At 71.2% G+C, this 42553-nt stretch carries 37 protein-coding genes and 1 rRNA gene; 11 read left to right on the top strand and 27 right to left on the bottom strand.

The genetic code is table 11. The features are described 5' to 3' along the window. The first annotated feature begins 117 nt into the window (after positions 1 to 117). Positions 118 to 1905: an arginine--tRNA ligase gene (gene argS / locus SMA5143A_RS38935; RefSeq protein ID WP_107467513.1), complete on the top strand. Its 1788-nt coding sequence runs from the start codon at positions 118 to 120 to the stop codon at positions 1903 to 1905. A gap of 66 nt (positions 1906 to 1971) precedes the next feature. Here the strand turns inward: argS and SMA5143A_RS43315 are convergent, their stop codons facing one another. Further along, on the bottom strand, positions 1972 to 2679 hold the full coding sequence (locus tag SMA5143A_RS43315) for a hypothetical protein (RefSeq protein WP_181362226.1): 708 nt from the start codon (positions 2677 to 2679) through the stop codon (positions 1972 to 1974). 186 nt (positions 2680 to 2865) lie between these two features. On the opposite strand from SMA5143A_RS43315, the gene SMA5143A_RS38920 reads away from it, so the two are divergent. Next, positions 2866 to 3684: a DUF4253 domain-containing protein gene (locus tag SMA5143A_RS38920; protein WP_107467510.1), complete on the top strand. Its 819-nt coding sequence runs from the start codon at positions 2866 to 2868 to the stop codon at positions 3682 to 3684. Between the two features lie 178 nt (positions 3685 to 3862). Here SMA5143A_RS38920 and SMA5143A_RS38915 read toward each other — a convergent pair whose 3' ends face one another. Continuing rightward, positions 3863 to 5149, bottom strand: a complete 1287-nt coding sequence (locus SMA5143A_RS38915) for an aminotransferase-like domain-containing protein (RefSeq protein WP_258193991.1) — start codon at positions 5147 to 5149, stop codon at positions 3863 to 3865. 129 nt (positions 5150 to 5278) lie between these two features. Here SMA5143A_RS38915 and SMA5143A_RS38910 point away from each other — a divergent pair, with 129 nt between their 5' ends. Then, entirely contained in the window at positions 5279 to 6211 is a 933-nt protein-coding gene (locus SMA5143A_RS38910; protein ID WP_107467508.1) for a phosphotransferase family protein, read from the top strand. 57 nt (positions 6212 to 6268) lie between these two features. Here SMA5143A_RS38910 and SMA5143A_RS38905 read toward each other — a convergent pair whose 3' ends face one another. The 3 genes from SMA5143A_RS38905 to SMA5143A_RS38895 all read right to left on the bottom strand — a co-directional run bounded on the left by SMA5143A_RS38905 (position 6269) and on the right by SMA5143A_RS38895 (position 9120). Beyond that, positions 6269 to 7171: an SAM-dependent methyltransferase gene (locus tag SMA5143A_RS38905; RefSeq protein WP_107467507.1), complete on the bottom strand. Its 903-nt coding sequence runs from the start codon at positions 7169 to 7171 to the stop codon at positions 6269 to 6271. Positions 7172 to 7282: 111 nt separating this feature from the next. Beyond that, a complete protein-coding gene (locus tag SMA5143A_RS38900; protein ID WP_107467506.1) occupies positions 7283 to 8359 on the bottom strand; it encodes a winged helix DNA-binding domain-containing protein in 1077 nt (358 codons plus the stop codon). Between the two features lie 26 nt (positions 8360 to 8385). Beyond that, entirely contained in the window at positions 8386 to 9120 is a 735-nt protein-coding gene (locus SMA5143A_RS38895) for an alpha/beta fold hydrolase (protein ID WP_107467505.1), read from the bottom strand. A 79-nt stretch (positions 9121 to 9199) separates the two neighbouring features. On the opposite strand from SMA5143A_RS38895, the gene SMA5143A_RS38890 reads away from it, so the two are divergent. Continuing rightward, entirely contained in the window at positions 9200 to 10174 is a 975-nt protein-coding gene (locus SMA5143A_RS38890) for a helix-turn-helix transcriptional regulator (RefSeq protein WP_107467504.1), read from the top strand. 222 nt (positions 10175 to 10396) lie between these two features. On the opposite strand, the gene SMA5143A_RS38880 is transcribed toward SMA5143A_RS38890, so the two are convergent. Continuing rightward, positions 10397 to 11851 carry a helix-turn-helix domain-containing protein gene (locus SMA5143A_RS38880; RefSeq protein ID WP_107467503.1) on the bottom strand — a complete coding sequence of 485 codons (1455 nt, stop codon included), beginning with the start codon at positions 11849 to 11851 and terminating at the stop codon, positions 10397 to 10399. Between the two features lie 275 nt (positions 11852 to 12126). Here SMA5143A_RS38880 and SMA5143A_RS38875 point away from each other — a divergent pair, with 275 nt between their 5' ends. After that, positions 12127 to 12894 carry a DUF4232 domain-containing protein gene (locus SMA5143A_RS38875; protein ID WP_107467502.1) on the top strand — a complete coding sequence of 256 codons (768 nt, stop codon included), beginning with the start codon at positions 12127 to 12129 and terminating at the stop codon, positions 12892 to 12894. Positions 12895 to 13039: 145 nt separating this feature from the next. On the opposite strand, the gene hemB is transcribed toward SMA5143A_RS38875, so the two are convergent. Further along, positions 13040 to 14032, bottom strand: a complete 993-nt coding sequence (gene hemB / locus SMA5143A_RS38870; protein WP_107467501.1) for a porphobilinogen synthase — start codon at positions 14030 to 14032, stop codon at positions 13040 to 13042. A gap of 184 nt (positions 14033 to 14216) precedes the next feature. Between hemB and SMA5143A_RS38865 the strand changes: the two genes are divergently transcribed. Beyond that, the gene (locus SMA5143A_RS38865; RefSeq protein WP_107467500.1) at positions 14217 to 16052 is read left to right on the top strand and encodes an APC family permease; all 1836 of its coding nucleotides are present in this window, start codon (positions 14217 to 14219) and stop codon (positions 16050 to 16052) included. Here SMA5143A_RS38865 and SMA5143A_RS38860 read toward each other — a convergent pair. From SMA5143A_RS38860 to SMA5143A_RS38845, 5 genes are all read right to left on the bottom strand, one after another. After that, positions 16036 to 18006, bottom strand: a complete 1971-nt coding sequence (locus SMA5143A_RS38860; RefSeq protein ID WP_107467499.1) for a hypothetical protein — start codon at positions 18004 to 18006, stop codon at positions 16036 to 16038. The two genes, SMA5143A_RS38865 and SMA5143A_RS38860, sit on opposite strands and share 17 nt — an antisense overlap. Beyond that, positions 18003 to 19031, bottom strand: coding sequence for a hypothetical protein (locus SMA5143A_RS38855; protein WP_099969866.1), 1029 nt, complete (start codon positions 19029 to 19031; stop codon positions 18003 to 18005). The genes SMA5143A_RS38860 and SMA5143A_RS38855 overlap by 4 nt, the downstream gene beginning before the upstream one ends. Before the next feature lie 5 nt (positions 19032 to 19036). Further along, entirely contained in the window at positions 19037 to 19567 is a 531-nt protein-coding gene (locus SMA5143A_RS42750; RefSeq protein ID WP_146194025.1) for a hypothetical protein, read from the bottom strand. A 98-nt stretch (positions 19568 to 19665) separates the two neighbouring features. Next, positions 19666 to 20028, bottom strand: a complete 363-nt coding sequence (locus SMA5143A_RS38850; protein WP_107467498.1) for a hypothetical protein — start codon at positions 20026 to 20028, stop codon at positions 19666 to 19668. Positions 20029 to 20107: 79 nt separating this feature from the next. Continuing rightward, positions 20108 to 21166 (bottom strand): helix-turn-helix domain-containing protein, encoded by a 1059-nt coding sequence (locus SMA5143A_RS38845; RefSeq protein ID WP_181362225.1) that lies wholly within the window; start codon positions 21164 to 21166, stop codon positions 20108 to 20110. Between the two features lie 462 nt (positions 21167 to 21628). Here SMA5143A_RS38845 and SMA5143A_RS38840 point away from each other — a divergent pair, with 462 nt between their 5' ends. Together SMA5143A_RS38840 and SMA5143A_RS38835 are read left to right on the top strand one after the other, a co-directional pair. Next, entirely contained in the window at positions 21629 to 24175 is a 2547-nt protein-coding gene (locus SMA5143A_RS38840) for a hypothetical protein (RefSeq protein ID WP_107467496.1), read from the top strand. 116 nt (positions 24176 to 24291) lie between these two features. Next, the gene (locus tag SMA5143A_RS38835) at positions 24292 to 25038 is read left to right on the top strand and encodes an immunity 49 family protein (protein WP_258193990.1); all 747 of its coding nucleotides are present in this window, start codon (positions 24292 to 24294) and stop codon (positions 25036 to 25038) included. A 33-nt stretch (positions 25039 to 25071) separates the two neighbouring features. On the opposite strand, the gene SMA5143A_RS38830 is transcribed toward SMA5143A_RS38835, so the two are convergent. The 6 genes from SMA5143A_RS38830 to SMA5143A_RS38805 all read right to left on the bottom strand — a co-directional run bounded on the left by SMA5143A_RS38830 (position 25072) and on the right by SMA5143A_RS38805 (position 31459). Then, positions 25072 to 25491 (bottom strand): hypothetical protein, encoded by a 420-nt coding sequence (locus SMA5143A_RS38830; RefSeq protein ID WP_107467494.1) that lies wholly within the window; start codon positions 25489 to 25491, stop codon positions 25072 to 25074. A 158-nt stretch (positions 25492 to 25649) separates the two neighbouring features. Then, complete coding sequence (locus tag SMA5143A_RS38825; RefSeq protein ID WP_079049455.1) at positions 25650 to 27401, bottom strand: uroporphyrinogen-III synthase; 1752 nt, start codon at positions 27399 to 27401, stop codon at positions 25650 to 25652. Next, complete coding sequence (gene hemC / locus SMA5143A_RS38820) at positions 27398 to 28390, bottom strand: hydroxymethylbilane synthase (protein ID WP_107467493.1); 993 nt, start codon at positions 28388 to 28390, stop codon at positions 27398 to 27400. The genes SMA5143A_RS38825 and hemC overlap by 4 nt, the downstream gene beginning before the upstream one ends. Then, the gene (locus SMA5143A_RS38815; RefSeq protein ID WP_107467492.1) at positions 28387 to 30111 is read right to left on the bottom strand and encodes a glutamyl-tRNA reductase; all 1725 of its coding nucleotides are present in this window, start codon (positions 30109 to 30111) and stop codon (positions 28387 to 28389) included. Before SMA5143A_RS38815 ends, hemC begins: the two co-directional genes overlap by 4 nt. Beyond that, positions 30108 to 30863: a redox-sensing transcriptional repressor Rex gene (locus SMA5143A_RS38810; RefSeq protein WP_055519708.1), complete on the bottom strand. Its 756-nt coding sequence runs from the start codon at positions 30861 to 30863 to the stop codon at positions 30108 to 30110. The genes SMA5143A_RS38815 and SMA5143A_RS38810 overlap by 4 nt, the downstream gene beginning before the upstream one ends. A gap of 317 nt (positions 30864 to 31180) precedes the next feature. Then, complete coding sequence (locus SMA5143A_RS38805; RefSeq protein WP_055712909.1) at positions 31181 to 31459, bottom strand: glutaredoxin family protein; 279 nt, start codon at positions 31457 to 31459, stop codon at positions 31181 to 31183. Between the two features lie 158 nt (positions 31460 to 31617). On the opposite strand from SMA5143A_RS38805, the gene SMA5143A_RS38800 reads away from it, so the two are divergent. The 3 genes from SMA5143A_RS38800 (at position 31618) to SMA5143A_RS38790 (ending at position 35263) form a co-directional block, all read left to right on the top strand. Continuing rightward, on the top strand, positions 31618 to 32556 hold the full coding sequence (locus tag SMA5143A_RS38800) for an HAD family hydrolase (protein WP_107467491.1): 939 nt from the start codon (positions 31618 to 31620) through the stop codon (positions 32554 to 32556). Positions 32557 to 32959: 403 nt separating this feature from the next. Continuing rightward, positions 32960 to 33736 (top strand): ECF subfamily RNA polymerase sigma factor, BldN family, encoded by a 777-nt coding sequence (locus SMA5143A_RS38795; protein ID WP_099969877.1) that lies wholly within the window; start codon positions 32960 to 32962, stop codon positions 33734 to 33736. Positions 33737 to 34033: 297 nt separating this feature from the next. Beyond that, on the top strand, positions 34034 to 35263 hold the full coding sequence (locus SMA5143A_RS38790) for a DUF5667 domain-containing protein (protein WP_107467490.1): 1230 nt from the start codon (positions 34034 to 34036) through the stop codon (positions 35261 to 35263). Positions 35264 to 35366: 103 nt separating this feature from the next. Here SMA5143A_RS38790 and SMA5143A_RS38785 read toward each other — a convergent pair whose 3' ends face one another. The 9 genes from SMA5143A_RS38785 to rrf form a co-directional block, all read right to left on the bottom strand. Continuing rightward, entirely contained in the window at positions 35367 to 36446 is a 1080-nt protein-coding gene (locus SMA5143A_RS38785) for a lysophospholipid acyltransferase family protein (RefSeq protein ID WP_107467489.1), read from the bottom strand. A gap of 14 nt (positions 36447 to 36460) precedes the next feature. Then, positions 36461 to 37528, bottom strand: a complete 1068-nt coding sequence (locus SMA5143A_RS38780) for an NAD-dependent epimerase/dehydratase family protein (RefSeq protein ID WP_107467488.1) — start codon at positions 37526 to 37528, stop codon at positions 36461 to 36463. Positions 37529 to 37802: 274 nt separating this feature from the next. Next, positions 37803 to 37901 carry a 30S ribosomal protein bS22 gene (locus SMA5143A_RS38775; RefSeq protein ID WP_003948845.1) on the bottom strand — a complete coding sequence of 33 codons (99 nt, stop codon included), beginning with the start codon at positions 37899 to 37901 and terminating at the stop codon, positions 37803 to 37805. Between the two features lie 167 nt (positions 37902 to 38068). Continuing rightward, on the bottom strand, positions 38069 to 38281 hold the full coding sequence (locus tag SMA5143A_RS38770) for a helix-turn-helix domain-containing protein (protein ID WP_004984898.1): 213 nt from the start codon (positions 38279 to 38281) through the stop codon (positions 38069 to 38071). Between the two features lie 129 nt (positions 38282 to 38410). Next, the gene (locus SMA5143A_RS38765) at positions 38411 to 39226 is read right to left on the bottom strand and encodes a phosphatase (protein WP_107467515.1); all 816 of its coding nucleotides are present in this window, start codon (positions 39224 to 39226) and stop codon (positions 38411 to 38413) included. A gap of 81 nt (positions 39227 to 39307) precedes the next feature. Then, positions 39308 to 40480: an acetoin utilization protein AcuC gene (locus tag SMA5143A_RS38760; RefSeq protein ID WP_107467514.1), complete on the bottom strand. Its 1173-nt coding sequence runs from the start codon at positions 40478 to 40480 to the stop codon at positions 39308 to 39310. Next, positions 40431 to 41651, bottom strand: coding sequence for an MFS transporter (locus SMA5143A_RS38755; protein ID WP_107467487.1), 1221 nt, complete (start codon positions 41649 to 41651; stop codon positions 40431 to 40433). The genes SMA5143A_RS38760 and SMA5143A_RS38755 overlap by 50 nt, the downstream gene beginning before the upstream one ends. 54 nt (positions 41652 to 41705) lie before the next feature. Beyond that, a complete protein-coding gene (locus SMA5143A_RS38750; RefSeq protein WP_107467486.1) occupies positions 41706 to 42350 on the bottom strand; it encodes an HAD family hydrolase in 645 nt (214 codons plus the stop codon). A gap of 82 nt (positions 42351 to 42432) precedes the next feature. Continuing rightward, positions 42433 to 42549: ribosomal RNA gene (gene rrf, locus SMA5143A_RS38745) — 5S ribosomal RNA — on the bottom strand. Between the last annotated feature and the right edge of the window lie 4 nt (positions 42550 to 42553).

Below are 42553 nucleotides of genomic sequence, written 5' to 3'. Positions count from 1 at the left end.
GACGAACCCGCACCCCCGAGCTACCAGGCGCCCTCGGCTCGCCAGAAAACCCCTTTACCCCCCGTGGGATACTGAACGACATCCACCCGTACCCCGAGGAGAACGGCTCCCCATCTCATGGCTCCGGTCACGTCCCTCACCGCCACCGTCCACCAGCGCCTCGCGACCGCCCTCTCGGCCACCCTGCCGGAGGCCCCCGCGGACCCGCTGCTGCGACGCAGCGACCGGGCGGACTTCCAGGCCAACGGCATCCTCGCCCTGGCGAAGAAGGCCAAGGCGAACCCTCGGGAGCTGGCCACGCAGGTCGTCGCGAAGGTCGAGTCGGGGGTGACCAGCGACCTGATCAAGGAGATCGAGGTCTCGGGCCCCGGCTTCCTCAACATCACCCTCACCGACGCGGCGATCACCCGTAACCTCGCGGAGCGCTACGCGGACGAGGTCCGGCTCGGCGTGCCGCTCGCGGAGCGCCCCGGTACGACGGTCATCGACTACGCCCAGCCGAACGTGGCGAAGGAGATGCACGTCGGCCACCTCCGTTCCGCGGTGATCGGTGACGCGGTCGTCCAGATCCTCGAGTTCACCGGCGAGAACGTGGTCCGCAGGCACCACATCGGCGACTGGGGCACCCAGTTCGGCATGCTGATCCAGTACCTGCTGGAGCACCCGCACGAGCTGGACCACAAGGCGGACGGCGAGGACACGGCGGTCTCCGGCGAGGAGGCCATGTCGAACCTGAACCGCCTGTACAAGGCGTCGCGGGCGCTGTTCGACTCCGACGAGGAGTTCAAGACGCGGGCCCGGCGCCGGGTGGTCGACCTCCAGGCGGGCGAGCCGGAGACGCTCGCGCTGTGGCAGCGGTTCGTGGACGAGTCGAAGATCTACTTCTACTCCGTGTTCGAGAAGCTGGACATGGAGATCCGGGACCCGGACATCGTCGGCGAGTCCGGCTACAACGACATGCTGGACGAGACGTGCCGGCTGCTGGAGGAGTCGGGGGTGGCGGTCCGCTCCGAGGGCGCGCTCTGTGTCTTCTTCGACGACATCAAGGGCCCGGAGGGCAACCCGGTCCCGCTGATCGTGCAGAAGTCGGACGGCGGCTACGGCTACGCGGCGACCGACCTGTCCGCGATCCGCGACCGGGTCTTCAGCCAGAAGGCGAACACGCTGCTCTACGTCGTGGACGCCCGGCAGTCACTGCACTTCAAGATGGTCTTCGAGACGGCGCGCCGGGCGGGCTGGCTGAACGACGACGTGAAGGCGCACCAGCTGGCGTTCGGCACGGTCCTCGGCAAGGACGGCAAGCCGTTCAAGACCCGTGAGGGCGAGACGGTCCGGCTGGAGGACCTCCTCGACGAGGCGGTGCAGCGGGCGACGGCCGTGGTCCGGGAGAAGGCCGAGAAGGTGGGCCTGACCGAGCAGGAGATCGTCGAGAACGGGCGGTACGTGGGCATCGGCGCGGTGAAGTACGCCGACCTGTCGACGTCCGCCGTACGGGACTACAAGTTCGACCTGGACCAGATGGTGTCGCTGAACGGCGACACGTCGGTGTACCTCCAGTACGCGTACGCCCGTATCCAGTCGATCCTGCGGAAGGCGGGCGAGACCCGTCCGGCCGCCCACCCGGAGCTGGAGCTGGCCCCGGCGGAGCGGGCGCTGGGTCTGCACCTGGACCAGTTCGGCGAGACGCTCGCGGAGGTCGCGGAGGGGTACGAGCCGCACAAGCTGGCCGCTTACCTGTTCAAGCTGGCGACGCTGCTGACGACGTTCTACGACCAGTGCCACGTGCTGTCCCCGGACAACGCGCCCGAGGTCGTGGAGAACCGTCTGTTCCTGATCGACCTGACGGCCCGCACCCTCCACCGCGGCATGGCCCTGCTCGGCATCCGGACCCCCGAGCGCCTCTGACCGACCCGACCGACCGTTGCCGTCGCGCGGGGACACCCCCACGTCGTGTCCCCGCGCGGCGGTGTCTCAGCGCTTGCCGACCCAGGCGTTGAACTTCACGTTCACCGTGGAGGTGGTCTGCGGCAGGGCGAGCGTGGTGGTGCCGGCGGAGCCGTACAGCGGCTTGGCCTGCCACGCGGTGGTGGCCTGGATGTTGCGGCCGCTGACCTTGACGGCGTCCTTCTGCGGCGCGGTGATCGCGAAGGCCCCGTTGAGGTTGGTGACGGAGCGCTGGTACTTCGGCGACTTCACGGCGGTGCCGTAGTCGTAGGACAGCACGGTCCTCTGGGTGATGACCGTGATGCCGTAGATCCGCTCGCTGGCGGTGAAGGTCAGCGTGATGTGCGCTCCGCCCGGCGCGGCCTTGCGGACGCCCTTGACGTCGGCCACGAAGCGGACGTCCTTGTTGTAGGCCTGCTCGTTGTGACCGCCGCGGTTGATGTAGCCGCCGGCCCGGACCTTGTACGCCTCCTGGACCTTCCTGTTCTGGAGGTAGTCGACGAACTTCTGCTGCTTGGCCTTGGGGAGCTTGTCGAACGCCTTGAGCACCTTGATGGAGGCGGCGCCCTCGTCGTTGTTCTTCAGCCAGTCGCGGTACTTGGCGACGGTGAGCTTGCTCGCCTTGGCCTGCGGCGCGGCGACGGCCGTGCCCTGGGCGGCGACACCGGTGAACAGCAGGGCGCCGGCGGTGGCGGCGAGGACTCCGGCGCGGGTGGCGGGGGCGAAGGTACGCATGGGTGAAGGGGGCCTTTCGAGACGGTGGTGAAGGTTCAACCACCCTAAATTCCCCGCGAGTTGGCCGAAATCGTCTCTTGGGGCATTGCCCTTTGGGGCACGGCGCGCCGGCGGCCCGTGAGGCGGCGGGGCCCTTCCCGGGCGCCCGGAGGGCCCGTTGTCGGTGCCCGGCCCTACAGTCGCGGCATGGCGACACTTCCCAACCCGCTGCCCGGCCTCGCGGCGGACCCGACCGGCCGCTCCCTCGGGCTGGAACGGCCCCTTCCGCCCGGCCGGTCGATCGACACGACGAACGAGGGGCCGTGGCACGAGCCGCTGCTGTGGTACGCGGACGAGCCGGCCGAGCCCGGCGCCTGGACGGCCGCGCAGCCCGCCCGGCGCACGGCCGGTCTCCTCCCGGTGCTGCTGGACGTCGGGGACGGCCGGGGCGGCCCGGAGGAGTGGGAACTGATGCCGGGCGAGATGTCGTACCCCGGCGACCACGACCCCGAGGAGGTCCTGGCGGACCTCTGGGACACCGTCGCGCCGACCGGTGACACGGCCGGGGACGCGGCGGGCGCCGAGGACTGGCCGGGGCTCACGGAGACCGCCGGCCCGGACGACGGCGGCCCCGACCCGGACGCTCTCGCCGCCGAGGTCGCCGACGCGCTCCTGGCCGGCCGTACGCGGCTCAAGGAACCCCGCCTCGCGCTGGTCCCGGCCCGCCGCAGCGCCGACATCCCGGCGGCCATCGGCTGGGGCGGCCCGCTGAACCACGAGAGCGACGTGGCCCGTCTGTGCGCGGTCCTGCGCTCCTGGGAGGACCGCTTCGGCATACGCGTCGTCGCCCTCGGCTTCGACCACCTCACCGTCTCGGTGGCCACCCCGCCCACGACCGAGACGGAGGCCGGTCACCTCGCCGCCGAACACGTCGCCTTCTGCCCCGACACGATTCGGCAGACCCCGCCCGACAGGTACGCGCAGACGCTGCTCGGAGCCGACACGTGGACGTTCTGGTGGGACTGAGCCCCCGTCCCCGCGGGTGAGTGGGGGCTGATCGCGCCCACGCGGCGGAGCCGCAGATGTCACCGCCCCGCGCCCCTGAAAGCACGGGGCGCGGCCCCGGCTTTCCAGGGGCGCGGGGAACTGCGCGAGAAACCACGACGCACCCGCACCCGCCAACGAACCGCACGCCCCCGAGCTGCTAGGCGCCCGCGCCCAACCCCTCCCCCAACCTGCGCAACCCTTCCCGAATCTCCCCCGGCGCCTGCGTCACAAAGCACAACCGCATCGTCGAGCGATCAGCGACCCCCGCGTAGAACGGCGCCCCCGGCACGTACGCCACGTCATGCTCGACCACCCGCGGAAGCAGCGCCGTCGTGTCGTACCCCGCGGGCAGCCGCGCCCAGAGGAACATGCCGCCCTCGGGACGGTTCCAGACGGAGCCCTCCGGCAGGGCCCCCGCCAGCCCGGACAGCATCGCGTCACGGCGCTCGCGGTACACCGCCGCGACGCGGCCCACATGGGCGTCGAGGTCCCGGTCGGCCAGATACCGCGCCGCGGCGAGCTGGTTGACGGTCGAGGTGTGCAGATCGGCCGCCTGCTTGGCGACCGCACAGGCCCGCCGCAGCGCGGCCGGCGCCCGCAGCCAGCCCAGCCGCATGCCGGGCGCCATCACCTTGGAGAAGGAGCCCAACAGCACCGTACGGTCCTCGGCGCCCGGGTAGGACGCGATCCACGGCACCCGCTCCCCCTCGAAGCGGAGTTCGCCGTACGGGTCGTCCTCGACGATCCACAGCCCGAGCCGCGCGGCGACGGAGGCGACGGCCGCGCGCCGCTCGGCCGGCAGGGTGCGCCCGGTGGGGTTCTGGAACGTGGGCACGGTGTAGAAGAGCTTGGGCCGGGTCCGCGTCACCAGTGCGGCCAGCGCGTCGGGGTCGACGCCGTCCGCGTCACCGGGCACGGCCAGCACCCGGGCCCCCGCGAGCCGGAACGCCTGGAGCGCGGCCAGATAGCAGGGGTCCTCGACGAGGACGACGTCGCCCGGTTCGAGGAGCGCGGTGGCGAGCAGCGACAGCGCCTGCTGCGACCCGGTGGTGACGAGCACCCCGTCGGCGTCGGTGGGCAGCCCCCGGGCGCCGTACCGGGCGGCGAGCGCCTCGCGGAGCACCGGCTCGCCCTCGGTCGTCGCGTACTGCAACGCGCGTCCGGCCGACCCGGTGAGCACGTCCCGGAAGGCCGCAGCCACCCCCTCGGTGTCGAACAGCTCCGGGGCGGGCAGACCGCCCGCGAAGTTGACGACTTCGGGCCGTGAGGTGACGGCGAGGATGTCCCGTACGGGGGAACCCCCGACGGTGGTGACGCGCTCGGCGAGAGCCGGCACGGGCGCCGCGGCGGCCCCGTCGAACCCGGCGCGCACTTCGCCCGCAACGATCGAACCCCCGACAAATCCCACGTCGTTCATGGCCCGCGCAGCGTCCACAGCATCCACCCCACACCCGTAGTGGCATATTCAGGGCGGTTCGGCCCCGCCCGTGCCCTCACTCTAGAGAGATGCATGCCCCTTACATCCTCTGGTTTCGCGATGCGGACACGGTCCCGTACCCCCTAGGCTGCGCGCATGCTGCCCAGCGTGGACACGAACGACGAACTGGAAGAAGTCGTCGGTGACGAGGCCCTGCTGCGACCGGCCGCCCAGGATCTCTGTGCTCAACTCGGTCTCGCAGGCGCGCGAATCGTGCGTTTCCCCGAGGGCTCGTTGCCGGTGTACGCGGTCGGTGACGCCCTCGTCCTGAAGCTCTATCCGGGCTTCGAAGCGTCGGAAGCCGTGCGGGAGGCCCGGCTGTTGTCCCATCTGTGGGGGCGACTGCCGATCCCCACGCCCCGGTTGCAGTCCGCCGACCAGTACAAGAACGGCTGGCGCTTCGTTCTGATGTCCCGGCTGCCCGGCGAGGACCTCAACGAGGCCTGGCCGCGTATCCCGAGGGCGGACCAGGAGCGGATCGTCGCGGAGACCGCCGAGTGCCTGGCCGCCCTGCACGCCCTGGATCCGGGCCCGGTGGCCTCCGTCGTCGGACCGCCCGACTGGTCGCGGTTCCTGGCCGGTCAGCGGGCGGCCGCGGTCGAGCAGCAGGCCGGCGGTGGCCTGCCCGAACCATGGCTGGAACAGATCCCCGACTTCCTGCGCTCGGTGCCGCTCACCGCCCCCGCCCGGCCGGTGCTGCTCCACACGGAGCTGATGCGCGAGCACCTCACGGTCGACCCGCACGACGACTGGCGCCTGACCGGCCTGTTCGACTTCGAGCCCGCCATGATCGGCGCGCCGGCGTACGACTTCGTCAGCGTCGGCCTGTTCCTGACCGCCGCCGACCCCGCGCTCCTGAAACTCTTCTACGACGCGTACGGCCGGCCCCCGTTCGACCCCCGGGAACTGATGGCGTACACCCTCCTGCACGTCTACAGCGACCTGAACTGGTATCTGCGCAGGCTCCCGGCCCCGCCCCGCAAGGACCTGGACGCCCTGGCGGAGACATGGTTCGGCACGGGAGGCTGAGCTGAACGCAGACGGGGCGGCCGGCCACCGCCCCCTCTTGAAGGAGGCGGGCGGTCGCTAGCCCTTCCTGCCGGTGGCCGCGTACACGTTGATGTCCGCGTCGGTCACGTCGTTGATGTCCCGGTAGCGGACCTTGTCGATGTCGTCCAGCGCGGCCAGCGTGTGCGGCTCCATCTCGGGAGGCAGTGGCGCGCCGCCCTCGAACCGCCAGTGGTGGACGGGAACGACGCCCGGCTCGTCCACGGCGAGCCCGCTCTGCTCGAAGAACCGCGCCACCTCGTCGCGGGAGCGCAGCACGAAGGTGAACCCGCGCTTGGTGTACGTGTCCCGCACCGCGCGGATCTTCGACGGGTTGAGGTCCTCCGTGAGGTGGGTGAGGACGAGCCGGCTCCCGGCGGGCAGCGCGTCGACCAGTTCGCGTACGACGGGGTAGGCGACCTCGTCCTCGACGAAGTGCAGCAGCGCCACCAGGCACAGCGCGATCGGCTCGTCGAAGTCGAGCGTCCTGGCGGCCTCTTCGAGGATGCGGGCCGGTTCCCGGAAGTCGGCGTCGATGTAGTCGGTGGCGCCCTCGGGTCCGCTGGTGAGGAGCGCGCGGGCGTGCGCGAGGACCACGGGGTCGTTGTCGACGTACACGACCCGGGTGCCGGGGGTGATGTCCTGGGCGATCTGGTGGACGTTCTCGGCGGTCGGCAGCCCGGTGCCGATGTCGAGGAACTGCCGGACGCCCTCGTCCTTGGTGAGCGTGGTCACGGCCCGGCGCAGGAAGTCCCGGTTGTGCCGGACGTCGAGGTAGCCGCGCGGGTTGGCCGCGAGCGCCGCGCCGGCCGCCTCGCGGTCCACGGGGTAGTTGTCCTTGCCGCCGAGGAAGACGTCGTAGACGCGTGCCGGGTGCGCCTTGGTGGTGTCGATCCTCCTCCGCAGGTCGGCGGGGTCCTGGCTGAGCGCGTCTCCGGCCATGAAGCCTCTCCTGAGGGGTCGTCATTGAACGCACAACAACCTAGTCCCTCAAGGGAGTTCGCACGCTGGATTCCGGACGCCCGCCCCGCCCCGGCCGGGGAGCGGGGTCGGCTATGTGGTGGGCCGCAGGAAATCGACAACGGCCTCCTTCTCCATGTCGATACCCTGCTCGATCTGAGGCGGGACAGGTTCGAACGCATCCACCTGGATGGAGCGCGAGCCGGGGCCACGGCTCCAGGTGGCGATGGCCAGGCCGTCGGCGATGACGGTGGGGCGGATGAGGCCGCCTCCTGGCCGGACGCGGGCTTGGTGGAGAGCGGGGACGGACACCTCGCGGGTGCGGTAGCCCACCAGGTAGTTGTCGTAGGCGGGCAGCATGCGAACGTCCGGGGTGTCAGACGAGCGCGGGAGTTCTTTCACCAGCCCGGCGAGCATGGTCCATGCGCCGTACTCGGTGATCACGCCGGATTCCGCCAGCATTTTCCAGGCCCTGCGGGCCCAGGTGATCGGCAGTCCGGACCAGGCGGCGAAGTCCTCCGAGGTGGCGGGGGCGTGCGCGGCCAGGTACCGGCGGGCCAGCTCGGCGAGAGCATCGTCGCCCTCCCACCGGAAGCGCCCGGTGGAGGGCAGCCAGTCGTCGAGCAGCACATACGTGGCCTCACCGGCGCGCCGCGGACCATGGCAGAGGATGCCGGTGAGTGCCGCGTGGCGGATCAGGTAGAACGGCGCCTGCCCGTCCGGCGGAATACCGAGGGTGGTAAGGCGCTCGGTCAGCTGGGCCCGGGTGAGTGGGCCGTGCGCGGCAAGAGCGCGCCGGATGAGACGGTCGGCACGCTGGCGCAGGTCATCGCCCAGGCTCAGCTGCTGGTAGCGGCGGCTGGTTGCGGCAAGGATCCGCGGGGACAGCAACTGCGACAGCCAGCGGGCGTCGTCGCTGGGGATGGTGTGCAGGGTGCCGCGCATGTACCAGTTGCGAACGATGCTCCGCTCTTTCTCGTATGCCGTGCGGATGGCCTGGGCGATGATGTCCCGGCCGCGTACCCGGATGCCCAGGTCGGCGGCCGTGGCGTCCTGGGCCTGGATGGCGAAGACCCGTCGGACGACCGCCTCGGCAGAGGCCTCGCATGCTCTGCCGGCCAGGGCCTGAGCGTGGGCCCGCAGCCTGCGGATGCTCTCGTGGTCGGACATCGGGCTGTGCCTCTCGGCCGGCGCGGTCAGGAGACGGCCTTGTCGAGGACGCGGGCGAGTTCGGCGGGCGCGGACAGCATCGGCCAGTGCCCGGTGGGCAGGTCGAAGCGTCGCCACGGCGGCTGGTTCAGGTAGGCCAGCATCGGCACCCCGGCATCCAGCAGCCCCGTGAAGTCACGGCAGGCGATCAGGACACGGTCCACACCGGGACCGGGCTCGGCTGGGCCGGCGAGACGCTGGGTGAAAGTGCCGAACGGCTGAGGGGTGGCACGCGTGCGCAGCGCGTTCCGATGGCCCTCATCGAGCCCGTCGAGGCTGCTGGACAAGGACAGGACCTCAAAGGGCGGCATCGGTAGCCGCCACCCGTCGCCAAAAGCGTCGACCTGCTGGCGCAGCTCGTCCGCTGCCTGCGGTGGCATGAGGTCGAGCATGCGCATGCCTGCGGCGAACGGGGCGCTGTCCACGTAGATCACGCGCCCCAGGCGGTCGCCGAGACGTCCGGCTGCCCCGGTCACCGGGGCAGCCGCGTAGCTGTGGGCGACCAGCGTGACGTCGCGCAGATCGTTCCGCTCGACGAATCCCGTGATGTCCGCGAGGTGCGTGTCCAGGTCCGTCCGGGGTCCGCCCTGGTCCGCGTGCTCGGCCAGGCCGGTCAGGGTCAGCGGCAGCGCCGTGTGGCCGCGCTCCCGCAGAGCACGGGCGGTGTCTTCCCAGGCCCACGCCCCGAGCCAGGCGCCGGGAACGAGTACGAAGGTGGCCATGTGATCTCCCAGAAGTAGGTGCTGCGGGGAGCGTAAAGTCGATACAGGACAGAATCCGCCCTGAAATGCAGAGTGATCCATGTCGCATCCCCTGACCCGTGTGCTGACCCTGCTGGAGCTCCTCCAGTCCAACGCCCGGCTCACCGGGATGGAGCTGGCCGAACGCCTGGACACCGACGTCCGCACCGTGCGCCGCTACACGGCCCACCTACGCGACTTGGGCATCCCTGTGGAGGCCGAACGTGGCCGCTACGGTGGCTACCGACTGGCCCGCGGCTACCGCATGCCGCCTCTGGTCCTCACCAACGACGAGGCCCTCGCCGTCGTCCTCGGCCTGCTCGCGGCAGAACGTCTGGGCATGGGCACCGCCGCGCCGGCCAGTGCCGGTGCCCTGGCCAAGATCGAGCGAGTGCTGCCGCACGCCCTGCGCGAACCGCTCGCCGCCATGCGGGAGACCCTGTCGTTCACCGCGAACGCCGTGATCGGTCAGGCACCCGGAACCGGCGTCCTACTGGCACTGGCCCAGGCCTCCCGCGCCCGCACGACCGTCGGTATCAGCCACCGGTCCTGGCGCCAGGAACACACCGAACGCGACATCGACCCCTACGGTGTGGTCTTCCACACCGGCCGCTGGTACGTCGTCGGCCACGACCACCTCCGTGACAGCTTGCGTACCTTCCGCATCGACCGCATCACCTCCGTCACCTCCCGGGCCGACGGTTTCACCGCACCCGACGGCTTCGACCCCGTGGCCCACCTGACCTCGACCCTCGCTCAGGGGCCCTACCGCTGGCAGGTCGAGGTGACGATCCATGGCCCCCTCGATGAGGTCGCTCGCCGGATGCCTCGCTCAGCGGTGACCCTCACCGCCCGGCCCAGCGGCGTTCTCCTGCACACACGGGCGGAGCGGCTGGACGGCATGGCCCACATGCTCGCCTCCCTGGAGTGGCCCTTCACCATCCACCATCCCGACGAACTGCGGCAGGCACTCAAGGATCTGGCCGCCCGGCTCACCGCGGCCGCCCAGCGGAAACCGGAAGAACCACCGCAGTAGATGCCGGATTCACCGCGCCGGAGCCCCTGCCGTGATCATCACGACCTGCGGCAGGGCAATCCGGCCGCCGGGGTCCGGCACCGCCCAGCTCCTGCCCCACCTCATCGCCCGCCGCACCCGCGGCCCGCTGTCGCTGTTCCTCACCGACCGCAAGGCGCCGGCCGGAACACCGACGCTCGACGTGTGTCCGGAGACCGGCCGGTCCCCGTGGGCCCCACCGGCTCAGCCCTCCCCGCCGAGCGTCGTGCCCTCCTTCACCCAGTGCTTCCCGTTCAGCGGGAACTCGTAGGCCGGGCGCCCGTTGTTGCCGCTCGTGCGGAACGGCCGGCCGTCGTTGTTCACCGTCAGCGTGCCGCTGCGGGAACCCGACGACCACTTGACCTCCAGGTACCAGCTGACGTCGTACACCGAGGCGTCGGCCTTGATGAAGTACACCTCCGGGTCGGACTCGCTGACGGAGTACGGGAAGTCCTTGCTCCCCGCCTCGGGCTTGACGAGGGGCCGCGCGGCGTCGAGGGCGACCGTGAAGGACCGGGCCGGCACACCGGCCCCGCACCCGACACCGGGAAACCCCATGACGTAGTCGTTCCAGGGCAGGGGCTGCCGCTTGGCGACCGTGCGGACCCCGACGCTGTTCACGACGACCGTCTCCTTGCCGGTGCCCTGGACGGTGAGCCTCAGGTACTGCCCGCCGGACGAGACCGCCCCCATCCGCGCCACCCAGGACGCCGCGTCCTGCTCCCACGGCGGCTCGGCGACGTCCTTGGGCGGCCGGTTCACCAGATACCGCTGGTCGCACGGGCTCTCCCAGAGGTACGGCTCCACCTTCACGGACAACGGCGGGTCGAGGGACGCGGAGTCACCGCCGCCCGCCCCGGAACCCGTCGGGGTGGCCGCACCGGCGGACGCGGGCGCCCCCTTCCCATCGCCCTTCGCCCCCTTGCCGTCCTTCGCGCCCTTCCCGTCCTCCTCGCTCCCGGAGGGCGAGGGCGAGGGCGAGGCGTCGGACGAGGACGGGGAAGCCTCCTGCGGCCCCGCCGCGTCCCCGGCGGCCACGTCGTCGAGGGAACGGCGACCGCCGTCGCCCCCGGACTCGTCCGACGGCAGACTCACCGCCAGCGTGACGGCACCGACCAGGGCGGCGACGGCCACACCCGCGACGAGAGCGACCCGGGCCCGCCGACGCGGCCGGGGAGCCGTACGGAACGACAGGGCCCCCGGGCCGCCCTCGACGACGTCGCCCCCGGACATCGCGGCCCCGTCGGGCACGGCCTCCGCCGGCCCCGGCTCCTCACGCGCACCGACGGCGGCGTCGCCCGCGCCCTCCCCCGGAGCCGCACCCGCCACCGGAGCCGACGGCTCGTGCGCGCCCCCGCCCCCGTCCGAGGCCGCCGCGACCGCGACCTCCCCGCCGGCCGCGCGGAGGTCGCCCCCCTTGCGTCCGCGCGTCGCGTCCGCGAGCACCCACTTGCGGTGCAGCTCGACCAGTTCCGCGGGCGTGGCCTTGCAGAGGCGGGCCAGCCGCTCCACGGGCGCGTAGTCCGTCGGTACGGCGTCCCCGTTGCAGTACCGGTGCAGGGTCGACGTACTCATGTGGAGCCGCTTGGCGAGCACCCCGTAGCTCAGCCCGGAGCGCTCCTTCAACTCCCGCAGTCGTTCCGCGAAATCAGCCGCCATGCCGTTCCCGGCACCGCTCCCCGACACGTTCTCTCCGTCCCCTCACATCACCGGCGTCCCGTCCCGCGTTCCAGGGAAGGGACGTTCGCCCAGGTCACAGGCGTTGCGAGCATTCCAGCGTCCCTGATCGCCCGCCGGAGGTGGCGGCCGGGACGGATCACCCCGCAAGCTCTGGTCATCCAAACACGCCGCTCCCGAAAGTCCGGTCGAGCGGCGCGCGTTCGACCACTTGTTCTCAGCCTTCTCCACCGGCTTTGTCCGAAAGGGACTCCGTCATGCGTACGTACCGCACCGCCCGCACCGTCCGCCCCTCCCGTCTGCTCGTCGCGGCCGGAGCGGCCCTCGCGGCGCTCTCCCTCACCGCGTGCGGCGACGGTACGGGCATGAAGGACGAGGGCGCCGCGCACGCCTCGGTGTCGGTCGCGGAGAACTCCCGGCGCACGGACGCGGGCAGGGGCACGGACACCGGCACGGGCGGCAACCAGACGTCCCCGAACGGGCAGACGGGCGCCGAGACCTCGGCGGCCGGGGGGCAGCAGGGCGGGAGCGCGGGCCAGGGCAAGGGCACCGTGGGTCAGGCGTCGAAGAAGGGCGGGAACTCGCTCGCCGCCGCGGACCGGGTCACCTGCAACGGGGCGAACACCGCCGTGACCATGAAGCCGGTCGCCCGTCCCCTCAACCACATGCTCATCACGGTCAAGAACACCGGCACGAAGGTCTGCGACCTGTACTACTACCCGACCGTCCGCTTCGACCAGGTCCAGTGGGCCCCGCGGGTCATCGAGGAGTCGCAGCCGCAGGCCGTGGTGACCCTCGCCCCCGGCGAGTCCGGCTACGCGGGCGTCCTGCTCTCCGCCGCCGACGGCAGCGGGGAGAACGGCACCACGGCCAAGAAGGCCACCATCCGCTTCCAGGGCTCGAAGCCCGGCAGCAACGGCGGCGCCGTCGCGTCCCCGTCCCTCCCCGCCAAGGGCGTCTACTACGACAGCACCCTGGCCGTCACGTACTGGCAGTCGACGATCGACGACGCCCTGGAGTACTGAACGGACGATGTACGGACCGGACGATGTACTGACCGGACGATGCAGTGACCGAACGATGCAGTGACCGACCACCCCATGACGGGGGCGGCCCCGGCCGACGCACACCGCGTCGCCCGGGGCCGCCCCCGTACGGGGATACCGCCGCTCAGCGCACCATCCGCGCGGCCTCGACCGCCCAGTAGGTGAGGATGTTCTGCGCGCCGGCCCGCTTGATACCGGTCAGCGTCTCCAGGATGGCCCGCTCCCGGTCGATCCAGCCCTTCTCCGCGGCGGCCTCGACCATCGAGTACTCCCCGGAGATCTGGTACGCGGCGACCGGCACGTCCACGGCGTCCGCGACCTTCGCGACGATGTCGAGGTAGGGGCCGGCCGGCTTCACCATCACCATGTCGGCGCCCTCCTCCAGGTCGAGGGCCAACTCCCGCAGCGACTCCCGGACGTTGGCGGGGTCCTGCTGGTAGGTCTTGCGGTCCCCCTTGAGCGAGGAGGCGACGGCCTCGCGGAAGGGCCCGTAGAACGCGGACGCGTACTTGGCCGTGTAGGCGAGGATCGCCACGTCCTCCCGCCCGATCTGGTCGAGCGCGTCCCGGACGACACCGATCTGGCCGTCCATCATGCCGCTGGGCCCGACGACGTGCGCACCGGCGTCGGCCTGCACCTGCGCCATCTCGGCGTACCGCTCCAGCGTGGCGTCGTTGTCGACGCGGCCCTCGGCGTCCAGCACACCGCAGTGCCCGTGGTCCGTGGTCTCGTCGAGGCACAGGTCCGACATCACCAGCAGTTCGTCGCCGACCTCGGCCCGTACGTCGCGGAGCGCGACCTGGAGGATCCCGTCCGGGTCCGTGCCCGGCGTGCCCAGGGCGTCCTTCTTGGCGTCCTCCGGCACCCCGAACAGCATGATCCCGGAGACCCCGGCCTCGACGGCCTCCGCGGCGGCCTTCTTCAGACTGTCGCGCGTGTGCTGCACGACCCCCGGCATCGCGGCGATCGGCACCGGCTCGGCGACCCCTTCCCGGACGAACGCGGGAAGGATGAAGTCCGCCGGGTGCAACCGCGTCTCGGCGACCATCCGGCGCATCACGGGGGAGGTGCGCAGCCGCCGCGGCCGCGTACCGGGAAAGGATCCGTACGTCGACATACCCCTACGCTACGCCCGCCCCGGCACCCCCTTTACCGACGTACCGTCGGCGGCGCCGCTCCCCCGCACCGTAACGATCCGCTCCCCCGCGCGGTGACGATCGCGTCATTCGTCTCACCGGGCGTGTCCACGCGTGCGTAACCTGCGAGGAGGGCAGTGCGCGCCGGTACTCAGGTCAAGGGGGATGACGTTGGGTCGTACGGGGGAGCGTGACCTCGCGTGTGAGAACACGGCGGAGGCCGCGGACGAGCGACGCCGTCTGTCCACCCTCGACCTCGTCGGCCTGGCCGCCGGGGGTGTGGTGGGCTCCGGATGGCTGCTGGCGGCGGGGCCCGCCTTCTGGGGGCTCGGCGCGGACGCCATATGGGGATGGGTGGCCGGTGGGGCGCTGATGCTGCTGATCGCCGCCGTGATGGTCGAACTGGGCATCGCCGTGCCCAAGACGGGCGGGCTGATCTTCCTGCCGCTCCAGGCCGCCGGGCCGCTCGTGGCCACGGTCGTGGCCGCCGGCCTGTGGATCGTCTACGCGGCGAACCCGGCGAGCGAGGCGGCGGCCATGGTCCGCGGGCTGGCGTACAAGTACCCGTGGCTGCTGGAGAACGGGGACCGGCTGGCGGAGGCCGGCGGGCTCGGCGGGAGCGTGGCCCGGCCCTACGACCTGTCGAACAGCGGTCTGCTGTGCGCGGTGGCGTTCCTGGCGCTGATCATGGCCGTCAACCTGCTGCCGCAGCGCCGGCTGATCCGGCTGAACCTCGTCGTCACCGTGGTGAAGGTCCTGATCCCGGTGCTGATCGTCGTCTGCCTGTGGCGCTACACGCTCGACACCGCGCACAGCTGTGTACCGAAGGACGTCTGGTACCTCAGCGGACAGGAGCACACCAAGGCGGCCCTCCAGGAAAGGGCCGGGCACCCGAAGCCGCAGGACTTCCTCTACATGGTGCTGGGCGGCAGCATCATCTACGCCTACATCGGCTTCCAGGCCCCGCTGGACTTCGCGGGCAACGTCAAACGGCGCGGCAGGGGCGAGGCCGCCCGGCTGCGGTGGGCGGTGTACGGCACGCTCGTCGGCGCGTTCCTGCTGTACACGGCGCTCCAGTGGATCTTCGGTCGGCTCTGCGGCGAGCTGACCGGCAACATGCTGGCGTCCCCGTACGCCCAGTTCGCCACGGCCCTGGGCGGGATGTGGCTGGTCTGGCTGATCCGGCTGAACGCCGTGCTGTCCCCCATGGGGTCCGGGATCGTCTTCACCCACGCCCTGACCCGCGAGGTCGCCGCCCTCAGCCGCGCCCATCTCACCCACCGGGGGCTACAGACCGCCCGGCGGGCGTCGTTCCGGTTCCGGGGCGCCGAGATCGACGCGTTCTGGATGATCCTGCTGGTCAACTTCACCATCGGCCTGGTGATGCTGCTGCTGGTCAAGGGCAGCTGGGAGGATCTGGTCGCCCTCAACAGCGTGCCGGCGCTGGTGGTGTACGCCATGCCGGGTGTCGTCCTGGTGGCGTTGAAACCGCCGGGGTTCCCGGGCGCGCGTCGGGTACTGCACCTGGTGCTGTCCGCGACCGCGTTCGTCGCGATCGCCGTGGTGATCCACGAGGCCGGGTGGGGCAAGGTGTGGCGGGGCATGGCCGCGGTGGCGGTGGGCTCGGCCCTGCTGCTCGGCCTGCCCCTGCTGGCCCGGCTCGATCTGCCCTTCCTGGGGCGCCTGTTGCGCCGCTACGACGCCCGGGACCATGTCTCCCGCTTCGCGCGCCCCGACGATCCCGCCGTTCGGCCGGTGCTGCTCTTCCTCACCCATCTGGCGGTGCTCGTGCTGTGCACCGGCCTGCGGGACGCCCTGGACGAGCACTTCCCCGACGTGGGCCTGGTGACCCTGCCCGTCGCCGCCCTCTCCGCGGCCGTCCTCTTCCCCCTGCTGGTCACGGCCTGCCGACGCTACATGGCCGCCGTGCCGCCGACCCTGCCCGGCCCCCGCCGGGAGGCGGAGCCGGAGCCGAGGGCGGCGGTCACCGCAGGGACTTGATGACCCACTCCGCCGCCTCGCGCCGCCCGGCGTCCCGCAGCGCGGTCACCGCGTCGTCGCGGTGACCGACGTCGGACCAGCGGCCCACGGTGGCGCGCAGCAGCAGTTCCGCGTCCGGCAGCGGCAGCGCGAGCACCCCGCCGACGACCTCGACCACATCGGCCGGGGTCACCAACTGCTCGTTCTCCAACAGTCGTTCGAGCAGGGTCCAGGCCACCTTGTGCAGCCCGGCTCGGTGCAGCCGGCCCGCGACATCGGCGACCAGCGCGGCATCGACCGTCAACGCGTGGGAGGGGTCGGACAGTTCACGGCACGCGGCGCGTACGGCGACGGAGTACCGGGCGTCATGCAGCGCGCGCAGGCAGTCCACGAACCGGTCACGGTTCGCGTCCGGCCGCATCACGGCCATGGCGAGCCGGCGCCCCACCGTGTCGGCGGCGCGCGTCCGGTCGCGGCTGCGCACGACCCGGCCCAGCAGGGTCACCAGGTCGGCACCGGAACGCCCCTCCACATGCACGGCGGCCGCGTGCCCCAGCATCTGGGAGCACTGTGGGTCGGCGTCCTCCACCCGCAGCCACTCGTCCAACTGCCGCAACTCGTTCAGGGTGCGGGGCACGGCCCCCGAACCGTCGGCTTCCGCCCCCGACCCGTAGGGGCCCCTCCCCGATCCGTCGACGGCCACCCCGGCCCTCTCGACACCCGCGCGGGGCCCCTCGGCGGCCACCCCGGAGCCGTTGATGCCCGCCCGAGACCTCTGGACGACCACCCTGGCCCCCTCGGCACCCGCCCCGGAGCCCCCGGCGGCCACCCCGGACCCCTCGGCGGCCACCCCGGACCTCTCGGCGGCCACCCCGGAGCCGTTAACACCCGCCCCGGAGCCGTTGACGCCCGCCCCGGAGCCGTAGGGGCCCGCCCCGGCACCCGCCACGATGTCCGTCAGCAGGTCACGGGTCGTGCGGGTCAGGGCCGGCTCCTTGTGCCAGAACGTCACCAGCACGGCCAGCTCCTGCACGTTCTTGTGCCCGGCCGCGTACCGCCGCACCAGGGCGCACTTGGCGGGGGACGCCGTGTCGCCCCTGGCGAGCAGCGCGCAGAGCTTCACCACGTGCCGGGGCTGCGCGGTGCGGCCGATGTGCTCGGCGAGGGCGTCGTGTCCGGCGCCGCGCCGGGCGATGAGCCGCGCCACCAGCTCCCTCGTGCGCTCCACCTCCGTGGCGTCCGAGGCGTTCAGCCGTTCCTCGACCCAGCGTTCCAGGACCCGCCCGGCGGGGCTGAGGTGCTGGAAGGCGCCCGCGAGGTCGGCCATCTCCTCGCCCTCCTCGCCCGCCCCACCCGGCCCCGCCGCACCCGGCGGGCTGTCGGCGATCGCCCGCAGGGTCAGCCCGAGCAGCCGGTCGGCCTCCCGGTGGCAGCCCTCGTCGCGCAGCGCGGTGTGCAACAGCGCCTTGTCGAGGTTGGTGCGCCCGGAACCGGGGCTCGCGAACACCTGCACGGTCCGCTTGGCCAGCGTCGGCTCCCGCTGCTCCAGGACCCGTACGAACACCGCCACGTCGAACGCGGTGCGCTGGCAGGCCACGTCGTGCACGATGCTCGCGGTGATCGGGGCGCGCTCGCCGCCCGACTCCGCCTCGTACTGCATCAGCGCCAGCTCGGCCGCCTCGCCGACCGGCCGGGACAGCGCCGCCGTCGCCATCAGCATCACCGCGTCCCGCCCGTCGAAGTGGTCGGCGAGCCGGACCAGTTCGTGGACGGGGCGGCGCAGCGCGAAGGCGTGCAGGGCCCGCATGGCCATGGCCTCGCGGTGCTCCTCCCGCATCCGGCTGAGGATGCCCGTGAACTGGGCGACCTGGATCCGCGTCACCCAGGCGTACGCCTCGTTGAGCGACTCGGCGAGGTCCAGCTGGAACAGGTGCTCGGTCCGGCGGCCGGCCGCCTGGCCGTGGGTGCCGCTCATCCGCCGCCCAGCATCGCGGGTTCGATCTCGCCCCAGTACCTGACGAAGTCGACGGGGTCGGGGAGCAGTTCGGCGGCCCGCCGGTCCACGCGGTGGGCGAGCTCGCGGCTCTGCTCGTCGCCCGCCTTCAGCCGTACGACGACCCGTCCGGCGAGGTCGGGGCGGCGCATCAGGTCGGGCAGGTTGCGCTCCCCGTTGAGGAGCAGCTCGCGGACCCAGCCGTCCACGGTGTCCAGGACGCGCGCCCGGGGCCGGCGCCCCTTGGCGTGGTTGGTGAAGAGGGTGGCCGCCTCGGAGGCGTCGTTGAGCAGCATCCGGGGCGCGTGGTGGACCCCGCACTCCTGCATGCTCTCGTCGATCCCGGCGCGGAGCGCGCCGAGGGTGAGGTCGTCGGGGTGGTCGGGCATGCCCTCGCCGAGGACGTTCAGCAGATGCCCGCTGAACGGGGTGCACGTGTCGAGGGGGCTCGGCAGGTTCGCGCAGGCGTCGGCCCAGGCGTTGTGGACGGTGCCGCCGACCGCCGTGAGCACACAGGTGCCCTGGTAGCGGGTGCCGAGGGCGCCCGGCAGCGCGGACTCGGGTCCCAGGTGGGGCAGCAGGTTGGAGTAGCAGCAGTCGGCGATCAGCACCTTGAGGCCGGCCTTGCTCTTCCTGATCGCCCGGTACACGTACCAGGCGGACAGCCAGGTCCAGGGCTCGTTGATCCGGGAGGAGCCGACCGCGAAGTGGACCTGCCCGCCGGGCACGTCCTGCCAGTAGGCGCCGTGCCCCACGTACACCACGAGCAGGGTGTCCTGCGGTCCCTCCCCCGCGGCGGCCGCGTCGTGCAGTGCCCGCATGACCCCGTCCGCGGTCCGGGTCCGCTCCGGCTCCAGCACGGCGGCGCCGGCCTCCGCGCCCCACTGCGGGTCCCTGGCCAGCGCCGCCCCGTACGCGCGGGCGCTCGCCTCGATCGTCGGATACCCGTCTATGCCGGAGTCGTCGTCATACGCCCCGACCCCGATCACCAGAGCCCGCGACGCCATACCCGTCAGCTCCCTTCAGGGGTGCCGGGCCCGGCGGAACCACCGACGTCGTCACCGGGGGCGTGCGGCGGCTCGGACGTACCCGGAGCGCCCGACGTACCCGCGGTCCCCGGCGCACCTGGAGCTATAGGCGCCCCCGGAGCTGTAGGCGCCCCCGGCACTGTTGGCGCCCCCGGCACTGTTGGCGCCCCCGGCACTGTTGGCGCCCCCGGCACCGGCGGCGGCGTCCCCGGCACCGGCGGCACCCCCGGCGTCTGAGGCATCTGGAAGACGATGGTGACCGTCGGCGGATCGAGCCGCCGCCCCCGCCAGGTGTCGACCGCCCGCTGCGCGGCGACCCCGACCGCGGCTCCCACCGCACCCTCCAACAGCGCCTCCAGCAGCGTGAAGGCGAGATCGCCGCCCAGCGTGCCCTTCTGCCCGACCGTCTCCAGCCGCCAGTCGAGCCCCGTCTCCCGGCCCAGCTCCTCCAGAAGCTCCTGCGGCTCGTCCAGCCCGACCGGCCCCTCGACCTTCACCGAGATCATCGCTGTCATGCTCCCGTGCCTCCCCCGTCGGCCCGCGCGATACACGTCCACTCTGCCAGCGCGAACACCGGCTGCGCGAGGGTGAACTGACGCACAACGCGGCCGTCTTACGCCCCCTGAACGCCACCTCCTCGCGGATGGGTGCCTTCCTCGCCCCTGACAACCCGCAAGGCGGGCTCCGGCGCGAACTCCCCGATCTCGAACGCGGCGTCCCGCCAGTGCGCGGCGAGGTCCAGTTGCCGCTGGGGCTCGTGGTCGGCGGGCGGCCCCGGCTGGCAGGGCAGGACGGGGTGAAGAACGGCCACGGCGAACCTCACCGCGTGCATGGCGGCTCCGGCGTAGGGTTCCGCGAAGCCTTCCCCGGCGCCCGTCCGCTTCAGTTCCTCCAGTGCGGCAGCCGCTTGACGCAGCGTGCCGTACACCTCCACGTAGGCGGAGTGGGTCATGTGGTGGGGCATGGGGTGGGCCATGTCAGCTCCCTCGAAGTGGTGAGGCGTTCAGATCGATGCGGAGGCTCATACGCCCCGCGAGGCGCTTCCTGCCGGGTGCTCAGGCCGCACGGCCGCAGACGGCTTCCGCTTCGGCTTCGGCGGTGCGACGGTCGCGCTCGGCCCGGCAGTCCCGGCACCACGTGCCCTCCGGTTGGCGGAAGGCACGATTGCAGCCACCCGCGCAGTCGACCATGGGGTACGAGGGGGACGGCTGGGCCTCTGGGACCCCGCGCTCGGACACTTCCGCCGAGGGCGGCAACGGTGGTGGGAGCAGTTCCCGCAGCCGATAGGCGAGAAAGCCGGCCGGATGCTCGACGAGGGCGGGCACGTCGGCCGTCATGGCGTGGTGCACCGCCGTCGCACTGGCACCGTTGTCGAACCAGGCGATGACGGCCGGAGTGAGACGGCGTACGTCCCGCCGGGAGAGCGTGAACCGGTCGTCGGTCCGGCGCAGCCCCACAAGCAGGGCGACGGCCTTGTCGTGGTGTTCGCCGCCGGATGACTCGGGTTCGACGGACTCGGAGGCGGCGGACTGCGGTGCGGCGAGTACGCCGTCTTCAGCGCGGGCGGCGTCTCCCACGCCCCAGCGCGCCGGGACCGGAGCGGCAGAAGCAGCGGGCGGCACGGAATCCGCGGAGCCCGGCGGACTGGCGGAAACGCCCTGGCCGACGGGCACGGCCCCCGGCGGCAGCGCGGCGGAGAGGCCCGCCCCGTCCGCTGCGCTCGCCGCCGCCGCCCGACGGTCACGCGTGAGCGCCGGAGCGTTGTACGCGTACGTACGCGTGACGACACGCCCCCCGTCAACCCGCTCACGCACCCGCTCGATGTACCCGTGCGCCTCCAGCTCACGCAGGGCGAAGGCGATCCGGTCGCGCCCCTCGGGGAACCGCTCGGCGAGGGTGCGGATGTCGGCGGAGGCACCCTGGGGCAGGGAGAGGATGTGGGTCCCGAGCCCGATGGCGGTCAGGGACAACTCGCGGTGCTGCGCGAGGTGGTTGCCGATGATCGTGAACCGGTCGGGCTGGTACTCCCTGATGTGGGTGACCCCGGAACGGGTGGCGTTTCGCCGGATACAGGACTGCGGGCGCACGGCGCCACTAGGCTTGGTCTCAGCCATGAGGGAAGCTCTCTTCTTCTCCTCGGTGGTCAGGCCCTCGCACTGGGAGGTGGAAGTCCCGGCGGGGGCCGACGCATGTCTGCGGTTGTCTCCGCCGAGCCTGCACGCCCAAACCATCGTCACGCCAGCCGACTTGACACATTTCACCCCAGCGGGTGACGAACACGGGGTTTGGTTGGTTTGGAAGGTTTCTCTCCCAAGAGTTCTTCCTCTTTCACCGCCCGCAGCCCCGCCACTCGCCCAACCGGGACCCGTGTTCCCGGGCTTCGGAGGGCCACCTGCCCCCCCCACACGGCGAGCTTTGGCCAGAAGCACATGGGATCGCGATCGCAATTTTGGTACAAATGATCGACTGAGTGCTCCTCACACGTTCATACGTCGGAGCGTCAGACATGCGATCAACCGCCCACTTGAGGGCAGCGATCCGCGAACGAATCCGCGAGGGCGTCCACGGGGGTAGGCGTGAGCGAGGACAGGCCCGTTGTCTCGGCCGAGATACCGGAGTTCACCGGGAATCTGGAGCAACTGGAGACGGACGCCGGGGACATAGCGTTCGACGGCATGGCGATCGGCGCGGCGGGTCTGCTGATCGACGCCAACTTCAACCTGCTGGAACCTTTCTACAAGGCCCCCGAGGCCGACCAGCTCTTCGCGACGACGGCGCCCGTCTCGTCGACCGGCCACGACCTGCAGACCGAGCTGGACACGGTCTCCAAGGCACTTCTCGACTACGCGACCGAGGTCCGGCCCCTGGTCGACCGGCTCAACACACTCCGCGAGGAGGCCGCGGCGTTCGAACGGCGCGTCGCGGACGACGACGACTGGGTGGCGGACGGCGACCTCATCGACGAGAACACGGCCCGCCGCAACGCGGTGAACGCGGCCTGGTCCGCCTTTCAGGCCGCCGAGCGGGCCTGTCACAACAAGATCGTCGCACTGGTCGGCGGGGCTCCGCTCGTCATCGACGACGGCTCCGGCAAAGAGAACATGTACGGCTACCGGGGCGAGGACCTCAACAACGCCGCCGGTCTGCCCTGGGGTGACGTCGTCGAGGAGTCCAACCCCTGGTACTACTTCCACGAGCACGCCTGGGACTTCACGGTCGGCTTCGTCGTGGACGGGGTGTGGGGCACGATCAAGGGCCTCGGCACACTGGTCGGCTTCAACGGCTGGGACGCGGCGGGACAGGCTTGGACCGGCCTCGGCAAGCTCGCGACCGGCGTCCTGATCACGGGAACACCGCTCGGCGCCGCGTACTGGCTGACCCCGGCCGACAAACTCCCCTCCTGGCTCCGCGACTCCCGCACGGCCGTCGTGGAGACCGGAAAGGCGCTCATCGCGTACGACGAGTGGGGCAAGAACCCCTCACGCGCCGCCGGGGCCGTCACCTTCAACGTCCTCACCACCGTCTTCACGGGTGGAACGGGCGGAGCGGTCGCGGCGACCGGCAAGGCCGGGGCGATCGCGAAGGCCCTCTCCTTCGCGGGCAGGGCGGGGCGGATCGTCGACCCGATGACGTACATCGCGAAGGGCATCGGCGGGACCGCCGTGAAGATCAGTGACGTCATGGCCGGGCTGCGGGGCATCACGAACGGCACGCACATCAGGCTCGGCGAGGGCACCTACCGGATAGCCGACACCCCGAACATCGCCGACGACCTCCCGGCCGGCCTCACCCCCGAGAACTCCGTCCGCATGACCACCCCCGAGGGCAAGGTCGTCTACCTCGACACCAAGACCCTGGTCCTGCACAACGCGGACGGAACGGTACGGGAGTCCCTGGACGCCATCCGCCACGAGCGGACGGCGGAACAGCGCGCCGGGGAGACCGGGGGGCGGGAGCGTACGCCGGGGACGGCTGGCGAACGGGAGACCGCGGCAGTCGGGACCCGCGCCGGGGACGGTGCCGGGACCGTCGGCCGTGGAGCAGAAAGCATCACCACGGACGGTGGGCGGGGCGGTAACGGACTGCCGCCCCGGTCAGGTGGCTCGGGCGGGTCCGACTGGCTCGACGATCTGGGTCGGTCCGGTGATGAGGCGCGTGGGCTCGGTGACGACGCGGCTGCGGGCGGCAGGACGGACGAAGGAGCCTCCAGCGAAGGCGGGCCGCAGTCGGGACGCGTCGACCAGATGGACGCGCGTGCCGTCATGCAGCGGCACGTGGATCTCGCCAACAACGATCCGCGCTGGTTCAAGGAGCATTACCGGTCCAACGGTTATCGAAGGTCCGCCTCGGCCGAGGTGTTCGGACGACGTCTGCCCATTCTGGTCCGGGATCCGGCGGATCCCACCAAGTGGATCTCCAAGAGCGATCTGCCGCCGGCGATCCCGGCGCGGTACATGGACCCGAATCCGCACGGGACGGGGGTCCGGAAGAGTGTCGACAGCGGCGTGCTGGACCGTCTCGACGAATGGGCTACCTCGCGTCACGACGCCATCGTGGCCGACACGGCTGCCGAGAAGTCGCTGACCGCTGCCGAGAAGGAGTACCTGAAACACCGAACCGCCGAGGCGGAGGCGGCGATGGACGCCGCCGAGGCCGCCCACTCTCCGTTGCACGGCGACATGCTCAAGCAGAGCGAGCTGTTCGGGGAGCGCGTCGCAGAACACCACGCCATACCGGAGCGCTATCCAGGAGCGCGACGTGTGGACGACGGAGCCTTCGGCAACAACCGGTTCGACCAGATCTACGAGAAGCCTGGCGGGGGTTACGTCGTCGTCGAAGCCAAGGGATCCACGACCGCGAAGATCGGAGAGCGGACGAGCCATCTGGGCAATCGCGTAGAGCAGGGCACCCGCGAATACTTCGAGACCATCCTCAAGGAGATGGACAAGCGGGCCGACAGGGCGAAGGACCAAGCCGAGGCCGACCTCGCCGGCAAACTGCGCATAGCCCTCGCCCTGGGGAAGGTCGACTACGTCCTGGTCAAGGCGGACGCCACGCCGGGCGGCAAATATGCTGGTTATGAGATGCAGCAGTTCATCATCGGCAAGCCCGGGAGCAACTGATGGTCGTACGTGTGCCGCGGGGCGATGACGCTTCACCTGCGGATGCAACGGATTTCATCGAGGCGGCTGACCGGCGCTTGCTCGAAGAGACAGAGCTTCTCTCGGAGCATCCCGAGATGTTCGGCCTCATCTTCAGCAGCGCCTTGAGCAAGGCGACGCTGCACTGCCTCCACGACCCCACCGCTGACAAGTCCGAGACCTGGGAAGCCTGGGTGACGGCGATGCAGCTCGGCTCCGCCATGTTCGCGGCGGCCACCACGGATCAGGAGACGGTGGAGTGCCGGATCGCGCACAAGGTACGCACGATCCGGGCCATCGGCGCCCAGCACTTCACCGACGCCGGTAACTGGATCACCGCGTTCTGGCTGGCGGTCATCTGCCGGGACCAGGACCGCATGACACGACTGTCCGACGTGCCGGTCGATCTACTGCGCGGTTCGAGGGCGGAGTACGACGACTACATCTACGACTGGGTCGATGCTCTGCAGACGTACTGGATGGAACGTCCCGGGCTCGGCGACAAGTTCACCGCAGCCTTCCGGGGGACCGACCCTGATCGCCTCCGGGTTGCCGACCGGGAGCTGATGCTGAAGGTCCTCTACCCGCCGCTCAACCTGTTTCTGCAGTTCCTCAAGCGGGACGAGGAACAGTTCAACACCGCCCTCGTCGAGGCCCTCCGACTCCACAAGGAGTACTGGACGGCGAACGAGGACCGCGAACAGAGCACCGACGGAGCTGTCGCCCTCGGTCCCCTCGCCATGGCTTGCCTCGCCCACGACGTGGGCATGCCCATCAACGTCGAGTCCGAGTACCTGCCCAAGCACCTGCTGGAGCGCTCCTGGGTCGGCGAGTTCGAGACGTGAGACCCCGTTCCTCGCTCGGCCGGAAGCAGTCCGCTAGAGCTTCGATTCCGGCAGCCGACTCAAGGACACCCTCTCCAGTTCCCCTGACCTTGTGAGAAGCAGATCGGGAACCTCGTCCTCGTAGAACCGGATCTGACCGACGACGCCCTCCGTGGCCGAGTGGAACGCCAGCGTCTCGATCAAGGCGTCGACCTGTTCCATGACTTCGGCATGCACTTCTTGGCGGACCGTCAGGGCCCAGCCCCGGCCCGTTCTGATCAGCTCGCCGACCAGGACTCCACCAATGCGTCTGGCAGGGCCGCGATCGGCCCAGAGGAGGTAGTCGTCGGCGTCCTCGGCCAGACCGTCGCTCGTCCCCTCATGGCCGAGGTGCCGGCGCAACTCGCAGAGCACCGCGTCCGGCACCGTAGCCGCCAGGTTCATCGACACGTCGACTGCGTAGAGGTCGGCCATACGCGCAGGGTACCGATGAGGCTGATCGCCACCACACCCGCCGCCCTCCCTCCCCCACACCTCCGGCCGCTGACACAGCCACCGCGCAAGACGCAGGGGCGGCGGTCCCCAAGAACCGCCGCCCCTCACGTAAGACCGGCACGACCGGCACGACCCGCTCAGGTCGTGTTGCGCCTCCGCCGAGCCCCCGGCCGCCGCTCGCTCGGCCGCGTCACCGGATCCCCCGCCTCCAGGGCGGCAGCCCGGCGCCGGAGGCCGAAGTCGGCGAGCGCCTCCGCCAGCTTGTGCACGGACGGCTCGGGAGCCATCACGTCCACCCGCAGCCCGTGCTCCTCGGCCGTCTTCGCCGTCGCGGGACCGATACAGGCGATCACGGTCACGTTGTGCGGCTTGCCGGCGATGCCGACCAGGTTCCGCACGGTGGACGACGACGTGAACAGCACGGCGTCGAAGCCACCGCCCTTGATCGCCTCACGGGTCTCCGCCGGCGGCGGCGAGGCCCGCACGGTCCGGTAGGCGGTCACGTCGTCGACCTCCCACCCGAGCTCGATCAACCCGGCGACCAGCGTCTCCGTGGCGATGTCCGCCCGCGGCAGGAACACCCGGTCGATCGGGTCGAAGACGGGGTCGTACGGCGGCCAGTCCTCCAGCAGCCCGGCCGCGGACTGCTCACCGCTCGGCACCAGGTCCGGCTTCACCCCGAACGCGACCAGCGCCCTGGCGGTCTGCTCACCCACCGCGGCGACCTTGATCCCCGCGAAGGCCCGCGCGTCGAGCCCGTACTCCTCGAACTTCTCCCGTACGGCCTTGACCGCGTTCACCGAGGTGAAGGCGATCCACTCGTACCGTCCGGTCACCAGGCCCTTGACCGCGCGCTCCATCTGCTGCGGCGTCCGCGGCGGTTCGACGGCGATCGTCGGCACCTCGTGCGGCACGGCCCCGTAGGACCGCAGCTGGTCGGAGAGCGAGGCGGCCTGCTCCTTCGTGCGCGGCACGAGGACCCGCCAGCCGAACAGCGGCTTGCTCTCGAACCACGACAACTGGTCGCGCTGGGCCGCGGCGGAACGCTCACCGACCACGGCTATCACCGGCCTGCCGCCCTCCGGCGAGGGCAACACCTTGGCCTGCTTCAGCACCTGCGCGATCGTGCCGAGCGTGGCGGTCCAGGTCCGCTGCCGGGTCGTCGTCCCGGCGACGGTGACGGTCAGCGGCGTATCGGGCTTGCGGCCGGCGGCGACCAGCTCACCGGCGGCGGCGGCCACGGTCTCCAGCGTCGCCGAGACCACGACGGTCCCGTCGGACGCGCCGACCTCGGTCCAGCACCGCTCGGACGCCGTGCGCGCGTCCACGAAGCGCACGTCCGCGCCCTGCGCGTCCCGCAGCGGCACACCCGCGTAGGCGGGCACGCCCACGGCGGCCGCCACACCGGGCACCACCTCGAACGGCACGCCCGCGGCGGCGCACGCCAGCATCTCCCCGGTGGCGTAGGTGTCCAGGCCAGGGTCCCCGGACACCGCACGGACGACCCGCTTGCCGCCCCTCGCGGCCTCCATGACAAGATGTGCCGCATCCCGCACAGCGGGTGCACCAACGGTTGTCGACGCGCCGTCAACAACCGTCAGCTGAGGCGTGCCTGTGCCCGAAAACGTATCCGCTGAAGTAGCCGCGGAAGAGGCCGAGGGCGCCGCGGCCACGGGCGACGGCGGGCCCGTGTCGGTGTCCAGTACGGCGACGCCCGGACGGGCATGCGCGCGCACCACGTCGAGCACGTCGTGCTCGGCGACGAGGACGTCCGCGTTCGCCAGCGCCTCCACGGCGCGCAGGGTCAGCAGTCCCGGATCCCCGGGTCCGGCACCGAGGAAGGTGACGTGACCGTGGTCCGGACCGGCGGAAAGGGTGGTGGGGCTCAATGTGCTCGCTCCCCCATCAGACCGGCCGCGCCCTTGGCGAGCATCTCGGCCGCGAGTTCACGGCCGAGCGCCATTGCCTGGTCGTGCGTCCCGGGCACGGGACCGGTGGTGGACAGCTGCACCAGCGTCGAGCCGTCGGTCGTGCCGACGACGCCGCGCAGGCGCATCTCCTTGACAGTCTGCCCGTCGGCCAGAAGGTCGGCGAACGCACCCACCGGGGCGCTGCAACCGGCCTCCAGGGCGGCGAGCAGGGACCGCTCGGCGGTCACGGCGGCCCGGGTGAGCGGGTCGTCGAGTTCGCCGAGCGCGGCGACCAGCGACGCGTTGTCCGCGACGCATTCGATCGCCAGTGCCCCCTGGCCGGGGGCGGGCAGAACGGTGTCGACCGAGAGGAAGTCGGTCGCCTCGTCGATCCGGCCGATCCGGTTCAGTCCGGCGGCGGCCAGCACGACGGCGTCCAGCTCACCCTTCCGCACGTATCCGATCCGGGTGTCTACGTTCCCCCGGATCGGCACCGTCTCGATCGTCAGGCCGTGGCTGCGCGCGTACGCGTTCAGCTGGGCCATCCGCCGCGGCGAGCCGGTGCCGACGCGGGCGCCGTCCGGCAGCTGGGCGAAGGTCAGGCCGTCGCGGGCGACCAGCACGTCCCGCGCGTCCTCGCGCACCGGCACGGCGGCGAGCGCCAGCTCGGCGGGCTGCGCGGTCGGCAGGTCCTTGAGGGAGTGCACGGCGAAGTCGACGTCGCCGCGCAGCAGCGCCTCCCGCAGCGCGGTGACGAAGACGCCCGTGCCGCCGATCTGCGCCAGATGCTCGCGCGAGACGTCGCCGTACGTCGTGATCTCCACGAGTTCGACGGGCCGCCCGGTCACCTGCCGGACCGCGTCCGCCACCAGCCCGGACTGGGCCATGGCGAGCTTGCTCCGCCTGGTCCCGAGCCGCAGCGGCCCCTCGGCTCGACGCTGGGGCGCCTCACGTGCCTGCTCACTCATGATCGCCCTCGGTTCTCGGCGTTCTCTTGGCTGTCATCGGCCCGGGACACGGCGGCGACCGTCTCCTGGTCCAGGTCGAACAGGGTCCGCAGCGCGTCCGCGTACCCGGCGCCGCCGGGTTCGGCCGCGAGCTGCTTGACCCGTACGGTCGGCGCGTGCAGCAGCTTGTCGACGACGCGCCGCACGGTCTGGGTGATCTCGCCGCGGTGCCTGTCGTCGAGGCCGGGCAGCCGGCCCTCCAGGCGGGCGATCTCGCTCGCGACGACATCCGCGGCCATGGCGCGCAGCGCCACGACGGTGGGGGTGATGTGCGCGGCCCGCTGGGCGGCGCCGAAGGCGGCCACCTCGTCCGAAACGATCCTCCGCACCATGTCCACGTCGGCGGCCATCGGCGCGTCGGCGGAGGCCTCGGCGAGGGACTCGATGTCGACCAGGCGGACACCGGGCAGCCGGTGCGCGGCCGCGTCGATGTCCCGCGGCATGGCCAGGTCCAGCAGCGCGAGCACGGGCTCGGGCCGGGGCGCCTCGACGACCGGCTCGGGCCGGCGCAGTTCGGTGATCCGGCCGGTGACGGCGAAGGTCGCGGCGAGCGCGGCGATCAGCTCGGCGTCGGCGGCGGGCGTGCGGCGGGCGGCGGTGCGCCGGTCGACGGTCGCGTTGTCGACCCAGGCGGCGTGCTGCTCCAGCGTCGCCGCGTCCATCCCGGCGACCGCGGCCTCGCCGTGCACGGAGAAGCCGCCGCCCTGGACGGCGGGGAGGTCGAGCGGACAGTCCTCGTCGGTGCCGAGGGACGTCGGCGGCAGCACGGGCCGTATGTCGCCCCGCGTGTCCGCGCGGTGGTCGTGCCCGGCCACGGCCGTGCCCGCGGGCACCCGCCCCTCGACGGCGGCGGCGACGGCGTCGGCGGTCAGGACCAGGCCCGTCGCACCGGTGCAGGAGACGACGACATCGGCACGTGTCAGCTCGGAAGGCACCGATTCCATCGGTACCGCGCGGGCCACCACGTCCGTTTCGCCCTTTTCGCCCTGCTCGGTGAGGATCTGCGCGAGCCGCTCGGCCCGGTCGTACGTCCGGTTGGCGACCACGATCTCGGCGACCCCGGCCCGCGCCAGCGTGGCGGCCGCCAGCGACGACATCGACCCGGCGCCGATCACGACGGCCCGCTTGCCCCGGGCCCACGCCTCGACGGCGCCACCGGCGGTGAACTGCTCCAGGCCGAACGTCACCAGCGACTGCCCGGCCCGGTCGATCCCGGTCTCGGAGTGCGCCCGCTTGCCGACCCGGAGGGCCTGCTGGAACAGGTCGTTCAGCAGCCGCCCGGCGGTGTGCAGCTCCTGCGCGCGGGCCAGCGCGTCCTTGATCTGCCCGAGGATCTGCCCCTCGCCGACGACCATGGAGTCCAGCCCGCAGGCCACCGAGAACAGATGGTGGACGGCCCGGTCCTCGTAGTGCACGTACAGATAGGGCGTCAGCTCGTCCAGCCCCACCCCGCTGTGCTGGGCGAGCAGCGTGGACAGCTCGGCCACACCGGCGTGGAACTTGTCGACGTCCGCGTACAGCTCGATGCGGTTGCAGGTGGCGAGGACGGCGGCCTCCGTGGCCGGCTCGGCGGCCACCGTGTCCTGAAGCAACTTGATCTGCGCGTCCAGGGACAGCGCGGCCCGCTCCAGCACACTCACCGGAGCACTGCGGTGACTCAGCCCGACGACCAGGAGACTCATGCCGGCATCACGGCGGGGACATCCCCGTCGGGCCCTTTCCCGGACTCCTTGGGAGCCAGCGGTACGGCCGCGGACTCGCCCGCGGCCTCCTCGCCGGCCTTGCGCTGCTCGTGGAAGGCGAGGATCTGCAACTCGATCGAGAGATCGACCTTGCGTACGTCGACACCGTCCGGCACGGACAGAACGGTGGGCGCGAAGTTCAGGATGGACGTGACCCCGGCGGCGACGAGCCGGTCGCACACCTGCTGGGCGGCTCCGGCGGGGGTGGCGATCACGCCGATGGAGACCCCGTTGTCGTCGATGATCTTTTCCAGGTCGTCCGTGTGCTGCACCGGGATGCCCGCGACCGGCTTACCCGCCATCGCCGGGTCGGCGTCTATCAGCGCGGCGACCCGGAACCCACGGGAGGCGAACCCGCCGTAGTTGGCGAGGGCGGCGCCGAGGTTACCGATACCGACGATGACGACCGGCCAGTCCTGCGTGAGGCCCAGCTCACGGGAGATCTGGTAGACGAGGTACTCGACGTCGTAGCCGACGCCCCGCGTCCCGTACGAACCGAGGTAGGAGAAGTCCTTGCGGAGCTTCGCGGAATTGACCCCCGCCGCGGCCGCCAGTTCCTCGGATGAAACGGTGGGTACCGAGCGCTCCGACAGCGCGGTCAGGGCACGGAGGTACAGCGGAAGCCTGGCGACGGTGGCCTCGGGAATCCCTCGGCTGCGGGTCGCCGGTCGGTGAGTTCGGCCAGTTGCCACGGTGCTCCTGCGGGTAGAGCGGGGCTGCGGGCGGTCATGCGTCCCCAGACCGCCCCGTCGACAGCAGGCTATGTCTTTGTGAACGCGTGCACAAAGATGGTGTCCGATTTGCCCGGCCAACGTGACCGGGGTCACGCACGCTCGACGCGCACGCTCGGAACCGACACGGACGCGCCTTCGTTCCTCACGCGACGCCCAGCTCGGCGCCTTGCTCCACGGGGGCAAAACCGCACACTCTCCTCACGAATCCCGCCCCCGAGACCAATCAGCCCGTCGATCCTAAGCGACTTTCTGGACCACTTGGACTGGCCGGTCAGTCACATCTGTGTAAGGGCTTTGCGCAGACGCGCCTCATCCACCCGCCAGAACGTGTGCTGCGCCCCGTCCACCAGCACGACCGGGATCTGCTCCCAGTACGCCCGGTGCAGCTCCTCGTCCTGGGTGATGTCCTTCTTCTCCCAGGGCACCCCGAGCTCCCCGCACACCTTCTCGATCACCGACTGTGCGTCATCGCACAGATGACACCCCGGCTTGCCGATCAGTGTGACGAGACGCTCCCCCGGCTCGCGCGACCGTCGCCGAAACATGGCACTCATGCCGCCATTGTCGCAGCGCACAACGCGCCCCCTCGTCACCCGTGCCGCACCCGGACACGCCGTACGGACCACCTCTTTAACGACAAGGTCGTGGAGAGTTCACACCTTGCCAACCTCTCGACTCCGGAACCACCGAACAGACTGGCTATGCTCACGACATGGCCGCACTAGGATGGCTCACTCCTCGTAGGCGCTCCGCCACGGCACGGAGTGTGTTGGCAGGCGAGGCCTCAGCCGAGGCCGCGCGCAAGTCCTCCCGGGAACTGGAGGACCTCGCTCCCGCGCCCGACACCCCTGCCGCCGAACCGGAGTTCCCGGTCCTCGGCGACGAGAAGGCCGCGGCCTTCTTCGACCTCGACAACACGGTCATGCAGGGCGCGTCGCTGTTCCACTTCGGCCGGGGCCTGTACAAGCGGAAGTTCTTCGAAACCCGCGACCTCGCCCGATTCGCCTGGCAGCAGGCGTGGTTCCGGCTCGCGGGCTCCGAGGACCCCGAGCACATGCAGGACGCCCAGAATTCCGCGCTCTCCATCGTCAAGGGCCACCGCGTCGCCGAACTGACCATCATCGGCGAGGAGATCTACGACGAGTACATGGCCGAGCGCATCTGGCCGGGCACCCGCGCCCTCGCCCAGGCCCACCTCGACGCCGGCCAGAAGGTGTGGCTGGTGACGGCCGCCCCCGTGGAGATCGCCCAGGTGATCGCCCGCCGCCTCGGTCTGACCGGGGCGCTCGGCACGGTCGCCGAGTCGGTCGACGGGGTCTACACAGGCAAGCTCGTCGGCGAGCCGCTGCACGGCCCCGCGAAGGCGGAGGCCGTCCGCGCCCTGGCCGCCGCCGAGGGCCTGGACCTCTCCCGCTGCGCCGCCTACAGCGACAGCCACAACGACATCCCGATGCTCTCCCTGGTCGGCCACCCCTACGCGATCAACCCGGACTCCAAGCTCCGCAAGCACGCCCGCTCCATGGACTGGCGGCTGCGCGACTACCGCACGGCCCGCAAGGCGGCCAAGGTCGGCCTCCCGGCCGCGGCCGGCGTGGGCGCGGTGGCCGGCGGCACGGCCGCCGCGATCGCGCTGCACCGCCGCCGACGCTGACCCATCCGATCACTCACACCTTTTTTCGACCACACTGCTTTCGAACGCCGGAGGGGCCGGGAGACCGGCCCCTCCGGCGTTGGCGTTCCCGCACGGCCGCCCGCATTCCGGCTGTCCTACCCCCACCGCGCGCCCCTCAGTCCCTCCCTCCGCACCCGACCACAACACGCCCCGCACCCAGACGGAACGCGAACCCAATCGATCAACAACCGATCACGCACCGGCACTTGAGCAGCCGTCAATCGGTAACAGAAGCGACGTAATCGATGATTTGAGCAACTGGGTGTAGCAGTGCCTGCACGAAGCGTTATTCTCCTCAAACGCAAACCGGTACCCCTCCGTCGCTACGACGGGTGAATGGTTCCGTACTGCACGTGATGGAAGCTCTGCCTCTGGGAGTCCCGTGTACCCACACGTCGGGGTTGACGCCTCGGGCCTGGCTACGCTGCGCGCGACAGTCAACAACCTGTTGCGCGGCTTCGTCCCCACCGCGTACGCCGTCCCCGCCCTCGCCTCCGCCGCCGCGCCCGTTGGCCCGTGCTACGCACTCGCCGACGGCAGCGCGGCAGTGGGCAGACGAGGCCGTTCGGGATCCACCGCCACCACCACCCGCCGTCCCGCCGCGGACAGCGACAGCGCCCGCATGATGGACCTCGTCGAACGCGCCCAGTCCGGCGAGGCCGACGCCTTCGGCCGCCTGTACGACCAGTACAGCGACACCGTCTACCGCTACATCTACTACCGCGTGGGCGGCAAGGCGACCGCCGAGGACCTCACCAGCGAGACGTTCCTGCGCGCCCTGCGCCGCATCGGGACGTTCACCTGGCAGGGCCGCGACTTCGGCGCCTGGCTGGTCACCATCGCCCGCAACCTCGTCGCCGACCACTTCAAGTCCAGCCGCTTCCGGCTGGAGGTCACCACCGGCGAGATGCTCGACGCCAACGAGGTCGAGCGCTCCCCCGAGGACTCCGTCCTGGAGTCCCTCTCCAACGCCGCCCTCCTCGAGGCCGTACGCCGCCTCAACCCCCAGCAGCAGGAGTGCGTCACCCTCCGCTTCCTCCAGGGCCTCTCCGTCGCCGAGACCGCCCGCGTCATGGGCAAGAACGAGGGCGCGATCAAGACCCTCCAGTACCGTGCGGTCCGCACGCTCGCCCGTCTCCTGCCGGACGACGCCCGCTGACCCGCCCACCCCCGGCAGGACCCGCCCCGGCGAACCATCGCCACCCCCGCGCCGAGCGCTGCGTCCGGACACGCTCGGCGACCTCCAACTCACCCTCGGTCTCCTTCCGTTGACTTCTTCGCCGGTTCGTCCTCCGTCCGTAACCCAAGTGCCGCACCACTCGTTGAGCGGGATACAGGCTCCCTGTGGTCACGGCCCGGCCGATATCGATCACTCGATCGTGTGCATTGGTCGGGCACGTGCAACCCTCAGGACCCCCTGGGGAGTCGACCGTCATGACGAGAGGAGGTGCCGCCAGTGATCGCGAACGTATCGGCGCACCGGCGGGCGAACGCCTTCGCCCAGGCCCTGGAGGAGCTGTCCGACCAGGGCACGGCGGCCGAGCGGCCCGAGGGATCGGCACCGGCCCCGGCAGCGGAACAGACCGACCAGGGACGCCTGTTGACCCTGGCCACCGGTCTCGACGAGCTGCCCAAGCCGGAGCTTGACCCCGCGGTCAAAGTGGTCCAGCGCGCCCAACTGGTGGCCGCGATGGAAGCCATGCTGCGCGACGGCACGCTCGCGGGGCGCGAGGCGAAGGACTCTTCGGTGCCCGAGCAGCGCGGCAAGGCGCGAGGCGCCCACCGGGCCAGCCCGCTGGGCAAACTGCGACCACGTTCACGCCTGACGAAGGGCCTCGCCGCGGGCGGGCTCAGCGTCGGAGTGGCCGCGGGAGCCTTCGGCGGTGTGGCCGCCGCCAGCTCGGACGCCCTGCCCGGTGACTCGCTCTACGGCCTCAAGCGCGGCATCGAGGACGTGAGGCTCACCCTGGCCGACGACACCGACGACCGGGGCCGGCTCTATCTGGACCAGGCGTCCACCCGGCTCAGCGAGGCCCGCAGGCTCATGGAGCGCGGCCGCGGCGGACACCTCGACCACGAGTCCCTGGGCGACGTCCGCCGGGCCCTCACCGGCATGAAGCACGACGCCGCCGAGGGCTACCGCCTGCTGCACGAGGCCTACCAGCGCGACCCGGGCTCCCTCGGACCCATCAAGGCCCTGTCGGCCTTCTCCCGGTCCCACCGGGAGGCGTGGGACGCGCTGCGCGAGCGGCTGCCCGTCCAACTCGGGGACGTCAGTCAGCAGGTGTCCTCGGTCTTCGACGCCATAGACGAAGAGGTCGCCCCGCACCGGTCGCTGCTGCCGCAGCCCCCCGCACCGGGCGGCGACGACAAGCAGCGCCGCTCCCCGGGCTCCCGGGCACCCGGCGCGGCCGACTCCGGCCGTCCGGCGCCCAGCACCGGCAACGGCTCCGCGGACAGCCAGAAGAGCGGCGGCAAACCCGACCCGTCCGCGTCGGACAGCGGCGGCGAGAACCTCGTCGGCGGCGCCACCGGCGGTCTGCTCGACCCGCCCGAGGGCGACACCTCCAGCACCTCCCCGTCCACCGGCAGGAGCACCCCGGCCCAGGAGCCCGACGTCACCCTCCCGCCCCTCCTCCCGGGCCTCCTGCCCGGCCTCGGCATCGACGGCGACGACACCGACTGACCCGGCACGACGATGGGGCGCCCTTCCCGAGGAAGGGCGCCCCATCGTCTCGTCGTACGCCGGCGAACTCCTCAGCCGGCGCACGCCTCAGTCGGCGAACAGCTCAGAAGAACACCGATCGCCGCTGCACCAGCAGCTTGTACAGGGTGTGCTGGATCTGCTCCCGTACCTGGTCCGTCAGGTTGAACATCAGCATCGGGTCCTCCGCGGCCTCCGGCGGGTAGCCGTCGGTCGGGATGGGCTCGCCGAACTGGATGGTCCACTTGGTGGGCAGGGGGATCGCGCCGAGCGGGCCGAGCCACGGGAACGTCGGGGTGATCGGGAAGTACGGGAAGCCCAGCAGTCGGGCGACCGTCTTGGAGTTGCCGATCATCGGGTAGATCTCCTCCGCGCCGACGATCGAGCACGGGATGATCGGCGTGCCCGCGCGCAGCGCGGTGGAGACGAAGCCGCCGCGGCCGAACCGCTGGAGCTTGTAGCGGTCCCCGAAGGGCTTGCCGAGGCCCTTGAAGCCCTCCGGCATGACCCCGACCAGCTCGCCCTGCTGCAACAGCCGCGAGGCGTCCTCCGCGCACGCCAGGGTGTGCCCCAGCTTGCGGGCCAGCTCGTTCACCACCGGCAGCATGAAGACCAGGTCCGCCGCGAGCAGCCGCAGATGGCGCCCGGCGGGGTGGTTGTCGTGCACGGCGACCTGCATCATCAGGCCGTCCATCGGGAGCGTCCCGGAGTGGTTGGCGACGATCAGCGCGCCACCCTCCGCCGGGATGTTCTCGATGCCCTTCACCTCGACCCGGAAGTACTTGTCGTACAGCGGCCGCAGCAGCGACATCAGCACCTGGTCGGTGAGTTCGGCGTCGTAGCCGAAGTCGTCGACCTCGTACTCCCCGGTGAGCCGCTTGCGCAGGAAGGCGAGACCGCCCGCGATCCGTCGCTCCAGCGCCCCGCCGTCCACTGCCTCGGCGGCCTCCTGGGGCGGCTCCGGCTTCTCCCGTGTCACAGGGACATCATCCGTGCTGCCCGCCAGTCCGGGGAGGGCCTGGACCTCACCGGATTCCCGGACGTCGCGTACGGCCGCGCTCTCGCCCTTGCGCCGGCTTCCCGCGCTCCGGCGGCGCGCCGGGCGCTGCGCGGCGCCCCCACGGGTCCGGTCGTCGTCGAACGGAATGACCTTGGCATCCGCCATCGTTGATGCGCTCCTCAGTTGGCGCTCTGCGTCGGGGTGTGGCCGCCGCCCGGAGCGGGCACCGCGAGTGCGGCGAGCCGGTCCACGGCTCCCGCGACGGCCTCGGGGGGCAGCAGGCCGGGTCCCCTGCCGCGCGCGAAGTCCGCGAAGGTCTCCGCGGTCGTGTACCTGGCCCGGTACCCGAGCGTCTCGCGCATCTGGTTGGTGGACACGACCCGGCCGTGGGTCAGCAGCCGCAGCTGCTCCGGCGAGAAGTCCGTCACCCCCAGCGTACGGACCATCGAGCCGACCCAGCTGACCGCCGGCATCAGCAGCGGCACCGTCGGCCGGCCGAGCCGCCGCGCGCACTGCGACAGCAGCAGGACTCCGTCGCCGGCGATGTTGAACGTGCCGCTGTTGAGGGTGCCGCGCGCCGGCTCGTGCGAGGCGATCCGCAGCACCTCGATCACGTCGTCCTCGTGCACGAACTGCAACCGGGGGTCGTAGCCGAGCACGGTCGGCAGCACCGGCAGCGAGAAGTACGAGGCGAGCGGCGAATCGGCGCTCGGCCCGAGGATGTTGGCGAAGCGCAGCACACACACGGCCACATCGGGCCGGCGGCGCGCGAAGCCCCGCACATAGCCCTCGACCTCGACGGTGTCCTTCGCGAAGCCGCCGCTCGGCAGGGACTTGGGCGGCATGGTCTCGGTGAACACGGCCGGGTCGCGGGGCGCGGAGCCGTACACGTTGGTACTGGACTTCACGACCAGACGCTTGATCAGCGGGGACTTCTGACAGGCACCGAGCAGCTGCATGGTGCCGATGACGTTGGTCTCCTTGAGCGTGGCCCGGCCGCCGCTGCCCAGCGGGGTGCCCGTGACGTCCAGGTGCACCACGGTGTCGACGTTGTGCTCGGCCAGCACACGGGCGATGGCGGGATGGCGGATGTCGGCCTGCACGAAGTCCGCTCCGCCCAGATGGTGCTCCGGTGGCACCGCGTCCACCGCGATGACGCGGTCGACCTCCGGGTCACGCTGGATCCGACGTACGAACCGGCCGCCCAGCTGACGGGCCACCCCGGTCACGAGCACGACCTTCCCCAAGATCAGCGCCTTCCTTCCCAACGTCGGCGCCCGTAGGCGTATCCCTGCTCGTCCTGTGCCGCGTTCCCCGTGTGCGGCCACGTTAGCGGGTTGTTGTTGCGCTGTGATGACTGCGACCCCGCCAACGACCGGGAAAAACACCGAGACCCCCCACCGGAATCCGATGGAGGGTCTCAGCAACGCGCTCTCCACAGCGCTCGCACAAGCGTGCAAGGCGGGCGACGCCCGTACGGGACGGGCGTCCACCAGGCCCCTTTTCAGGGGCCCGGCCGCCTTACTTCTTGTTGCGACGCTGAACGCGGGTGCGCTTGAGCAGCTTGCGGTGCTTCTTCTTCGCCATCCGCTTGCGCCGCTTCTTGATAACAGAGCCCACGACTACCCTCGCTCACTTCTCATCACTCGGTGTTTGGGCGCCATGGGCCCATACGACCTACGAGGGGCCAGCCTACCCGCCCGAGCGCTGAGGTCGTAATCGAGGGTGAACCAGGGGTATCCCGGACGCCCCGAGGGGCCTCCGGGAACTCCTGGACCCGATGACCGTCAGGCAGTCTCCACCCCCACATAGCTCTCGCGGAGGTACTCGTGAACCGCTTGCTCCGGCACCCGGAAGGACCTGCCCACCCGGATCGCCGGCAGATGACCGCTGTGCACCAACCGGTACACGGTCATCTTCGACACTCGCATCACCGAGGCGACTTCCGCCACGGTAAGGAACTGAACCTCGTTCAGAGGCCTCTCGCCAGCTGCAGCCATGACACACCTGAACCTTCCGCACTCGACGGCCACCGGCTTCCCCTTCCGGTGACTCTTCGTCGCTGCGTGCTCACTCCCCAATGTAGGGGCGGGTGATGCGAGTGGGGAAGAGGGGATGCCATCGGCGGCCTACTGTGACAGACACGCCCGATTGAGTACGTAGCGGGTCAGCGGTCGGTAGTAATCAGACCGCACACCGTCATCAAGCGGAACGACGACGGACACCCGCCCCTCCGCCTCCCCCACGAAGGGCGCCGGATCGTCCGTGTCGGCCAGCCCGATCGCCTCGAACCCCAGCTGACCTGCCCCGCAGACCCAGCCGTGGTCCCCGACGACAAGTTCCGGGAGGGGCCCGCCGCCCTCCGCGGCCGCCGCCAGAACCGTCCGGATCGGGAGCGGCGAATGCGTGTGCACGCCGGTCGCACAACGGGAGCGCGAAGCGGTCGCCTCCCGGACCACGGAGACACCTCGTACGTAGTCGAGGTTGTACGTGCGTAGACCGAACCGGGTCGTTATGTCGACACGTCTACCCGTCGCTGGTGTGAGGACCTCACATCCCGACGCCGACAAAGCGTCCGCGAGAGCGCCGTAGAAGCCGATCAGCCGATGCGGGTGCCCGGTGCCCAGAAGCACCGGCCCACCACGGCGAGCGACCGCCGCGAGCCGCTCCGCGAACCGGTCCAGCGCCGCCAGGGTGAACCCCGGGTCGATCACATCCTGCCCGGTCGTACACCGCGGGTCGGCCGAAACCCCGCACTTCCGGGCCATCAAACCGAGCACATCCCGCTGCCGCCAGGTCATTTCGGGATCAAGCCCGATCAGAAACCGAGGATCGCGGGCCGCGAACAGCCGGTAGCTCCGCAGGCTCGACTCCCGCGAGGTGGCCACCCTCCCGGCCAGCCCGACCGCCACCAGATGAGCCCGCAACGCCCCCGCACTCCACACCCCCCGATGCTGACGCACCCACCCCACGCCACCACCAGAATCCCTGGCCGAACCACACAGTCGGCCTAACGGCCGCCGCCTCTACGGCAGCAGCCCCCGCAGCGGGAAGACCGCCTTGCGCGCGGCCAGCACGGCCTGGTCCAGCCGGTCCGCGGGGTCGTACCCGGCCTCCCAGCCGGCCCACTCCACGGGCCACCGCCCGTCGGTCATCCGCACCGGCGCCAACTGCCGCGTCCGCGCGAAGACCTGCTGCCGCCACTCCTCGGGAATCATGGCCTCCGGCGCGATCTCCCGCCCGGCCACGATCCCCACGAGATGGGTCCAGGACCGCGGCACCACGTCCACCACCGCGTAACCGCCGCCGCCGAGCGCGACCCACCGCCCCTCGGCATGCTCGTGCGCCAGGTCGTGCAGCGCCACCTGCACCGCCCGCTGCGCGTCCAGCGACACCGCCAGATGCGCCAGCGGGTCCTCGAAGTGCGTGTCGGCGCCGTGCTGGGTCACCAGTACCTGCGGCCGGAACTCGGCGAGCACCTCCGGCACCACCGAGTGGAACGCCCGCACCCAGCCCGCGTCCCCGGTCCCGGCCGGCAGCGCGACGTTCACGGCCGACCCCTGGGCCGTGTCCGCACCCGTCTCCTCCGGCCAGCCGGTCTGCGGGAACAGCGTCCGGGGGTGCTCGTGCAGCGAGATCGTCAGGACCCGCGGATCCTCCCAGAACGCGGCCTGGACCCCGTCCCCGTGATGCACGTCCACGTCCACGTAGGCGACCCGTTCGGCGCCCAGCTCCAGCAGTCGGGCGATGGCGAGGGAGGCGTCGTTGTAGATGCAGAATCCGGAGGCGCCGCCCGGCATGGCGTGGTGCAGGCCGCCGGCGAAGTTCACGGCGTGCAGCGCGTCGCCGCGCCACACGGCCTCCGCCGCCCCCACCGACTGCCCGGCGATCAGCGCGGACACCTCGTGCATCCCGGCGAACGCCGGATCGTCCATGGTTCCGAGCCCGTACGAGCCGTCGGCGCCACCGGGGTCGGCGGACGCGGCCTTCACGGCCGCCACGTAGTCCTCACGGTGCACGAGCCGCAGGGTCGACTCCCCCGCCGGCTTCGCCGAGACGACGTCCATCTCCCGGTCGAGCCCGAAGGCGCTCACGAGACTCCGGGTCAACGCGAGCCGGACCGGATCCATCGGATGGTCCGGACCGAAGTCATAGCCCGTTACTGCCTCGTCCCACATCAGCTGTGCGCGGCCGCTCATGCCCGCCACCGTATCGGTCCGGTTCAGTCTCGAACGACCGGGCGTACACCAATGTCACCAGCACCAACGCCATCGGCACGAGCATCGCCCCGCGATAGCTCCAGGCGTCCCCCAACGCCCCCACCAACGGGGAACCGATCAAAAAGCCCACATAGTTGAAGATGTTCAGCCGCGCCACGGCCGCGTCCGAAGCCCCCGGGAACAGCCGCCCCGCCGCCGCGAACGTCTGCGGGACGAGCACACACAGCCCGAGCCCCAGCAGCGTGAACCCGAGCATCCCCACCCAGGCCCCCGGCGCCCCCGCCACCACCGCGAACCCGACGGCCGCGATCACCGCACCGGCCCGTACGACGGCCGCGGCCCCGAACCGCCGCACTCCCAGATCCCCGATGGACCGCCCCAGCAGCGTGGTGACCATATAGACGTTGTACGGCACGGTCGCCATCTCGTCCGAGCTGCCGAGGACGTCCGCCAGGTACTTGGCGCTCCAGTTGGAGACGGTCGAGTCACCGATGTACGCGAAGCACATCACCAGACAGAGCGGCAGCAGCAGCGAGAAGGCGAGGCGCCCACCCGCGGCTCCGGCCTCCACGGCAACCTTGTCCTCGGGCCCGCCCCCGTCGACGTACCACCGGCTCCCGACCAGCGCGGCCGGCAGCAGCACGAGGACCACCGGCAGATACGACACGAGCAGCGGCAGATCCCAGTGCGCCCCCGCCCACGCCAGCGAGGCCCCGGATATCCCGCCCAGGCTGTACACGGCGTGGAACCCGAGCATGATGCTCCGCCCGTACGACCGCTGCAGGCTCACCCCGAGCATGTTCATCGAGGCGTCGAGCGCCCCGACCGCCAGCCCGAACGCGGCCAGCGAGATCCCGAGCTCGACCATGTGCTCGCCGGCTCCGACGCCCAGCAGCGCCAGAAGCACGACGGGCTGCGACCAACGCAGCACCTGGCTCGCCGGGATCTTCTTCACCAGTTGCTCGGTGCAGACGCTGCCGACACCGGCGAGCACCGGCACCGCGGCGAGGAAGGCGGGCAGCAGCGCGTTGGAGACCCCGTACCGGTCCTGAATGGCCGGAATCCGCGTCACGAGCAGTGCGAAGGCGACGCCCTGAGCGAAGAAGCTGAACGCCAACGCGGCCCGGCCGCGCCGCAGCACATCTGTCATGGCGGAACAGTAGGGGTCGCCCGCTACTCATGGGTAGAGGAAGTTGAAGATTGCTCAACTAAGCAGGGGGAGCAGTTCCCCCATGTCCGAGAAGTGCCCCTGGACCCCGGTCAGCTTCTCCGCCGGGGTCATCGCCGTGAACCCGTACACGTCCATCCCGGCCGCGCGCCCCGCCCGGACACCGAGGGGGCTGTCCTCGACGACCGCGCACCGCTCCGGCGCGACCCCCATCCGCTCGGCCGCGTGGAGGAAGAGATCGGGCGCCGGCTTCCCCCGCCCCACGTCCTGCGCGCTGAACACCAGCCCGTCCCCGAACCACCGGTCGAGCCCGGTCGCCCGGTGCCCGACCCTGATCCGCTCATGGCTCCCGGACGACGCCACGCAGTACGGCACCCCCTCCGCCACCAGCTTCTCCAGTACGTCGAAGACCCCGTCGACCGGCGCCAGCTCCCGCTCGAAGGCGGCGAACACCCGCGCGTGGAAGACCTCGTCGAAGTCGTCGGGCAGCCGCCGCCCCGTCCGCTCCTGGATCAGCTCATGGACGCGGTGCATCGCGGAGCCCATGTAGTCACGGATGGACTCCTCGTACGAGGTGGGGTGCCCGAGCTCGGTCAGATAGGCGGCGAGGTGCCGGTTGGAGATGGGCTCACTGTCGACGAGCACACCGTCGTTGTCGAAGATCACGAGGTCATAGCGCATCCCAGCACTCTACGAACCCGACGCGTGAACCACTAAACGCAGAAAGGCCCACACCATAAGGTGTGGGCCTTTCTCAATATTTGTTCGGCGGCGTCCTACTCTCCCACAGGGTCCCCCCTGCAGTACCATCGGCGCTGTGAGGCTTAGCTTCCGGGTTCGGAATGTAACCGGGCGTTTCCCTCACGCTATGACCACCGAAACAT

This window comes from Streptomyces sp. MA5143a (assembly GCF_900290235.1).
GTDB lineage: Bacteria > Actinomycetota > Actinomycetes > Streptomycetales > Streptomycetaceae > Streptomyces.
This window is presented reverse-complemented; position numbering and strand designations above follow the sequence as displayed.

Excerpts from the sequence above, each read along its gene's own strand:
- argS (WP_107467513.1), top strand. The coding sequence starts at position 118 with ATGGCTCCGGTCACGTCCCTCACCGCCACCGTCCACCAGCGCCTCGCG.
- SMA5143A_RS43315 (WP_181362226.1), bottom strand. The coding sequence starts at position 2,679 with ATGCGTACCTTCGCCCCCGCCACCCGCGCCGGAGTCCTCGCCGCCACC.
- SMA5143A_RS38920 (WP_107467510.1), top strand. The coding sequence starts at position 2,866 with ATGGCGACACTTCCCAACCCGCTGCCCGGCCTCGCGGCGGACCCGACC.
- SMA5143A_RS38910 (WP_107467508.1), top strand. The coding sequence starts at position 5,279 with ATGCTGCCCAGCGTGGACACGAACGACGAACTGGAAGAAGTCGTCGGT.
- SMA5143A_RS38905 (WP_107467507.1), bottom strand. The coding sequence starts at position 7,171 with ATGGCCGGAGACGCGCTCAGCCAGGACCCCGCCGACCTGCGGAGGAGG.
- SMA5143A_RS38900 (WP_107467506.1), bottom strand. The coding sequence starts at position 8,359 with ATGTCCGACCACGAGAGCATCCGCAGGCTGCGGGCCCACGCTCAGGCC.
- SMA5143A_RS38895 (WP_107467505.1), bottom strand. The coding sequence starts at position 9,120 with ATGGCCACCTTCGTACTCGTTCCCGGCGCCTGGCTCGGGGCGTGGGCC.
- SMA5143A_RS38890 (WP_107467504.1), top strand. The coding sequence starts at position 9,200 with ATGTCGCATCCCCTGACCCGTGTGCTGACCCTGCTGGAGCTCCTCCAG.
- SMA5143A_RS38880 (WP_107467503.1), bottom strand. The coding sequence starts at position 11,851 with ATGGCGGCTGATTTCGCGGAACGACTGCGGGAGTTGAAGGAGCGCTCC.
- SMA5143A_RS38875 (WP_107467502.1), top strand. The coding sequence starts at position 12,127 with ATGCGTACGTACCGCACCGCCCGCACCGTCCGCCCCTCCCGTCTGCTC.
- hemB (WP_107467501.1), bottom strand. The coding sequence starts at position 14,032 with ATGTCGACGTACGGATCCTTTCCCGGTACGCGGCCGCGGCGGCTGCGC.
- SMA5143A_RS38865 (WP_107467500.1), top strand. The coding sequence starts at position 14,217 with ATGACGTTGGGTCGTACGGGGGAGCGTGACCTCGCGTGTGAGAACACG.
- SMA5143A_RS38860 (WP_107467499.1), bottom strand. The coding sequence starts at position 18,006 with ATGAGCGGCACCCACGGCCAGGCGGCCGGCCGCCGGACCGAGCACCTG.
- SMA5143A_RS38855 (WP_099969866.1), bottom strand. The coding sequence starts at position 19,031 with ATGGCGTCGCGGGCTCTGGTGATCGGGGTCGGGGCGTATGACGACGAC.
- SMA5143A_RS42750 (WP_146194025.1), bottom strand. The coding sequence starts at position 19,567 with ATGACAGCGATGATCTCGGTGAAGGTCGAGGGGCCGGTCGGGCTGGAC.
- SMA5143A_RS38850 (WP_107467498.1), bottom strand. The coding sequence starts at position 20,028 with ATGGCCCACCCCATGCCCCACCACATGACCCACTCCGCCTACGTGGAG.
- SMA5143A_RS38845 (WP_181362225.1), bottom strand. The coding sequence starts at position 21,166 with ATGGCTGAGACCAAGCCTAGTGGCGCCGTGCGCCCGCAGTCCTGTATC.
- SMA5143A_RS38835 (WP_258193990.1), top strand. The coding sequence starts at position 24,292 with ATGTTCGGCCTCATCTTCAGCAGCGCCTTGAGCAAGGCGACGCTGCAC.
- SMA5143A_RS38830 (WP_107467494.1), bottom strand. The coding sequence starts at position 25,491 with ATGGCCGACCTCTACGCAGTCGACGTGTCGATGAACCTGGCGGCTACG.
- hemC (WP_107467493.1), bottom strand. The coding sequence starts at position 28,390 with ATGAGTGAGCAGGCACGTGAGGCGCCCCAGCGTCGAGCCGAGGGGCCG.
- SMA5143A_RS38815 (WP_107467492.1), bottom strand. The coding sequence starts at position 30,111 with ATGAGTCTCCTGGTCGTCGGGCTGAGTCACCGCAGTGCTCCGGTGAGT.
- SMA5143A_RS38805 (WP_055712909.1), bottom strand. The coding sequence starts at position 31,459 with ATGAGTGCCATGTTTCGGCGACGGTCGCGCGAGCCGGGGGAGCGTCTC.
- SMA5143A_RS38800 (WP_107467491.1), top strand. The coding sequence starts at position 31,618 with ATGGCCGCACTAGGATGGCTCACTCCTCGTAGGCGCTCCGCCACGGCA.
- SMA5143A_RS38785 (WP_107467489.1), bottom strand. The coding sequence starts at position 36,446 with ATGGCGGATGCCAAGGTCATTCCGTTCGACGACGACCGGACCCGTGGG.
- SMA5143A_RS38770 (WP_004984898.1), bottom strand. The coding sequence starts at position 38,281 with ATGGCTGCAGCTGGCGAGAGGCCTCTGAACGAGGTTCAGTTCCTTACC.
- SMA5143A_RS38760 (WP_107467514.1), bottom strand. The coding sequence starts at position 40,480 with ATGAGCGGCCGCGCACAGCTGATGTGGGACGAGGCAGTAACGGGCTAT.
- SMA5143A_RS38755 (WP_107467487.1), bottom strand. The coding sequence starts at position 41,651 with ATGACAGATGTGCTGCGGCGCGGCCGGGCCGCGTTGGCGTTCAGCTTC.
- SMA5143A_RS38750 (WP_107467486.1), bottom strand. The coding sequence starts at position 42,350 with ATGCGCTATGACCTCGTGATCTTCGACAACGACGGTGTGCTCGTCGAC.